This is a genomic window from Streptomyces sp. NPDC028305, from assembly GCF_055569495.1.
Map to the genome: position 1 here is coordinate 1 of NZ_JBVHTN010000010.1, position 54,397 is coordinate 54,397.

57 protein-coding genes, 1 rRNA gene and 1 pseudogene (1 of these 59 cut by a window edge) are annotated in these 54,397 nt (G+C 71.5%); 22 read left to right on the forward strand and 37 right to left on the reverse strand.

The window, feature by feature from the left end:
* A 5S ribosomal RNA gene (gene rrf / locus ACZ4WQ_RS37520) occupies positions 1-87 on the forward strand; the annotation flags it as partial.
* Between the two features lie 138 nt (positions 88-225).
* On the opposite strand, the gene ACZ4WQ_RS37525 is transcribed toward rrf, so the two are convergent.
* From ACZ4WQ_RS37525 to ACZ4WQ_RS37555, 7 genes are all read right to left on the reverse strand, one after another.
* Positions 226-2,019 (reverse strand): hypothetical protein, encoded by a 1,794-nt coding sequence (locus ACZ4WQ_RS37525; RefSeq protein WP_398377804.1) that lies wholly within the window; start codon positions 2,017-2,019, stop codon positions 226-228.
* 112 nt (positions 2,020-2,131) lie between these two features.
* On the reverse strand, positions 2,132-3,571 hold the full coding sequence (locus tag ACZ4WQ_RS37530) for an ATP-binding protein (RefSeq protein WP_311724616.1): 1,440 nt from the start codon (positions 3,569-3,571) through the stop codon (positions 2,132-2,134).
* 44 nt (positions 3,572-3,615) lie between these two features.
* Positions 3,616-5,166: an SCO6880 family protein gene (locus ACZ4WQ_RS37535; protein ID WP_311724647.1), complete on the reverse strand. Its 1,551-nt coding sequence runs from the start codon at positions 5,164-5,166 to the stop codon at positions 3,616-3,618.
* Between the two features lie 2 nt (positions 5,167-5,168).
* Positions 5,169-6,497: a hypothetical protein gene (locus ACZ4WQ_RS37540; RefSeq protein WP_398377799.1), complete on the reverse strand. Its 1,329-nt coding sequence runs from the start codon at positions 6,495-6,497 to the stop codon at positions 5,169-5,171.
* Positions 6,487-7,380, reverse strand: a complete 894-nt coding sequence (locus ACZ4WQ_RS37545; protein WP_398377801.1) for a DUF8175 domain-containg protein — start codon at positions 7,378-7,380, stop codon at positions 6,487-6,489. The genes ACZ4WQ_RS37540 and ACZ4WQ_RS37545 overlap by 11 nt, the downstream gene beginning before the upstream one ends.
* A 302-nt stretch (positions 7,381-7,682) precedes the next feature.
* A complete protein-coding gene (locus ACZ4WQ_RS37550; protein WP_311724613.1) occupies positions 7,683-7,991 on the reverse strand; it encodes a hypothetical protein in 309 nt (102 codons plus the stop codon).
* Positions 7,992-8,318: 327 nt separating this feature from the next.
* Positions 8,319-8,525, reverse strand: a complete 207-nt coding sequence (locus ACZ4WQ_RS37555; RefSeq protein WP_014177694.1) for a DUF397 domain-containing protein — start codon at positions 8,523-8,525, stop codon at positions 8,319-8,321.
* Positions 8,526-8,785: 260 nt separating this feature from the next.
* Between ACZ4WQ_RS37555 and ACZ4WQ_RS37560 the strand changes: the two genes are divergently transcribed.
* The gene (locus ACZ4WQ_RS37560; RefSeq protein WP_311724612.1) at positions 8,786-9,811 is read left to right on the forward strand and encodes a C40 family peptidase; all 1,026 of its coding nucleotides are present in this window, start codon (positions 8,786-8,788) and stop codon (positions 9,809-9,811) included.
* Between the two features lie 200 nt (positions 9,812-10,011).
* The gene (locus ACZ4WQ_RS37565) at positions 10,012-10,728 is read left to right on the forward strand and encodes a phosphatase PAP2 family protein (protein WP_358849406.1); all 717 of its coding nucleotides are present in this window, start codon (positions 10,012-10,014) and stop codon (positions 10,726-10,728) included.
* 140 nt (positions 10,729-10,868) lie between these two features.
* Here ACZ4WQ_RS37565 and ACZ4WQ_RS37570 read toward each other — a convergent pair whose 3' ends face one another.
* Positions 10,869-12,497 carry an FAD-binding oxidoreductase gene (locus tag ACZ4WQ_RS37570; protein ID WP_385347079.1) on the reverse strand — a complete coding sequence of 543 codons (1,629 nt, stop codon included), beginning with the start codon at positions 12,495-12,497 and terminating at the stop codon, positions 10,869-10,871.
* Between the two features lie 70 nt (positions 12,498-12,567).
* Positions 12,568-12,903 carry a hypothetical protein gene (locus ACZ4WQ_RS37575; protein WP_398377678.1) on the reverse strand — a complete coding sequence of 112 codons (336 nt, stop codon included), beginning with the start codon at positions 12,901-12,903 and terminating at the stop codon, positions 12,568-12,570.
* A 97-nt stretch (positions 12,904-13,000) separates the two neighbouring features.
* Between ACZ4WQ_RS37575 and ACZ4WQ_RS37580 the strand changes: the two genes are divergently transcribed.
* Both ACZ4WQ_RS37580 and ACZ4WQ_RS37585 read left to right on the forward strand, forming a co-directional pair.
* Positions 13,001-14,074, forward strand: coding sequence for an SCO4651 family lipoprotein (locus tag ACZ4WQ_RS37580; protein ID WP_398377612.1), 1,074 nt, complete (start codon positions 13,001-13,003; stop codon positions 14,072-14,074).
* Between the two features lie 127 nt (positions 14,075-14,201).
* Positions 14,202-14,390 (forward strand): hypothetical protein, encoded by a 189-nt coding sequence (locus ACZ4WQ_RS37585; RefSeq protein WP_311724609.1) that lies wholly within the window; start codon positions 14,202-14,204, stop codon positions 14,388-14,390.
* Positions 14,391-14,604: 214 nt separating this feature from the next.
* On the opposite strand, the gene ACZ4WQ_RS37590 is transcribed toward ACZ4WQ_RS37585, so the two are convergent.
* Positions 14,605-14,988 carry a metal-sensitive transcriptional regulator gene (locus tag ACZ4WQ_RS37590; protein ID WP_311724608.1) on the reverse strand — a complete coding sequence of 128 codons (384 nt, stop codon included), beginning with the start codon at positions 14,986-14,988 and terminating at the stop codon, positions 14,605-14,607.
* A 194-nt stretch (positions 14,989-15,182) separates the two neighbouring features.
* On the opposite strand from ACZ4WQ_RS37590, the gene ACZ4WQ_RS37595 reads away from it, so the two are divergent.
* Entirely contained in the window at positions 15,183-15,803 is a 621-nt protein-coding gene (locus ACZ4WQ_RS37595) for a DUF47 domain-containing protein (RefSeq protein ID WP_311724607.1), read from the forward strand.
* A gap of 8 nt (positions 15,804-15,811) precedes the next feature.
* Positions 15,812-16,810 carry an inorganic phosphate transporter gene (locus tag ACZ4WQ_RS37600; protein ID WP_311724606.1) on the forward strand — a complete coding sequence of 333 codons (999 nt, stop codon included), beginning with the start codon at positions 15,812-15,814 and terminating at the stop codon, positions 16,808-16,810.
* Between the two features lie 181 nt (positions 16,811-16,991).
* Here the strand turns inward: ACZ4WQ_RS37600 and pstB are convergent, their stop codons facing one another.
* The 4 genes from pstB to pstS form a co-directional block, all read right to left on the reverse strand.
* Positions 16,992-17,768: a phosphate ABC transporter ATP-binding protein PstB gene (gene pstB / locus ACZ4WQ_RS37605; protein WP_311724605.1), complete on the reverse strand. Its 777-nt coding sequence runs from the start codon at positions 17,766-17,768 to the stop codon at positions 16,992-16,994.
* A 31-nt stretch (positions 17,769-17,799) separates the two neighbouring features.
* A complete protein-coding gene (pstA, locus tag ACZ4WQ_RS37610) occupies positions 17,800-18,876 on the reverse strand; it encodes a phosphate ABC transporter permease PstA (protein WP_311724604.1) in 1,077 nt (358 codons plus the stop codon).
* A gap of 139 nt (positions 18,877-19,015) precedes the next feature.
* The gene (pstC, locus tag ACZ4WQ_RS37615) at positions 19,016-20,002 is read right to left on the reverse strand and encodes a phosphate ABC transporter permease subunit PstC (RefSeq protein WP_311724603.1); all 987 of its coding nucleotides are present in this window, start codon (positions 20,000-20,002) and stop codon (positions 19,016-19,018) included.
* 98 nt (positions 20,003-20,100) lie between these two features.
* The gene (gene pstS / locus ACZ4WQ_RS37620) at positions 20,101-21,231 is read right to left on the reverse strand and encodes a phosphate ABC transporter substrate-binding protein PstS (RefSeq protein ID WP_385347073.1); all 1,131 of its coding nucleotides are present in this window, start codon (positions 21,229-21,231) and stop codon (positions 20,101-20,103) included.
* 334 nt (positions 21,232-21,565) lie between these two features.
* Between pstS and ACZ4WQ_RS37625 the strand changes: the two genes are divergently transcribed.
* On the forward strand, positions 21,566-22,759 hold the full coding sequence (locus ACZ4WQ_RS37625; protein WP_385347071.1) for a C40 family peptidase: 1,194 nt from the start codon (positions 21,566-21,568) through the stop codon (positions 22,757-22,759).
* A 359-nt stretch (positions 22,760-23,118) separates the two neighbouring features.
* Complete coding sequence (locus ACZ4WQ_RS37630; RefSeq protein WP_311724600.1) at positions 23,119-24,351, forward strand: PP2C family protein-serine/threonine phosphatase; 1,233 nt, start codon at positions 23,119-23,121, stop codon at positions 24,349-24,351.
* Between the two features lie 83 nt (positions 24,352-24,434).
* On the opposite strand, the gene ACZ4WQ_RS37635 is transcribed toward ACZ4WQ_RS37630, so the two are convergent.
* From ACZ4WQ_RS37635 to ACZ4WQ_RS37655, 5 genes are all read right to left on the reverse strand, one after another.
* On the reverse strand, positions 24,435-24,779 hold the full coding sequence (locus ACZ4WQ_RS37635) for a DUF2516 family protein (protein ID WP_311724646.1): 345 nt from the start codon (positions 24,777-24,779) through the stop codon (positions 24,435-24,437).
* Between the two features lie 137 nt (positions 24,780-24,916).
* Complete coding sequence (locus tag ACZ4WQ_RS37640) at positions 24,917-25,543, reverse strand: hypothetical protein (RefSeq protein WP_311724599.1); 627 nt, start codon at positions 25,541-25,543, stop codon at positions 24,917-24,919.
* An 18-nt stretch (positions 25,544-25,561) separates the two neighbouring features.
* The gene (locus tag ACZ4WQ_RS37645) at positions 25,562-25,993 is read right to left on the reverse strand and encodes a helix-turn-helix domain-containing protein (protein WP_352133453.1); all 432 of its coding nucleotides are present in this window, start codon (positions 25,991-25,993) and stop codon (positions 25,562-25,564) included.
* Between the two features lie 104 nt (positions 25,994-26,097).
* A complete protein-coding gene (locus ACZ4WQ_RS37650; protein WP_398377615.1) occupies positions 26,098-26,769 on the reverse strand; it encodes a class I SAM-dependent methyltransferase in 672 nt (223 codons plus the stop codon).
* A 55-nt stretch (positions 26,770-26,824) separates the two neighbouring features.
* Complete coding sequence (locus ACZ4WQ_RS37655; protein WP_361192216.1) at positions 26,825-27,604, reverse strand: IclR family transcriptional regulator; 780 nt, start codon at positions 27,602-27,604, stop codon at positions 26,825-26,827.
* Between the two features lie 207 nt (positions 27,605-27,811).
* Between ACZ4WQ_RS37655 and ACZ4WQ_RS37660 the strand changes: the two genes are divergently transcribed.
* The 5 genes from ACZ4WQ_RS37660 (at position 27,812) to ACZ4WQ_RS37680 (ending at position 31,977) form a co-directional block, all read left to right on the forward strand.
* Positions 27,812-28,288 carry a YqfO family protein gene (locus tag ACZ4WQ_RS37660; protein WP_358847838.1) on the forward strand — a complete coding sequence of 159 codons (477 nt, stop codon included), beginning with the start codon at positions 27,812-27,814 and terminating at the stop codon, positions 28,286-28,288.
* Between the two features lie 262 nt (positions 28,289-28,550).
* Positions 28,551-29,915 carry an amino acid permease gene (locus tag ACZ4WQ_RS37665; protein WP_398377617.1) on the forward strand — a complete coding sequence of 455 codons (1,365 nt, stop codon included), beginning with the start codon at positions 28,551-28,553 and terminating at the stop codon, positions 29,913-29,915.
* The gene (locus ACZ4WQ_RS37670) at positions 29,912-30,595 is read left to right on the forward strand and encodes an HAD hydrolase-like protein (protein WP_311724594.1); all 684 of its coding nucleotides are present in this window, start codon (positions 29,912-29,914) and stop codon (positions 30,593-30,595) included. The genes ACZ4WQ_RS37665 and ACZ4WQ_RS37670 overlap by 4 nt, the downstream gene beginning before the upstream one ends.
* 58 nt (positions 30,596-30,653) lie before the next feature.
* A complete protein-coding gene (locus tag ACZ4WQ_RS37675; RefSeq protein WP_311724593.1) occupies positions 30,654-31,445 on the forward strand; it encodes a cyclase family protein in 792 nt (263 codons plus the stop codon).
* A 79-nt stretch (positions 31,446-31,524) separates the two neighbouring features.
* Positions 31,525-31,977: an Lrp/AsnC family transcriptional regulator gene (locus tag ACZ4WQ_RS37680; protein ID WP_311724592.1), complete on the forward strand. Its 453-nt coding sequence runs from the start codon at positions 31,525-31,527 to the stop codon at positions 31,975-31,977.
* Here ACZ4WQ_RS37680 and ACZ4WQ_RS37685 read toward each other — a convergent pair.
* Both ACZ4WQ_RS37685 and ACZ4WQ_RS37690 read right to left on the reverse strand, forming a co-directional pair.
* Positions 31,958-33,388 carry an aldehyde dehydrogenase family protein gene (locus ACZ4WQ_RS37685; RefSeq protein ID WP_398377619.1) on the reverse strand — a complete coding sequence of 477 codons (1,431 nt, stop codon included), beginning with the start codon at positions 33,386-33,388 and terminating at the stop codon, positions 31,958-31,960. The genes ACZ4WQ_RS37680 and ACZ4WQ_RS37685 overlap by 20 nt on opposite strands.
* Entirely contained in the window at positions 33,381-34,487 is a 1,107-nt protein-coding gene (locus ACZ4WQ_RS37690; protein ID WP_398377621.1) for a homoserine dehydrogenase, read from the reverse strand. Before ACZ4WQ_RS37690 ends, ACZ4WQ_RS37685 begins: the two co-directional genes overlap by 8 nt.
* 172 nt (positions 34,488-34,659) lie before the next feature.
* Between ACZ4WQ_RS37690 and ACZ4WQ_RS37695 the strand changes: the two genes are divergently transcribed.
* Complete coding sequence (locus tag ACZ4WQ_RS37695; RefSeq protein ID WP_398377624.1) at positions 34,660-35,445, forward strand: IclR family transcriptional regulator; 786 nt, start codon at positions 34,660-34,662, stop codon at positions 35,443-35,445.
* 99 nt (positions 35,446-35,544) lie between these two features.
* On the forward strand, positions 35,545-36,657 hold the full coding sequence (locus ACZ4WQ_RS37700) for a MerR family transcriptional regulator (protein ID WP_398377626.1): 1,113 nt from the start codon (positions 35,545-35,547) through the stop codon (positions 36,655-36,657).
* 27 nt (positions 36,658-36,684) lie between these two features.
* Here ACZ4WQ_RS37700 and ACZ4WQ_RS37705 read toward each other — a convergent pair whose 3' ends face one another.
* Positions 36,685-38,094, reverse strand: coding sequence for a threonine synthase (locus ACZ4WQ_RS37705; protein WP_398377628.1), 1,410 nt, complete (start codon positions 38,092-38,094; stop codon positions 36,685-36,687).
* Between the two features lie 164 nt (positions 38,095-38,258).
* The gene (locus tag ACZ4WQ_RS37710; RefSeq protein WP_398377630.1) at positions 38,259-38,888 is read right to left on the reverse strand and encodes an NADPH-dependent FMN reductase; all 630 of its coding nucleotides are present in this window, start codon (positions 38,886-38,888) and stop codon (positions 38,259-38,261) included.
* Between the two features lie 61 nt (positions 38,889-38,949).
* Between ACZ4WQ_RS37710 and soxR the strand changes: the two are divergent.
* A pseudogene (soxR, locus tag ACZ4WQ_RS37715) lies at positions 38,950-39,327 on the forward strand (redox-sensitive transcriptional activator SoxR); the annotation flags it as partial.
* A gap of 107 nt (positions 39,328-39,434) precedes the next feature.
* Here soxR and ACZ4WQ_RS37720 read toward each other — a convergent pair.
* Together ACZ4WQ_RS37720 and ACZ4WQ_RS37725 are read right to left on the reverse strand one after the other, a co-directional pair.
* Positions 39,435-40,340, reverse strand: a complete 906-nt coding sequence (locus tag ACZ4WQ_RS37720; RefSeq protein WP_398377632.1) for a TIGR03564 family F420-dependent LLM class oxidoreductase — start codon at positions 40,338-40,340, stop codon at positions 39,435-39,437.
* Between the two features lie 11 nt (positions 40,341-40,351).
* Complete coding sequence (locus ACZ4WQ_RS37725) at positions 40,352-41,338, reverse strand: zinc-binding dehydrogenase (protein WP_398377634.1); 987 nt, start codon at positions 41,336-41,338, stop codon at positions 40,352-40,354.
* A 114-nt stretch (positions 41,339-41,452) separates the two neighbouring features.
* Here ACZ4WQ_RS37725 and ACZ4WQ_RS37730 point away from each other — a divergent pair, with 114 nt between their 5' ends.
* Positions 41,453-42,052 (forward strand): TetR/AcrR family transcriptional regulator, encoded by a 600-nt coding sequence (locus ACZ4WQ_RS37730; RefSeq protein WP_398377636.1) that lies wholly within the window; start codon positions 41,453-41,455, stop codon positions 42,050-42,052.
* Between the two features lie 34 nt (positions 42,053-42,086).
* On the opposite strand, the gene ACZ4WQ_RS37735 is transcribed toward ACZ4WQ_RS37730, so the two are convergent.
* Positions 42,087-43,334 carry a GNAT family N-acetyltransferase gene (locus ACZ4WQ_RS37735; RefSeq protein WP_398377638.1) on the reverse strand — a complete coding sequence of 416 codons (1,248 nt, stop codon included), beginning with the start codon at positions 43,332-43,334 and terminating at the stop codon, positions 42,087-42,089.
* 73 nt (positions 43,335-43,407) lie between these two features.
* A complete protein-coding gene (locus tag ACZ4WQ_RS37740; RefSeq protein WP_398377640.1) occupies positions 43,408-44,097 on the reverse strand; it encodes an RsiG family protein in 690 nt (229 codons plus the stop codon).
* Positions 44,098-44,249: 152 nt separating this feature from the next.
* On the opposite strand from ACZ4WQ_RS37740, the gene dtd reads away from it, so the two are divergent.
* Positions 44,250-44,675, forward strand: a complete 426-nt coding sequence (dtd, locus tag ACZ4WQ_RS37745) for a D-aminoacyl-tRNA deacylase (protein WP_352133474.1) — start codon at positions 44,250-44,252, stop codon at positions 44,673-44,675.
* Positions 44,676-44,708: 33 nt separating this feature from the next.
* Here dtd and ygfZ read toward each other — a convergent pair whose 3' ends face one another.
* The 3 genes from ygfZ to ACZ4WQ_RS37760 form a co-directional block, all read right to left on the reverse strand.
* Positions 44,709-45,674, reverse strand: coding sequence for a CAF17-like 4Fe-4S cluster assembly/insertion protein YgfZ (gene ygfZ, locus ACZ4WQ_RS37750; protein WP_311724579.1), 966 nt, complete (start codon positions 45,672-45,674; stop codon positions 44,709-44,711).
* Between the two features lie 38 nt (positions 45,675-45,712).
* The gene (locus ACZ4WQ_RS37755; protein ID WP_398377643.1) at positions 45,713-46,204 is read right to left on the reverse strand and encodes a Fur family transcriptional regulator; all 492 of its coding nucleotides are present in this window, start codon (positions 46,202-46,204) and stop codon (positions 45,713-45,715) included.
* A gap of 76 nt (positions 46,205-46,280) precedes the next feature.
* Positions 46,281-46,844, reverse strand: a complete 564-nt coding sequence (locus ACZ4WQ_RS37760) for a heme-binding beta-barrel domain-containing protein (RefSeq protein ID WP_311724576.1) — start codon at positions 46,842-46,844, stop codon at positions 46,281-46,283.
* 306 nt (positions 46,845-47,150) lie between these two features.
* Here ACZ4WQ_RS37760 and ACZ4WQ_RS37765 point away from each other — a divergent pair, with 306 nt between their 5' ends.
* Positions 47,151-47,513, forward strand: a complete 363-nt coding sequence (locus ACZ4WQ_RS37765) for a DsrE family protein (protein ID WP_311724575.1) — start codon at positions 47,151-47,153, stop codon at positions 47,511-47,513.
* A 60-nt stretch (positions 47,514-47,573) separates the two neighbouring features.
* Here ACZ4WQ_RS37765 and ACZ4WQ_RS37770 read toward each other — a convergent pair whose 3' ends face one another.
* The 7 genes from ACZ4WQ_RS37770 to ACZ4WQ_RS37800 form a co-directional block, all read right to left on the reverse strand.
* On the reverse strand, positions 47,574-47,834 hold the full coding sequence (locus tag ACZ4WQ_RS37770; RefSeq protein ID WP_311724574.1) for a DUF3099 domain-containing protein: 261 nt from the start codon (positions 47,832-47,834) through the stop codon (positions 47,574-47,576).
* Positions 47,835-48,004: 170 nt separating this feature from the next.
* Positions 48,005-48,292: a DUF1416 domain-containing protein gene (locus tag ACZ4WQ_RS37775; protein WP_311724573.1), complete on the reverse strand. Its 288-nt coding sequence runs from the start codon at positions 48,290-48,292 to the stop codon at positions 48,005-48,007.
* 40 nt (positions 48,293-48,332) lie between these two features.
* Entirely contained in the window at positions 48,333-49,172 is an 840-nt protein-coding gene (locus tag ACZ4WQ_RS37780; RefSeq protein WP_311724572.1) for a sulfurtransferase, read from the reverse strand.
* Positions 49,173-49,334: 162 nt separating this feature from the next.
* Entirely contained in the window at positions 49,335-49,415 is an 81-nt protein-coding gene (locus tag ACZ4WQ_RS37785; protein WP_352133573.1) for a putative leader peptide, read from the reverse strand.
* Between the two features lie 255 nt (positions 49,416-49,670).
* Positions 49,671-50,366 (reverse strand): LmeA family phospholipid-binding protein, encoded by a 696-nt coding sequence (locus tag ACZ4WQ_RS37790; protein ID WP_385347040.1) that lies wholly within the window; start codon positions 50,364-50,366, stop codon positions 49,671-49,673.
* An 88-nt stretch (positions 50,367-50,454) separates the two neighbouring features.
* Positions 50,455-51,852: a hypothetical protein gene (locus ACZ4WQ_RS37795; protein ID WP_398377646.1), complete on the reverse strand. Its 1,398-nt coding sequence runs from the start codon at positions 51,850-51,852 to the stop codon at positions 50,455-50,457.
* Positions 51,853-51,862: 10 nt separating this feature from the next.
* Positions 51,863-52,147, reverse strand: a complete 285-nt coding sequence (locus tag ACZ4WQ_RS37800) for a MoaD/ThiS family protein (RefSeq protein ID WP_311724569.1) — start codon at positions 52,145-52,147, stop codon at positions 51,863-51,865.
* A gap of 104 nt (positions 52,148-52,251) precedes the next feature.
* Between ACZ4WQ_RS37800 and ACZ4WQ_RS37805 the strand changes: the two genes are divergently transcribed.
* Together ACZ4WQ_RS37805 and ACZ4WQ_RS37810 are read left to right on the forward strand one after the other, a co-directional pair.
* A complete protein-coding gene (locus ACZ4WQ_RS37805; RefSeq protein WP_398377648.1) occupies positions 52,252-53,985 on the forward strand; it encodes an ABC transporter ATP-binding protein in 1,734 nt (577 codons plus the stop codon).
* Between the two features lie 232 nt (positions 53,986-54,217).
* Positions 54,218-54,397: the start of an ABC transporter ATP-binding protein gene (locus ACZ4WQ_RS37810; protein ID WP_311724645.1), read on the forward strand. 1,719 nt of this gene lie beyond the right edge of the window; 180 of the gene's 1,899 nt are visible here — the first part of the coding sequence; the start codon lies at positions 54,218-54,220; its stop codon lies off the right edge, out of view.

Below are 54,397 nucleotides of genomic sequence, written 5' to 3' on the forward strand. Positions count from 1 at the left end.
GGTTACATTCCGAACCCGGAAGCTAAGCCTTTCAGCGCCGATGGTACTGCAGGGGGGACCCTGTGGGAGAGTAGGACGCCGCCGAACAATTTTTAGCCTCGGTCCCGAGTATCGGAAGATACTCGGGACCGAGGCTTTTTTGGTTTCTTCGCAGATCATCCTGAGCTGGGCTGGGACTGACATGCCACGCTCGGAACATCCCCCAGCAGTCGTCCGCGTTGTGGTTCAGCCCACCAGGGTGCGGTGGGGCCACCGTGCGCGGGCCTGCTCCTGGGAGCGCATCAGCGCCAGCGTGGGCAGGCCCTGCGACGCGCCCTGGGTCAGCAGGTCCGGCAGTTGGGGCAGGGGTGCCACGGCCGCGACATCGTCCAGGACGAGGGTGAGTGGTGGGTCGAGCCGACCGGAGGATGACCGTTCGGCCATGCGCCGGCCGTGCTCGACCACGTGTGAGGCGAGTGCGGTCAACAGGGGCATCGCACCCGGATGGGTCCGTGGGTCCTCGATGGACTCGCCCATCACATACAGCGTTCCCCCTTCGCCGATGAATGACTCCAAAGCGAGGGAGTCGGACCGGCCGGGGTTGCAGGCGTCCCTGATGTGGATCGAGGACAGCGCCGCCAGCGCACGGGCCGTCAGCTCCTGGGCCATGTCGCGGCGTTCCGGGTGTGCGGTGAGCATGGCCTCCAGCTCACCCGCGGAGCCCCCGACGGCCTTCGCGTGCGTCCGCAGGATCCGCACCGGCTCATGCGCCGAGTTGCCCTGCGCCCAGCGGTGCACATGGCGGAACGGGCGGCCGTCCACGGCGGACGCGTGCAGCCAGCAGCGGAGCATGGTCTCCGCTGCCTCCGCCATGGGCCTGTCCGCGGCGTGGAGCGGGCGTACGGGGGCGAGGAGCGCGGTGGCGCGGGCGGCCGCGGCATCGCGGGACTCACAGCCCGCCGCGGGGTTCCAGCGCAGCCGGGCCGGGGTGTCGAGAAGGTGGGACGGGTCGAAGACATGGGCGGGGCCGAACTTCGCGCGCGCGTCCTTGGTCGTCGCCCACAACGCGGGGTCGCTGGTGACGACCAGGACCGGGCCGTCGGCCTCCAGGACGGCCTCGGACGCGGCGTCGCCGCGCTGTGTGCCGTAGAGGACGCGGGAGTGCGTCGGCTCGGCCCCGGGAAGCCCCGGGCCGCCGCGTGGAGTGGGCACCGGCTGGAGTGCCGCCGTGCCTGATGAGGCGGGCGTCTCGGCGATGTGGTGGTGGGGCGCCGCGGTGCCCGCGTCACCGTTGCCGGCGTGGCCGTTCCAGGGCCCGTACGGGGCTGTGGGTGCGCTGGGGTGTCCGACCCCGGGCTGTCCGGCGACCGGCGCGGCCGGGCGCGGCTCCTTACCGTTCGTCGCCCAGCCGGCCTGCTGTCCGGCCTGCTGTCCGACGGATCCGGGACCGCCGGGCGCCAGGCCGGTCGCCGAATCGGCGCGATACCCCTGGAGGTTGCCATCGGGCCGTGCGCCCGGCGCGGCCGCCGCCGCCCCGAGGGCCCCGGCCTCCTGCCCGGACCCCGGCCTCGGCCCCGATCCTCCCGGCCCTCCCGGTCCGGCGGCTGCGCGTCCCGGGCCGTTCCCGGGGACGTACTCGTGTCCTCCGTCGGCCTCACGCCTGCCCTCAGGACCGTCAGAGTCGGCGCTGCCCCGCCGCCCGGTGCCCCGCTTCGCCGCCGCTGCTTCCTGCCGCTCCGCGCGGCGCCTGGCGCGCACCGCGCGATAGCGCGTGGCGGTGCCGATGACGAAGATCGTCAGCACGATCAGCACCATCAGCTCGCTGATGAACAGGCCCCAGAACAGCCCGTATCCCGACAGCTGTTCCTTCGGCGTGTCGGGCCAGGCCGCGGCGAGATTGTGGGGCTGCTCGGCCAGGGAGCGCATCGCCTGCGGCGTGCGGAGGAAGCGCACGCTGTCCGGCCAGGCGCCGTGGGCGAAGAGCCCGGCCAGCCCGGTCGCGGTCCACACCAGCCCCGTCAGCCCCAGTACGAAGACCATGGCGCCGATCAGCAGCCCGTCCGGGATGCCGCCCTGTGAGGCCGGGGGTCTGCCCGGCTCTCCCGCACCGCCGTGGCCGCCCTGCCCTCCGTGGACCCGCCCCGTCGTCACGTCAGGCCACCGTCGACCCGTACGAGGGCCCGCCGTACGCGTCCGCCTCGGCGGCCTCCTGGGCGAGCTGCCGCTCCACGGCCGTGGCCGCCCGCTCCTCGGCCTCCGCGTCCGCGTCGGCCGCGAGCTGGACGGCAAGCCCGTCCTCCGTCATGGCCCGGTCGGTGTAGACGAGCGGCCGCTCGGCCTCGGTGATCAGGTGTTTGACGACCTGGACATTGCCGTTGACGTCCCAGACCGCGATGCCGGGCGAGAGGGTCGGGATGATCTCGACCGCCCAGCGGGGCAGGCCGAGCACCCGGCCGGTGGCCCGGGCCTCGTCGGCTTTCTGGGCGTAGATGGTCCGGGTCGACGCCATCTTGAGTATCGCCGCGGCCTCCCGCGCCGCCGCGCCGTCGACCACGTCGGAGAGGTGGTGGACGACGGCGACGAAGGACAGGCCGAGCCGGCGCCCGAACTTCAGCAGCCGTTGGAAGAGCTGCGCGACGAAGGGCGAGTTGATGATGTGCCAGGCCTCTTCGACCAGGAAGATGCGCTTCTTACGGTCCGGCCGGATCCAGGTGTGCTCCAGCCACACCCCGACGATCGCCATGAGGATCGGCATGGCGATCGAGTTCCGGTCGATGTGGGAGAGGTCGAAGACGATCAGGGGGGCGCTGAGGTCGATGCCCGCCGTCGTCGGGCCGTCGAACATGCCGCGCAGGTCGCCGTCGACGAGCCGGTCGAGCACCAGGGCGACATCGAGGCCCCACGCCCGTACGTCGTCTATGTCGACGTTCATCGCCTCCGCCGACTCCGCCTCGGGGTGGCGCAGCTGCTCGACGATGTCGGTCAGCACCGGCTGGCGGTCGACGATGGTCTGGTTGACGTAGGCGTGGGCGACCTTGAGGGCGAAGCCGGAGCGCTCGTCGAGCCCGTGGCCCATCGCGACCTCGATGATCGTACGGAGCAGGGCGAGCTGCCCCGTCGTGGTGATCGAGGGGTCCAGGGGGTTGAGGCGGATGCCGCCGTCCAGGGCGGCCATCGGGTCGAGCCGGATGGGGGTGATGCCCAGCTCCTGGGCGATCAGGTTCCACTCGCCGACGCCGTCCTCGCCCTGGGCGTCGAGGACCACGACCTGGCGGTCACGGAACCGCAGCTGCCGCAGGACGTAGGTCTTCTCCAGGGCCGACTTGCCGTTTCCGGACTCGCCGAGCACCAGCCAGTGCGGGGCGGGCAGCTGCTGTCCGTACAGCTGGAACGGGTCGTAGATGTACCCCTTGCCGGAGTACACCTCGCGCCCGATGATCACGCCCGAGTCGCCCAGGCCCGGTGCGGCGGTGGGCAGATAGACGGCCTGCGCCTGCCCCGTGGACGTGCGGACCGGCAGCCGGGTCGTCTCCACCTTCCCGAACAGGAAGCTGGTGAACGTCTCGGTGATGGCGCCAATCGGATCGGCCACGGCGGAGCCCCTATCGTCCCAGTCGTCTCTATCGCGCTATCGCTCTATCGCCGGATGCCGGTCGCGAACGGCAGTGTGTTCACAAAGGCACGGTGGTGCTCGCGGTCGCACCACTCGAGCTTCAGATAGCTCTTGCCCGCCGAGGCCCGGATGGTCCGCTTGTCGCGGGCGAGGGCTTCGGGGGAGCGGGAGGAGACGGTGATGTAGCCGACGAGATTGACGCCCGCGGCGCCGCTCGCCAGGTCCTCGCCGCGCTGGTCGAGCCGGCCGTGTGCGGCGATGTCGCGCGGGTCGACGGTGCGGTTCATCTTGGCGGCGCGGCTGGCCTCGGCCTCGTCGTTCGTCTTCTCCGTCAGCATCCGCTCGATCGCGATCTCGGTCGGCTCCAGGTCCATGCAGACCGCGACCGTACGGATCACATCGGGGGTGTGGACCAGCAGCGGGGCGAGGAAGTTGACCCCGACCGGGGTCATCGGCCACTCCTTGACCCAGGCGGTGGAGTGGCACCAGGGCTCGCGGGTGCTCGACTCGCGGGTCTTGGCCTGGAGGAAGGTGGGCTCCATCGCGTCCAGCTCGGCCGGCCAGGCGTTCCGCTGGGTCATGGCCTGGATGTGGTCGATGGGGTGGTCCGGGTCGTACATGGAGTGGATGAGCGAGGCCAGCCGGCCCTGGCCGAGCGGCTGCCGCACCCGGATGTCGGCCTCGGCGAGCCGGGCGCAGATGTCGGTCAGCTCGCGCGCCATGACCACGGCCAGGCCCGCGTCCTTGTCGAGCTTTCGGCCGCCGCCGTTGTGGCGGGTGGCGCGGGCGATGGCCTGGGCCTCGGCCGCCAGCTCGCGGGTGTAGTGCATGCAGGCGACCAGATAGGCGCGGTGCTGCTCGGAGGAGGTGGAGACCATCGACTGAAGCTGGTCGTAGGAGTCCTTGAGCCAGTTGGGGGCGTCTCCGTCGCCGCGCCGCTCCACGTCCTTGGCGTGCGCGTCGGGGTCGGCGGGGAGGGTGCGGGCCAGCATCTGCAGGCGGGTCACAAAGCCGTCGCCGTTGGCGACATGCTTGAGCAGGGTGCCGAACCGGTCGACCAGCGCCTCCTGGTCCTCGCTGTCCCGCAGCCCGACGCCCGGGCCCTCGATCTCGATGGCGGCGGTGACGGTGCGGCGGTCGGCGTGCAGGAGCACCGCGATCTCGTCGGGGCCGAAGGGCGCCGCCAGCCAGTTGATCCGGCCGATGCCGGGCGGCGGGCCGACCTCGACCTCGCGGCCGTCGATACGGGTGCCGGCCTCGGCGGCGGCGGAGCGGTAGGCGGCGCCGCTGCGCGCAATGCGCTTGTAGGAGCGGTTGATCTCGAACCACTTGTAGAAGGTGCGGCCGTTGTACGGGATGTACACGGCGGCCAGCGCGAGGGTGGGGAAGCCCACCAGGGTGGTGATGCGCAGCATCAGCACCGGGACCAGCAGCCCGCACATCATCCCGATGAACGCGCCCCCGATGATCAACGCGATTTCGCCGGTCTCGCGGTTCTTGCCGACGATCGCGCTGGGGCGGGCGCGTCCGATCAGATATGTGCGGCGAGGCGCGATGGGAGACTGGGCCTCGATCGTCACCGCCGGTCACCTCCGGGGTTGTTGCTGGAACCGCGGTTCTGGGCGCGGGCCGCGGACGCGGCCCCGCCGCCTCCGCCCCCGCCGCTGCTGGGGCGTGCGGCGCCGCCCCCGCCTCCCTGGCCGCCGCGGGAGCTGTGCGCGGCGACGCCGCCGGAGACCGGGTTGGCGGGCTTCGTCTGACCAGGGCGGGCCGCGGCGCCGCCGCCCCCGCCGTCGCCGCCTCCGCGGGCGCTGTGGGTGTTGATGCCCTGCTTCACGAGGGCGGCCGGGGAGCTGATGATGGCGGCGGCCTGGCGGGAGGCCGGGTCCGCGCTGGCGCTGCGGGCCTTGACGATCTCATCGCCGAAGCCGGGGACGAAGCGGTAGATCATCGCGCTCGCGAAGATGGCGAGGATGATGATCGCGAGGCCGGAGACGACGGCCGAGAAGGCGTCGGGCCCCTTGTCGGACGTGGACAGCGCTCCGGCCAGCGCGAGCACGATCACGACCACCGGCTTGACCAGGATCACGGCGATCATGATCCCGGCCCAGCGGCGCACATGCCCCCACATGTTCTTGTCGACCAGGCCCGAGTAGACGGCGGTGCCCAGCAGCGCGCCGACGTACAGCAGGGCGGCGCGGATGACCAGCTCCAGGCAGAGCACGCCGGCGGCGAGGATGGTCACCAGCGACACGACGATGAGCATGATCGGCCCGCCGCCGATGTCCTCGTCCTTCTTCAGGGCCTGGGCGAACGAACCGAAGAAGGCGTCGTTGTCCGCGCCGGTGCCGGAGGCGATGGCCTGGGTGACGGCGTCGGTCGCCGTGACGACCGTATAGAGGATGAGCGGTGTGAAGGCGGAGGCCAGGACCGTCAGCCACAGGAAACCGATGGCCTCCGACAGCGCCTCGCCGAGCGGCACCCCGCGGATGGCGCGCTTGGCGACGGCGAGCAGCCAGAGGATGAGGGTGAGGACGGTGGAGGCGGCGAAGACGACGGCGTACTGGCGGAGGAAGGCCTCGTTGGTGAAGTCGACGGTGGCCGTCTCCTTGACGAGGTCGGAGAGCTTGCCGACGAGCCAGGAGGCGGCGTTGGCGCAGCCGCGGGCGAGGGAGGCGGCGGGGTCGAGGGGGGAGGTGGGGTCGGAGGGATCGGGCGATGTCTGCTCATGGCCGCAGTTGCTTTTGTTCGGACCGACGATGAGGTCGCAGTTGCCCTTCTCCGACGGACTTGGAGATGGGTCGGGGGCGGCGGCTGCTCGGCTGGCCAGAAGCACGGCAGCCGTCTGCACGGCTGCCAGGGCACCGGCGACCGTGAGAGCACGGCGGTGTGGGCTAGCGAGCATAGGTGAACCCTCCGTACTCCTCGACCGCCTTGGCGATCTCATCGGCCGTGGAAGCGGTGCGGTCGCTGTTGACAGGCGCCGGGCCGTTCTGTTGGGAGTAGCTCTCGGCCTTCCAGTCGTTGCCTGCCCAGCGCAGCCTGACAGTCATGGTGAACCAGTCGTTGGTGACTGGGTTTGTCGAGCCTTCTCCCGCTGTGCCGAACACTCCTGTGCACCAGACCGCTACAGTCGCGGTGCCCCCCGCGTACTTGCTGATCTTGGTGCCGACAGGGGCGGTACGTGAAACGTAGGTCAGGCCATCAGCGGCCTTGCCGTTTTCGTCAAGCCCGAGCTTCTTGAGGAAGTCTGTCGAGTAGGCATTGTCGAGCTTGCTCTGGAGCGGCCCTGCCGCCGCGCTAGTGAAGGCCTGCGACACGATCTCGTGGCGGCGGTCCCGATTCAGCATGTCGCCCGACCCCAGCGCCACCGCGTAATTCGCCGCCGCGCTCTGCGCCCCCTGCTCCGTCTTGGCGAATCCCGACGCGATCCCCGTCACGCCGTCCTTACCCTCCACGGGCCGCTCCCCCGTCGGGGCGGTGGCCCGGCTGTTCGTGCTGGGGCCTGAGCCGTCGTCGGAACCGCTGTCCGAGGAGCTGTCTCCGCCGCCGCCGCGGTTGGCGAAGGCGATGGCGGCGATGAGGAGGACGACGACGCCCACCACGGTGACCAGGTTCCGGCTGGGCTTGCCGACGCGGCCGCCGCCTCGGCGGGGTGGGCCGAAGGGGTCGTCGTCGCCTTCGGGGAGGCGAGTGCGCGTCAGGTGGCCGCCGGAGGACGCGCCGCCCGAGCGGATCGGGTCCTGGCCGTAGTCGCCGCCGTATCCGTCATCGCCGCCCAGACTCATCGCATGTACGCCCCTTCAAACGTGTCAATCGAGACAACCGTGTCCACGGTCCCCGCCGCGCCGGCCGCGGCATCAGCCATGGTCGCTCTCCGGCCACCGCTATACGACGGTAGCGGCGCGGACCGACGTCGGGGCGGGGCGGTGTGAGTGGACATCAAGCTGACACGACCTCAAGGGGCGGAGCGGGCATCAGGAAGCAGCCTCGGGTGGGGGAGGTGGACCAGTGGGGGGCTCGGGGGCGGAGGCTTGGGGGCGGGGTGTGCGCCGCGCGTGGGGGGTCGGCTGTGCGAGCGGGTGGTGCGCTAGACGGCCATGCCGTACACGATCGTGAAGACTGTGCCCAGTGAACCGATGATGAACACACCGGTCAGTCCGGCGACGATCAGACCCTTGCCCTGTTCGGCGCTGAAGGTGTCGCGCAGCGCGGTCGCGCCGATCCGCTGCTTGGCGGCGCCCCAGATGGCGATGCCGAAGCAGAGCAGCAGGGCCACGGCCATCACCACCTCGATCATGACGCGGGCCTCGCCGCCCAGGTCGCCGAAGGGGCCCCAGTCTGGGGCGATTCCGCCGATGATGGTGTTGATGTCGCCCTTGTCGGCCGCTAGAAACATAAGAACTCACCGCCCCTTATGGGTAGTTGTGTGCCAACGTCGGTTGGCACATGCCAGCCTCTATCTTCGCTGACGATCCCGCTTCCGCATGTCGACTTGGCGGCATTTCTTGGCGGATCTCGTACGTGTTGTGGACCACGATGACCTGACCGGCGTACAAAAGCGTCGACGCGAGGCTTTCCGGTCACTGTGTGTATCACGCACCTGGGCACTGGGCAACGATCAGCGGTGAGGTCCGGCGGGGTCCGGCGGGGTCCGGGGATCGGCGAGCCCGGCGCCGTGCGCGCCTCGCTCGTCCGCCCCGCTCCTCCGCCTCGCTCCTTCGCCTCACTCCTCCGCGAAGTCGTCGAACTCGCCGGCCTTGACCCCCTTGATGAACGCCTCCCACTTCGCCTGGGTCGTCACCACGATGTTGTCCGGATCGTTGCTCTCGCGCATGTAGATCCGGCCATCGGGGCCCGCGGCCACCTCCAGGTAGGCCTCCTGCTCCCCGTCCTCCGGGGTCGTGGCCCGCTGCCAGTCGAGCTGCGTCATCGCGTGGTCCTTACGGGTCGGTATGAGCTCTGGGACGCGCCGGACTTTACGCGCTCCGCGTCCGTACGGGAGGCGGTCGAGGGGCGGGGTCGGCCGCGCGGCGGAGCCGCATATAGACGTCTGCCGGGGGCAGGGGTGGGGCGCAAGGGTGGGGAGGGCCGGGGCATGCGGTGCGAACGGCCCCGCCCGCCCGTATGGTTTCGGCTGGTGGGCGGCGGATTTTCGCCGTACGTGCGGAAACGCGTTCGTATGACGCGCCGATGGGGGAGGATGGCCGGGTGCGCAAGGTCTGGCTGGGCGTCAGTGTCGGTCTCGGGGTCTCGTTCTCGTTCGTCGCGCTCCTTGTCGTCGGTACGTACATGGTCGCCGCGGACCTCGCGGGCGGTAAGGGCGGTACGTCGGTCGGGCTGGCCAAGGGCTCCGTTCCCGCCGAGTACCAGTCGCTGGTCCAGAAGTGGGGGAATCTGTGCCCCGCCATCAACCCGGCCCTGCTCGCCGCGCAGCTCTACCAGGAGAGTGGCTGGAACCCGAAGGCGCAGAGCCCGGCGAACGCCAGGGGGATAGCGCAGTTCATCCCGGGCACCTGGGCCGCCCATGGCGTGGACGGCGACAAGGACGGCGACAAGGACATCTGGGATCCGCAGGACGCGATCCCGTCGGCGGCCTCCTACGACTGCTCGCTCGCGGGCTATGTGAAGGACGTCCCGGGCGATCCGACGCACAACATGCTGGCCTCCTACAACGCGGGCGCGTACGCCGTTATCAAGTACTCCGGCGTGCCGCCGTACCGGGAGACCCAGAACTATGTGAAGACCATCACCACCCTGGCCAAGAGCTTCGCGGCGCCCGTCCAGCAGGTGCGGCCCTCGCAGCAGTCGGCCGCGGCGATCTACTTCGCGCAGAAGCAGCTCGGGAAGCCGTATCTGTGGGGCGGCAACGGCACGCCGGAGGACGGCGGGCGGTTCGACTGCTCCGGGCTGACCAAGGCGGCGTACAAGACCGTCGGGATCGAGCTGCCGCGCGTCGCCAACGATCAGTGGAACGCCGGGCCGCATCCCAAGCGGGACGAGCTGCTCCCCGGTGACCTGGTCTTCTTCGCGTACGACCTCGACGACCCGAGATCCATCCACCATGTGGGGATCTATGTGGGCGGCGGGAAGATGATCAACGCCCCGTACACTGGTGCCGTGATCCGGTTCGACAACATCGACACGCCGGACTACATCGGTGCGACGCGGGTGACCAAAGATGGCGCAAAAGCGTTGCCGACGGCGAACTCCGCGTAAAGGCTCCGCCCTGAGCTGCGACGATGGGTCACCCTTCGATAACGTCCTGGTGATCGTTGGGTAGAGAGCGGAACGCCCCGCTCGATAAGGGCGTTTCCTGGAAGTGGATCGGCAGCGGACAACATCGGCATCGATCGCGTTGACCAACGGGGGCCGGCAGCCGCATGTAGCGACAGGCAAGAGATAAGGGGCCACGGCACATGGCTGGACTCGCACTGGACGGGTCGAACCCTGATGTCAGCCTGCTCTACGACATCAATGGACTCGCCAAGGACGCTCCCCACTGGTTCGACCGCGTCATGGAGTTCGTCGGCGAGTACGGGATCATCATCGGGCTCGCGCTGGTGATGCTCGGCGCGTGGTGGAGCGTGCGCAAGCGTCCGCAGGACGCGCCGTCCGCCGTCGCCGGGCTGGTGTGGGCGCCGCTGGCGGCCGGTCTCGCGCTGCTCGCCAACATCCCGATCCGGGAGTTCGTGGAGCGGCCGAGGCCCTTCAAGGACCATCAGGGGCTGGAAGTCCTGGTGGCGGGCAAGACGGACTTCTCATTCGTCAGCGACCACGCGACGCTGACCATGGCGATCGCCGTGGGCGTGTTCATGGCCAGCCGGACGTACGGGGTGGCCGCGATCGGCCTCGCGCTGCTCGAGGGGTTCTGCCGCGTCTACATGGGCGTGCACTACCCGACGGACGTCATCGGCGGGTTCGCGCTGGGTACCGCGGTCGCGCTGCTGCTGGCGCCGCTGGCGATGATGCTGCTGACGCCGCTGACGACGGCGGTCGCGGGCTCGCGGGTGGGCTGGCTGGTGCGGGCGGGGGCGGCCCCCGAGGCCGGGGAGGCCGCGGAGGAGGACGTTCCGGAGTTCTCCGAGGCCCGGACGTCGGGCAGCGAGCGCCGCAGCAAGGACCTGGCGGCCTGACCCCCGGCGCCCCGGCGCTCACAGCGGTTCATGACACACGGCGTGCGCGCCGGGCCCTGCGCCCGGCGCGCACGCCGCGTTTTGGCCTTCACACCCGCCAGGCCCTGACCGCCTGGGCCCCGGGCCCCGCGCCCCGGCGGTCAGAGCGCGTGCGGGAAGTCGAACAGCCGGTCCGGGTCGTAACGTTTCTTCAGCTTTGTCAGCCGGTCCGCCGCCGAGCCGTAGTACGCGGTGCGCCAGTCCTTGAGGGCGGCGTCCGTGTAGTTCTGGTACGCCGCCCCCGACGCGTGGCGCCGCATCGCCGTGTGTACCCCGTCGAGCCAGGAGAGCTGTGCGGTCCCGGCCCCGCCGGCCGCCCAGGAGGCGGTGTACTGCGCCAGGAAGCGCGAGCGGCGGTGCACGAAGGCGGTGGCCAGGGGCGCGACGCGGTTGACGGCCCCGCCGAGCGCGGTGAGCGCGATGCTGACCGCGCCCCCGCCGCCCGTACGGCGTCCGTAGGCCTCCACCTGGCCGAGCATCGCGCGCAGGCCCGCCTCGCTCAGCGAACGGGCGTAGAAGTCGGAGCGGGCCGCGTACGTCTCGCGCTGGAGTACGCCGGAGGAGCCGCGGCCCGGGGTGTCGCCCGGGAGGCGGCACTGGGCGGTGCCGGTGTCGCCGCACCCGGCGTACATCCGCATCGCCTCCACATAGCCGCGGCGGCGCAGCGTGACGGTCGAGGCGGGGCCGGGCCCGCCCGGGCCGTCGGCGAGCCGGTCGACGGCGTTCTGCAGCTCGCCGTAGGTGCCGAGCGAGAAGCAGCTCACCGAGACGGTCGGGGTGCGTCCGGGGGAGGCCTCCAGATGGAGCGCGGACCAGATCTCGTCCGGCTGCTCCGGGCCCCACTTCTGCCAGGCGCGCAGCACCGTCGCCGCCTTGGCCCACGGCCACTTCATGTAGCAGGTGACGCCGTCGGCGGCCCGGTGGGTACGGAAGCGGAGCTCGGTGACGACGCCGAAGTTGCCGTTGCCGGCGCCGCGCAGGGCCCAGAACAGATCGGCCTCGCGGTCCTTGGACACCTGGAGGCTCCGGCCGTCGGCGGTGACGACGGTCGCGCCGGTGAGGTTGTCGGAGGTGAGCCCGTACGCCCGGGAGACCACGCCGTGGCCGCCGCCGAGGGTCAGGCCGGAGATGCCCACGGTGGGGCAGGAGCCGCCGGGCACGGTGACGCCCGAGGCGCCCAGGGTGGTGTAGACGTCGATGAGTTTGGCGCCCGCGCCGATCCGGGCCTCGCCGGAGGAGGTACGGATCGACTTGAGCGCGGAGACGTCGATGACGAGACGGCCGTCGCCGCTGGACCAACCGGCGTAGCTGTGACCCCCGTTGCGGATGGCGACCGGAGTGCCGTGGCGGCGGGCGAAGTCCAGGCACTCGGAGATGTCCGAGGTGTTCGCGACATAGGCGACGGCGGCGGGCCGCAGCCGGTCGAAGCGGGTGTTGTAGAGCTGACGGGCGGTGGCGTAGTCGGCGTCGCCGGGGCGTATCAGGTCGCCCTGAAGGCCCTTGCCCAGCGCGGTCCAGTCGGTGGCCCGCGGCTTGCCGTCGGAGCCGCCGGCGGAGGCCGACGCGGAGGCGGAGGCGGACGACGAGCGGGCGTCGGAGGCGGAGGAGGGGGCGCGGGTGGACGGGTCGCCGTCGCCCGCCGACTGTCCCGAGTTCTTGTCGCACGCGGCGGCCCCGGCCCCCGTGGTCGCCAGTGCCGTGCCCGCTGCCAGTAGTGTCCGCCGGTTCATGGCGGCCTCCCGTCCCACTTGACGCTGCTGACCCACCAGTTGGCCGGGCGGCGCGCGCCGGTCCGGTCCCCTACTCAGAGGGCGAGGCGGCGCGTCCGGTTCCGTGGGCGGCGGATGCGGAACGGGAGACGGTGACTTCCGCGGCGGCATCAGCGATGGCTTCGGAGGCGATGCCGGGGCCGGAAGGCGCGCTGCGGGGCGGCGGCGGAGCGGCTGTGCGCGCGGCCGCGGGTTCCGCGGCGAGCTCGGCGGCGTGGTCGGACGCGTCCGTACGGGCCTTGTCCCGCGAACGGCGGGCGGGTCCGTACCAGCCGCAGGAGCAGCGGGCGATACAGAAGGAGCCCTTCTCCGAGGTGGTGGTGCGGTGTTGGCCTGCGCCTGTACCTGGGTCGCCTGAGTCGAGCACATAACCACGCTACCCGGCCGTGACGGGCCGACGGGGCGAGTCGTTAAACGAACAAGTACCAAGGCGTGGACGAGCGTGGCCAGGGGGTCGGCGGTCGATGGAAATCCAGCGGCGTACGGGCGGTGCCCCGACGAGGCGCGTGGCGGCCGCCTTGGCGGGCGGGTTGCTGGCCGGGCTGATGGCGACCGTGAGCGGTTGTTCCTCCGAGACGGTCGCGGACGAACGCCCCGGCGGCGAATCGCGCGCCGAGACCGACGCGGCCGCCGCGCTGCACCGCGCCGCGGATGTGCTGATCCGGTCGGGCAGTTCGCGGGTCCGTACGACGATGGAGACGGCTACGGGCGGCACCCGCGTATCGATCAGGGGCAGCGGCGCCTACGACTACGCCAGGCGGATGGGGCGGCTGCGGCTGGTGCTGCCGAGGGACGCGATGGGGGCCGCCGAGCACGAGCCGATCACCGAACTGCTCTCCTCGGGCGCGCTGTTCATGCGGAACCGGGGCGCGGGCATCCCGCCGGACAAGTGGGTGCGGGTGGACACGGCCGGCATCCCGGACGGGAACCTGGTCACCGGCGGGGCGACCGATCCGCTGGCCGCCGCCGAGCTGCTGCGCGGTGCGCGGGGCGTGAGTCTGGTGGGTGAGGAGGCGCTGGACGGCACGGTGGTGCGGCACTACCGCGGGACGACGGACATCGGGCGGGCCGCGCGGGCCGCGTCGCCGGGCGTGCGGGGCCCGTTGGCCGCCGCCGCGCGGGGGTTCGCCGAGCACGCGGTGCCCTTCGACGCGTATCTCGACCTTCAGGGGCGGCTGCGCGAGGTGCGGCACCACTTCACGGTGACCAGCGAGGTCGTCGGCCGGCCCGCCCAGGACGGCCAGGACGCCCAGGGCGGTCAGGGCGGTCAGGACGGGGGCACCGGCACCGACACCGGAACCAGTGCCGGCGCGACAAGCGGAACCACAAACGGAGGCGGAACCGGAACCGGAAGCGACGCCTACCGACCCGACCAGGGCGCCCCCGGGCAGCGGAGCGCCCCCGGCCCCCAGGGCGTACGGCGCACGCTGGGCGTGGCCTCCATCACCGAGCTGTACGACTTCGGTGCCCCGGCCGCCGTCACGCTGCCCAAACCATCGGATATCTACACAGGAAAGGTCGTAACCCCCCAGACCTAGCCAGCGCATGCCGTTCAGCCCCGTGAAATGGTCCATCCGTGCCATGCGCGGAGTGTGTACCGATCCCTACGCTGGGAAGCCGCTGCTCGGAAGTGCTTGCAGATGCTCGCAGGAGGAGGTGAAACACGTGGTTGCGCGTCGCGGCTCGTCGGGCCCGGACCCCGTGGCCCTCGTCGAGATCGATCTCTACGGTGAGTTGATGATCGCTGCGTCGAGCGCGGATGAGGACAGGCTCAGTCCGGACCGTATCGACGAGGTGCTCCAGGTGGCGGCGGACCGATCAGATCCAGCCGAGGGCGAGGACGCCCGGCCCTAGGCCCTGTCTCCCCCCGATCTCTGCGGGCCCGCGACGCCTGGCACGCTCCCCCAGCTACCGCTGGGCGGTGCCCCCTCCCAGCTACCGCTGGGAGGTGCCCCCTGACGCCGCGGGCCCCCGCGGCGGAGCCGCTGATGTCACCGTCACAGAGATCGGGGAGACAGGGCCTGGCGCCGGCGGCGGTGGTCCGCCGGTGCGGGAGCGGCGGGTGCCCTCAGGTCCGCAGCAGGCGGGCGATGGCTGCGGTGGCCTCGGCCACCTTGGTGTCGACCTCGTCGCCGCCCTGGACGGCGGCCGCCGCCACGCAGTGGCGCAGGTGCTCCTCCAGGAGCTGGAGCGCGAAGGACTGGAGCGCCTTGGTGCTCGCGGAGACCTGGGTGAGTATGTCGATGCAGTACACATCCTCCTCGACCATGCGTTGCAGGCCCCGGATCTGGCCCTCGATGCGGCGCAGCCGCTTGAGGTGCTGGTCCTTCTGCTTCGCGTAGCCGTGGCCGGTGTGCTGCTCGGCGAGGGCGGTCGCCGCTCCGGGCCCGGACGCCTGGCCGTGCTCCTCGCCGCCGCCGGTGGCGGAGCTGTCGGCTCCCGTGGTCGTCATGGCGTCCTCCCGTTGTCAGCGCTATGTCCCCATATACCCCAGCTGGGTATATGGTACCGGGTCTGCCAGGTTGGACCGGGTCCCTGTGATAAGCACTCTGCCCTATGGGTCACACTGGGGAACGCCGGTTACCGTGGCCGGATGATGCACCTAGCATCAACGAGACAGACCCCGATGCATTCCGAGGATCCCCAGTGCGCTTTCGTCTGACCCCCAGGGAGACGAGCTTCTACGACATGTTCGCCGCATCCGCGGACAACATCGTGACCGGCTCGAAACTCCTGATGGAACTGCTCGGGGCGGACTCCTCCGCTCGTAGCGAGCTCGCCGAACGCATGCGGGCCGCGGAGCACGCGGGGGACGACGCGACTCACGCGATCTTCCACCAGCTGAACTCCTCCTTCATCACGCCGTTCGACCGCGAGGACATCTACTCCCTCGCGTCCTCCCTCGACGACATCATGGACTTCATGGAGGAGGCCGTCGACCTGGTCGTCCTCTATCAGATAGACGAGCTGCCGAAGGGGGTCGAGCAGCAGATCGAGGTGTTGGCGCGGGCCGCGGAGCTGACTGCCGAGGCGATGCCGAACCTGCGGACCATGACGAACCTCACGGAGTACTGGATCGAGGTGAACCGCCTCGAGAACCAGGCGGACCAGATCCACCGCAAGCTGCTGGCGCACTTGTTCAACGGCAAGTACGACGCCATCGAGGTGCTCAAGCTCAAGCAGATCGTGGATGTGCTGGAGGAGGCGGCTGACGCCTTCGAGCACGTGGCCAACACGGTCGAGACGATCGCCGTCAAGGAGTCCTGAGCCTCGGCATGGACACCTTCGCGCTTGTCGTGACCATTGCGGTCGCGCTCTTCTTCACGTATACCAACGGCTTCCACGACTCGGCGAACGCCATCGCCACCTCCGTCTCGACCCGGGCGCTGACCCCGCGGGCGGCGCTCGCGATGGCCGCGGTGATGAACCTCGCGGGCGCCTTCCTGGGCAGCGGGGTCGCCAAGACCGTCAGCGAGGGGCTGATCGCCACCCCCACCGGCGGCCAAGGCATGATGATCTTGTTCGCCGCACTGATCGGCGCGATCACCTGGAACATGGTGACGTGGTACTACGGACTTCCGTCGTCCTCCTCACACGCCCTGTTCGGCGGCCTGGTGGGAGCGGCCCTCGCCGGGTCCAGCACCGTCCACTGGAGCGGGGTGGTGGAGAAGGTCGTCATCCCGATGTTCCTGTCACCGATCGTCGGTCTGGTGCTGGGCTACTTCGTGATGGTGGCCATCCTGTGGATCTTCAAGGACGCCAACCCGCACAAGGCCAAGCGCGGCTTCCGGATAGCCCAGACCGTCTCGGCGGCTGCCATGGCGCTCGGCCACGGTCTCCAGGACGCCCAGAAGACCATGGGTGTCGTGGTGATGGCCCTGGTCATCGCGGGTGTGGAGGACGAGAGCGACGCGATTCCGGTGTGGGTGAAGATCGCCTGCGCCGCGATGCTCTCGCTCGGAACCTACGCGGGCGGCTGGCGCATCATGCGCACGCTGGGACGGCGGATCATCGAGCTGGACCCGCCGCAGGGCTTCGCCGCGGAGACCACGGCGGCCTCGGTCATGTACACGGCGTCGTTCATGTTCCAGGCGCCCATCTCGACGACCCATGTCATCACCTCGGCGATCATGGGCGTCGGCGCCACCAAGCGGGTGAACGCGGTGCGCTGGGGCGTCGCGAAGAACATCATTCTCGGCTGGTTCATCACCATGCCGGCGGCCGCCGGTGTCGCGGCCCTCAGCTACTGGATCGTCAACCTGGCCTTCGGCTGACGGCCGCACAGCGCGGCCGCACAGCGCGGCCGTACACCGCAGCCGCACAGCGCTCCGTAAATGCGGCGGGCCCGCCCCCGGGTGATCCGGGGGCGGGCCCTTCGTCCTGTGGTGGCACCGCCATGCAGCACCACAGGACGATCCCTGCCCGCGCCGGCGGACCGGCGCGGGAGGCGGTGCGTCAGCCGAAGCGGCCCGAGATGTAGTCCTCGGTCGCCTGGACGGACGGGTTGGAGAAGATCCGCTCGGTCTCGTCGATCTCGATGAGCTTGCCGGGCTGGCCGACGCCGGCCAGGTTGAAGAAGGCCGTGCGGTCGGAGACGCGCGCCGCCTGCTGCATGTTGTGCGTCACGATGACGATCGTGAAGCGCTCCTTCAGCTCACCGATCAGGTCCTCGATGGCGAGCGTGGAGATCGGGTCCAGGGCCGAGCACGGCTCGTCCATCAGCAGCACCTGGGGCTCCACCGCGATGGCGCGCGCGATGCACAGCCGCTGCTGCTGGCCGCCGGACAGGCCCGCGCCCGGCTTGTTCAGCCGGTCCTTGACCTCGTTCCACAGGTTGGCGCCCTTGAGGGACTTCTCGACGATGCCCTCCAGCTCGCTCTTCTTGTACGAGCCGTTCAGCTTCAGCCCCGCCGCGACGTTCTCGAAGATCGACATCGTCGGGAAGGGGTTCGGGCGCTGGAAGACCATGCCGACCGTACGCCGCACGGAGACCGGGTCGACGCCCGCGCCGTACAGGTTCTCGTCATCCAGCATCACCTTGCCCTCGACGCGCCCGCCGGGGGTGACCTCGTGCATCCGGTTCAGGGTGCGCAGGAAGGTGGACTTGCCGCAGCCGGACGGGCCGATGAAGGCCGTCACCGAGCGGGGCTCGACGGTCATCGAGATGTCCTCGATGGCCTTGTGGTTGCCGTAGTAGGCGGTCAGGCCGCTGACGTCGATGCGCTTGGCCATGTGAATCACTTCTCTTCTTCGTGGCGTGGCCTCAGCGGCCGGACTTCGGGGCCTTCCAGCGGGCGACACCGCGGGCGAGCAGGTTGAGGATCATGACGAAGGCGATCAGGACGAGCGCCGCCGCCCAGGCCCGGTTGTACGAGGCATCGTTACCGAGCTGCCACTGCTCGTACACGTAGTACGGGAGCGAGGACTGCGCGCCGTCGAAGGGGTTGTTGTTGATCCCCGTGGCGCCGAACACCAGCAGCATGATCGGGGCCGACTCACCGGCGATACGGGCGACCGCGAGCATCACACCCGTGATGATTCCGCCGATCGCGGTGGGCAGCACCACCTTGAGGATGGTGCGCCACTTGGGCACGCCCAGCGCGAGGGAGGCCTCGCGCAGCTCGTTCGGGACGAGCTTGAGCATCTCCTCCGTCGAGCGGACGACGATCGGCATCATCAGGATGGCCAGGGCCATCGCGCCCGCGAAGCCGGAGTAGTCGAAGTCCAGGATGATGATCCAGAAGGTGAGGATGAACAGACCGGCGACGATCGAGGGGATGCCGGTCATGACGTCCACGAAGAAGGTCACGGCCTTGGCGAGCCGGCCGCGCCCGTATTCCACCAGGTAGACGGCGGTCAGCAGGCCGATCGGGGCCGCGATGGCGGTGGCGATGCCGACCTGCTCCAGCGTGCCGATGATCGCGTGGTAGACGCCGCCGCCGGGGAGGATCGTCTGCACGCCCTCCATGGAGTGGCCGAGGAAGTAGCCGTCGAGGACCGTGCGGCCCCGGTCGACGGTCTCCCAGATCAGCGAGATCAGCGGGATCACCGCGAGCAGGAAGCAGACCCAGATCAGGCTGGTGGCCAGCTTGTCCCTGGCCTGGCGGGAGCCCTCGACCTTGGCGGTCAGGCCGAACGAGATCACGACGAACAGCAGCGCGGCGATCAGACCCCACTGGGTCCTGCTGCTCAGATCGGCGGCGACGCCGATGCCGCAGCCCAGGGCGATGGCGAGCACCGCCAGGCCGATCGGGGTCCACTTGGGCAGCCGGGGCTGCTTGAGGGCCGGACGCGGGGCGTCACCGGCCACCGTGCTCTTGTCGATGACTGCGTTGCTCATGCGCCGCCCCTTTCGTTCACCCCGCTGCGCCAGCAGCTGCTCGATCCATCAGCGGCTCCGCCACGGGCACTGTCGCCCACGCGGCGCAGAGGCGCGGCTATCGCGGTCGTCTGCGGCCCGGCGGCCGCGTGTGCGTCGTTCACGCGGCGGCTCCCGAGTACTCCTTGCGGCGGGCGATGATCAGCCGCGCGGCGCCGTTCACCAGCAGAGTGATGACGAACAGCACCAGACCGGAGGCGATCAGCGCGTCACGCGCGGGGCCGTCGGCCTCCTTGAAGTGGCTGGCGATGTTCTGGGCGAAGGTGCCGCCGCCCGGGTCCAGCAGGCTGGCGTTGATCAGGTAGCTGGGGGACAGCACGGTGGCCACGGCCATCGTCTCGCCGAGCGCGCGGCCCAGGCCCAGCATGGAGGCGCTGATGATGCCGGAGCGGCCGAAGGGGAGCACCGACATCCGGATGACCTCCCAGCGCGTCGCGCCGAGCGCCAGCGCGGCCTCCTCGTGCATCTGCGGGACCTGGCGGAAGACCTCGCGGCTGACGCTGGTGACGATCGGGATGATCATGATCGCCAGCAGGATGCCGACGGTGAACAGGGAGCGCGCGGCGCCGTCGTTGTACTCGAAGATCTTGGTCCAGCCCAGGTACTCGTCGAGCCACTTGTACAGGCCGGTCAGGTGCGGGACGAGGAAGAGCCCGCCCCACAGGCCGTAGACGATGCTGGGGACCGCCGCGAGCAGGTCGACGACGTAGGCGACCGGGGTGGCCAGCCGGCGCGGCGCGTAGTGCGAGATGAACAGCGCGATGCCGACCGCGATCGGTACCGCGATCACCATCGCGATGATCGAGCTGACGATCGTGCCGTAGGCGAGGACGGCGATGCCGAAGACCATCGGCCGGGAACTGGTGTTCCACTCGAAGGTGGTGAGGAAGTTCCCGTGGTTGTCGGAGAGGGCGGAGGCGGCGCGCACGGCGAGGAAGACCGCGATCGCGGCCATGATCACCAGCAGCAGCACGCCGGAGCCCCGGGAGAGTCCGAGGAAGATCTTGTCACCGAATCGGCCGGTGCTGCGCGTCCTGACCTTGGCCGATGGGTCTGTGGGGGATGTGGGTTCTATGTCCGTTTTCATGGGTTCTCCGGTCTGCGGAGCCGTGGGGTGGGGCTCCTTGCGGCGGTGCACCGGACGGTGCGGCCGGCTCCCATGCTTTGGAGCCGGCCGCACTCGGGTCAGGAGAGGCTCGAGACGCTCTCGCGGACCTTCGTGGCAATCTCGGCCGGCAGCGGGGCGTAGCCCAGCTCCTTCAGCGAGGTCTGGCCGTCCTCGCTCGAGACGTAGGTCAGGAACGACTTGGTGGCGGCGAGGGTGTCGGACTTGTTGCCCTTGTCGCAGGCGATCTCGTACGTCACCAGCGTAATCGGGTACGCGCCTTCTGCCTTGGTGTCATATGCCAGGTCGAGGGCGAGGTCCTTGCCGGTGCCCTTGACCTTGGCCTCGGAGATGGCCTTGGAGGCGTTGTCGACGGTGGCCTGGACCGGGGCAGCGGCGCCGGTGTTCAGGTCCACGGTCTTGATGCTGCTGGCGGTCGCGTACGACAGCTCGAAGTAGGAGATCGCACCGGAGACCTGCTTCACCTGCGAGGAGACGCCCGCGGAGCCGTCCGCGGCCTGGCCGCCCTTGCCCTCCCAGGCCTTGCCCGGCTCGTGCGGCCACGCCGAGGGGGCGGCGGCCTTGAGGTACTTGGTGAAGTTGTCCGTGGTGCCGGAGTCGTCCGAGCGGTGGAACGCCTGGATCTTGAGGTTCGGCAGGTTGACGCCCTTGTTGAGCTTCTTGATGGCGTCGTCGTTCCAGTTCGTGATCTTCGAGTCGAAGATCTCGGCGAGGGTCTTGGCGTCCAGGGTCAGCTTGTCCACGCCGGGGACGTTGAAGCCGACGGCGATCGGGCCGCCGACCATGGGCAGGTTGATGCCCTGGCCGCCGCCCGTGCACATCTTCTTGGAGGACGCGACCTCTTCGGGCTTGAGCGCCGAGTCGGAGCCCGCGAAGGCGGTCTTGCCCTGGAGCCACTCCTGGATGCCCGCGCCCGAGCCGGTGGCCTTGTAGTTGATCTTGACGTCCTTGCAGGCGGCGCCGAAGTTCTTGACCCACAGGTCCATGGCGTTCTTCTGGGCGGACGACCCGGAGGCCAGCAGCTGACCCTTGCCGTCACACTTGATGTTGCTGGCCGCCTTGGTGCCGCCGTCGCCGCCCGAGGAACCGCTGTTGTTGTCGGAGCCGCACGCGGTGAGGACCAGGGCGCCGGAGACGGCGAGGGCACCGGCGGCGATGGCGCGAAGCCGGTTGTTGCGCTGAAGCTTCACTTTCGGGTTTTCCTTCCAGGAGCCGCCGGTGGGGACGGCGCACAAGTCTGCTCGGATGGACAGGCCATGCCATGGGCGCGACCCGCACTCTGTAGGGCTGAAATTAGGCAGATCAGGTGACGCAGCTGATGGGCACGGGTGAACGGAGGGTGAACCTCGGCCGTCAGGGTGGTGGCCCGGCTGAGGCCTCGGTTCCGGTTGAGCGGGGGTGAGAGCGGTGGTGAACGGCGCGTGACTCTGTCGGATTGAGGTACGGCATGTCACTATCCGTCCCTACGTACCGGTAAGTCAGCTCTGGCGCGCGGGTTACGCGACGGCTCGTGGAGGTCCGCAGGTGATGAGGAAGCGGAAGGTGGGGCGGGGCGGCGGGGACGGCGAGGGAGGCACAGGAAGCAAGGGGAGCAGGGGAAGCAGGGGAGGCGGCGCGGGTGTCGCCGCGGCCACCGCGATCGTGTGCGCCGTGGGGCTGACGGCGGCGCCGGAAAGCGCGCAGGCCGCGCCCCGCGAGCCCAGGCCGGGCTCGCCCGCGGGCGCGGGATCCGGGGGCGCGGGATCCGGGGGTTCGGGGTCCGGCGGCTCGGGGTCCGGGAGCGACCGCCTGCGCCAGGTGCACCAGCGGGTGGAGACGCTCTACCGCAAGGCCGAGGCGGCCACCGACGCGTACAACCTGGCCCGCGAGAAACAGACCCGCCAGGAGAAACGCATCGTGAGGATCGCCCAGTCCGTGGTGAAGGCACAGAAGCGGATGGCGGGCCTGCGGCAGCGGGCCGGGGCGGTGGCCCGGGCCCAGTACCGGAACGGCGGAATCCCGCCAGAGGCGCAGCTGCTCCTCGGTGACGACCCCGAGGGCTTCCTCAACGACGTCACGCTCGCGCGCAAGGGCCAGCAGGCGACCCTTGGCCTGATGAACCAGCTGGAGAAGACGCAGGCCACGCTCGACGGCTATGCCAAGTCGGCCTCCCGGGAGTGGGAGCGGCTCGACTCCAGCCGCGCGAAGAAGGCCGCGGCGCGCAAGGAGATCCGGGCCAAGCTCGCCCGGGCCAGGCAGCTGGAGTCGCGGCTGCGGGCGAAGGAGCGGGAGCGGCTGCGGCAGCTGGAGGACGAGCAGCAGCGCCGGGCGCAGACGACCTGGCTGGGCTCCGGCATACTCCGCAAGATCGGCGGCAAGGCCACCTCGCAGGGGCGGCGAGCGGTGGAGTTCGCGACGGCCCAGCTCGGCAAGGACTATGTGTGGGGCGCGGAAGGCCCCGACACCTACGACTGCTCGGGGCTGACGCAGAAGGCCTGGGCCGCGGGCGGCCGTGCCATCCCGCGCACCTCGCAGGAGCAGTGGCGGCGGCTGCCGAGGGTGGGCGTCGAGCGGATGCGGCCGGGGGATCTGATCATCTACTTCAAGGACGCGAGTCATGTGGGGATGTATGTAGGGGACGGAGCGATCGTCCACGCGCCGCGCCCGGGGCGGCAGGTCACGGTCGCGGGTGCGGGCTCGATGCCGATCCTGGGCGTCGTACGTCCCGACGGGGGCTGAGCCCGCCGGATGTCGCGCCCGGTGTCGTACGTCCCGATGTGTCCGCATCCGACGGGGAGTCGAGTCCGGTGGGGGGTCGGGCCGGCCGGGGTTGAGCCGGGTGGGGGAAAGGACCGGTTACTAGCATCCACATCGGGCTGTTATCCGGTCATTTCACCTCGTGTCGGCGTGATGTTCGTCATCTCGCCGCCCCGCCCCGGCGCGTCAAGTCCCTTTTCTGCTTTGGCATATGACAAAAGTGGCTGTCCGAAGGTCATTCCGCTGGGGCCCGCCCTAGCGCTATGGTCGCCTCTCGGTGTCCGGCGCTGTGTCAGTTCGACAGGGTGCCGCACTCTCGGGGGGAGGGAAGGAATCGAGCGATGTCCGTACCCGCGACCGGGCAGCTGGAGGCGGAGGCCACCGAGGCCCGCCCCGCCGCGCCGCCCGACAACGGGCTCACCTTGCTGGTGATCGGGGAAGACCCGGCCGGCTCCTTCACTGTCCCCGAAATGCTGGACACCGAGGGCAACCGCGTCCGTATCCGCACCGCCCGCAACCTCACCGAGGCCCAGCGGCTGCTCACCGACGACGTCCAGTGCATCCTGCTGGACCTGGCCCTGCCCGGCCCCGGCAAGAAGGCGGAGGACGAGCTCGACTCCCTGCGCGCGGTGCTGCGGCTCGCGCCCGCCCACGCGGTCCTCGTGCTGACCGCCGTGGAGGACGGCGAACGCGCCGCCGAGGCCGTACGGGTCGGCGCCCAGGACTTCCTCTTCCGCGACGAGCTGGACGGACGGCTCCTCAGCCGCGCCATCCGCTACGCCGTCGAGCGCAAACGCTCCGACCTCGCCCAGCGCCAGCTGACCGAGTCCCGGCTGCGCGCCCAGGAGAACGCCCGGCTGGAACGCGGGCTGCTCCCCACCCCGCTGCTCCAGGGCTCGGGTCTGCGCTTCGCCGCCCGCTACCGGCCCGGCCGCAGCCGCGCCCTGCTGGGCGGCGACTTCTACGACACCGTCCGCACCCCGGACGGCACCGTGCACGCGATGATCGGCGACGTCTGCGGGCACGGCCCCGACGAGGCGGCCCTCGGCGTCGAGCTGCGCATCGCCTGGCGCGCACTGACCTTCGCCGGGCTCTGCGGCGACCAACTGCTCGGCACCCTCCAGCAGGTCCTGGAGAACGAGCGCGCCGACGACGAGATCTTCGCGACCCTGTGCACCGTCGACATCGCGCCGGACGGGCGGCGGGCCGGGGTGTGCCTGGCCGGCCACCCCGCCCCCCTGGCGGTGCGCCCCGGGCGGGCGCCGCGGCTGCTGCCCTCCGACGACAACGGCCCGGCGCTCGGCCTGCTGCCGGGCGCCCGCTGGCCGCGCCGGGAGATCCAGCTCGGCGGCTCCTGGAGCCTGATGATGTACACCGACGGGCTTATCGAGGGGCGCATCGGGAAGGGCGTGCAGCGGCTGGGCCAGGACGGGATGGTCGAGATCGTGACCCGCGGGCTGGCATCGGGGCTGCGCGGCGAGGAGCTGCTGGACAACACCGTCACCGAGGTGCGGACGCTCAACGGCGGGGAGCTGACGGACGACCTGGCCGTGCTGCTCCTGGACCGCGGCTGACGGTCGCGCGGCCGGCGGACCTGAGGCCGGCGGCCCTGCGGCTGACGGTCACGGCCACAGGGCCCCGCTCGTGATCGCTGCGCCTAGCGGCCGTTGAAGGGCCCGTACGGACCGTCGGAGCTGGAGCCGCGGCCGCGCCGCCAGTTGCGGCCGCCGCCGGAGACCTGCCGCAGCGCGGGCCGCACATCGACGAAGTACACGATGGTCGCGATGAGCCCGATGATCGGCAGGAAGTCGAGAATCCCCATGAAGAAGTTCACCGCGGCCGCGATCCCGAGGATGATCAGCCAGAAGGGCTTGGTCTGCTTGTCCGCGGCACGGTAGGCGTCCTCGCGGCGGATCGCCGCGTCGATGAAGGCGAAGAGGCTGAACAGGAGCAACCCCCAGGAGACCCAGTACAACAAATTGTTGAATCCCTGTACCAGCACGCCGTCCACCGCCTAGAAGATATGTATGGGAAGCGTTCCACCGGCCACCGTACCCGCTGGCAGGGCCGGGCACGCAGCGTGTGCCCGGCCCTGGGGTCCGGCTCCGGCGGACATCCGTCCCTCAGCCCTCGCCGCCCTCAGGCCTGGGCCTTCGGCGGGGTCTTCTTGGCGCCGGGGGCGGGCGCCGGGGCCGGCTTGCGGGCCGGGCTCTTCTTGGCGGCGGCAGCGGGGGCGGGGGTGGCCGGGGTGGCGGCGGGGGCCGGCTTGACCGCGGTCTTCGTGGCGTCCTTGGACGGCTCGCCCGCGACCGGGACCGGCCGCTCCTTGGGCTCGATGGCGTCGGCCATCTCCACCATCTCGTCGGCCGCCTCGCCGCGCCAGGTCTTGACGACCTCCTGGCCGTGCTCGGCCACCTCGTCGTACCGCTCCCGCGCCTTGACGGCCAGCTCGGCCGCGCGGCCCACGCCCTGGAGCGCCAGGTCCTGTGCCGTGTCGCGGAGCTTCTTCAGGTCGGTGTCGAGCGTGCCCAGCAGCTCGGTGACCTTCTCCTGGGCGTCCTTCGCCTGCTGGGTGACCCGGTCCTGAACGGCCTTCGGGTCGGTGTTCCGTACGGCGGCGAAGCGCTCGGGGGCCTCGGCGACGATCTTCTCGACCAGCGACGGGACCTCCTTGAGCTTCTGGGCGGCGAGGTCGGCCGTGCCCGCCACGAAGTACAGGGGGGTCGGGTCGGTGAGCGTCTTACGCACATCGTCGGTGATGGCCATGCTGATGGTCCTCCCGGATCATTTCGAGGGTTCGGCGTCGTCGTCGGCGCTGCCTGTGGCGGTTCCGGCGGGGGTTCCGGCGGGGGTGTCGCCCGCGGCGGGGTCCGGTGCGTTCTCCTTGCGGAAGGACTCGTAGATCTGGAGCAGCACCTGCTTCTGCCGCTCGTTGATCGACGGATCGGCGAGTATCACACTGCGCGTCTCCGTGTCGTCCCGGTCCCGCTCGTCGAGAATCCCGGCCTGCACATAGAGGGTCTCCGCGGATATCCGCAGCGCCTTCGCGAGCTGCTGGAGGATCTCCGCGCTCGGCTTGCGCAGCCCGCGCTCGATCTGGCTCAGATACGGATTGGACACCCCGGCGGCCTCGGCGAGCTGGCGCAGCGAGAGCTGCGCGCTGCGTCTCTGTTCCCGCAGGAACTCACCGAGGGTGCCGACGTTCAGTGATGCCATGCCTCCATGCTGCCGCATGAGTGCTAACTATTGCAAGCATTCGCTTGCAGCCGTGTCATCGGCGCCCGTTCCGGCACCCCCGTTCCGGCGGGCCGGGTCCGCCGTCATTCCGGTTTGCGGGCCAGGAACGTGGCGATCCGCCGCGTCATCCCCTCGTCCGGCTCCTGTATGACGCGCGTGGTGACGACCAGCCCGGCCCGGCCCAGCAGATCGGCGATCCGGTCCGCCGGCAGCAGGTAGGACTCGTACGACACCGGGCGGTTCCCGTAGGCCCGCGTCGGGCGGAGGCGCTCGTCGTTTCCGACGTAGCCGGCCATCATCAGATGGCCGCCGGGCGCGAGGGTGCGGTGGAACTCGGAGAACACGGTCGGCAGCCACTCCGGCGGTGTGTGGTGGGTGGAGTAGAAGGCCAGGATGCCGCCGAGTTCGGCGTTCCCGATCTTCAGGGCGGTCATCGAGCCCACGGTGAACCGCAGGTCGGGATAGGCCTCTTGGGCGTGCCTGATCATCTCCGGCGAGAGGTCGACGCCGAACGCGGACACCCCCAGTTCGGCCAGGTGCGCCGTCACCCGGCCGGGGCCGCAGCCCAGGTCGGCGACCGGGCCCCGGCCGGTGGCCCGGACGAGTTCGGCGAACGCGGTCAGCGTCGCGCGTGACAAGGGGTCCAGCTCGGCGGGTGTCTTGACGCGTGAGACGTACGCGTCGGCGACGGTGTCGTACGACTCGCGGACGGCGGTGAGGTAGGGGGCGTCGGGGGTGTCGGGGGTGTCGGTCACGCGGTGAAGCTACAGAACGGTGGCCAACGGAGGCCCGGGTGGGTCCGGTTGGGCGTCACACCCCTCGCAGGGCAGCCTCCAGCCGGCCGGCCCAGCGCAGCGCGGAGGCCGCCAACTCCTCCGTGCGCGGGGCGAGTCGGACGCGCGGGCCCACGACCTGGAGCGCGGCCACCACTTCGCCGCGGAAGTCGCGGACCGGGGCGGCGACCGAGTACAGGCCGGGCTCGGCTTCCTCGTCGACGATCGAGTAGCCCCGCTCGCGGGTGGCGGCGAGCCGCCGGAGGAAGTCGTCGACGCCGGTGGGTGTGTTGGGCCCGTGGCGTACGAAGTCGGTGCGGGCGAAGACGGCGGTGACTTCCTCGTCGTCGGCGTCGCTGAGCAGCGCCTGCCCGCAGTCGCTGCAATAGGCGGGGTAGGGGCGGCCGATCCAGGAGCCGACCTGCCTGCTGCCCTGCGGGACGCGTTCGGCGATCGTCACGGTCGCGTCGCCGGCCAGGACGCCCAGGTAGCAGCTCTCGCCGGTCTCGCCGACCATGCCCTCCAGCGCGGTCTGTCCGTCGGTGCGCAGGCGGTGCGCGGTGAGTTCCTGGGTGTCGGCGTAGAGCCGCCAGTGCAGGGCGAGCGCCCGGGGTGAGCCTCCCCCAGCTACCGCTGGGAGGTGCCCCCTGGCGACGAACTCCTCTTCCCGCATGGCGGCCAGGCCGCGGGAGAGCTGGCTGCGGTCGCGGGCCAGTTCGCGTGCGAGGTCGGTGGCCGAGGTGCGGCGGTGTCCTTCCGCTGTTCTGCGGGCGAGCGCCATCAGCACGTCCAGGCCCTTGCCCACGCTCGATTCCATGACCCCTCAGCCGTGTCGCCACGCCGCGCCGTGCGCCGTCCATGCGGCGCGATCAGCCATCGCCGACACCCTACTGCCCGCGCTGCCACCGTCCGCCTCTGAAAGTGTGCGTTATTTGCATCTTGCCGTGCGGTAGATGCACGCATAGCATCTCGCCATCGGTTTCCGCCGCCCCGTCGGGGCGCACGAGAAGGGACAGCGACAGCCATGACGGCGACGGTGACGTCCGCAGCCCACGCATACGGCCAGGGGCCGTGCCGCGCCGAATCGGCGATCCGCCGCCGGTCGGTACGGGCGATCAAGGTGTACTGGCCCGTCTCGCGGCAGACCCTGGCCGCCGTGGCGGCGGGGGATCTCGCGGCGCTCTACGAGGACGAGTCCCTGGCCGGGCTGTTCCGCGTCCTGGAGGGCTCGCCGGAGGTCGGAGACTTCGGCCTCTATACCGATGTCTTCGAGGTGGGGATCGGCGCCGAGGGATTCACCGCCGCGCCCGGGTCCACCCCCACCCTCGGCGCGGTCGGCTCCCGCTCGCTGTCCCCCACCCTCACCTTCACCACGTATATGGACGCCTCCGTCGCGGACGACGAGGTGTCCACCGTCCTCTCGCGCATCGTGGCCGCCCACCCCTGGGAGGTCCCGGTCGTCGAGCTCTCCGCACCCCTGGAGCTCGTTTCCCGCGCGTGAGTCCTCCGCGCTCCGAGTGAGCGGCTCGCGGCGCGCGGACCCCGCGCGGGCCGCGAGCGCCGAAGAGGTGGCACCACCCCTCCGCCACGCCGTGTCGTCCCCGTCACCGCCACCCCGAGGAAGTCATGTCATGACTACATCACTGCCGGCGGAGAGCCCGTCGGCCCAGGCAAGAGCGACCGACCACCCGCCCCAGGGCCCATCTCAAGGCGCGTCTCAAGGCGCATCCCAGGACGCGGCCCAGAGTTCACTGCGCCGCTCCATGACCAGCCGCCACCTCGTGATGATCGCGATGGGCGGGGTCATCGGCTCCGGGCTCTTCCTCAGCTCCGGCTACACCATCTCCCAGGCCGGCCCGCTCGGCGCGGTCCTCGCCTATCTCGTCGGCGCGTTCGTCGTCTACCTCGTCATGACCTGCCTGGGCGAGCTCGCCTGCGCCTACCCCGTCTCCGGCGCCTTCCATATCTACGCCTCGCGCTCGATCAATCCGGCGACCGGCTTCACCACGGCCTGGCTGTACTGGCTCACCTGGGCGGTCGCCCTGGGCTCCGAGTTCACCGCCTGCGGGCTGCTGATGCAGCGCTGGTTCCCCTCCGTCAGCGTCTGGGTGTGGTGTGTCGTCTGCGCCGCCGTGGTGTTCACCGTCAACGCGATCTCCGCCCGGGTCTTCGGCGAGACCGAGTACTGGTTCTCCCTCATCAAGGTCGCGGCCGTGGTCGCCCTCATCGTCCTCGGCGGCGCGGCGATCTTCGGCTTCCACCCGCTGTCCGACCAGCACGCGGCGTTCCCGCATCTGTTCGAGAACTTCGACACGCCCGGTGGCCTGTTCCCCCACGGGCTGTCCGGCGTCATGGTCACCGTCCTCGCCGCGTTCTACGCCTTCTCCGGCTCCGAGCTGATCGGCGTCGCCGCGGGCGAGACGGACGACCCGTCCCGGGCGGTGCCCAAGGCGCTGCGGGTGACGGTGATCAGGCTGCTGGTCTTCTTCGCCGGGGCGATCACGGTGATCGCCGCGATGATCCCGTACGACAAGGTCGGGCTGGACGAGAGCCCGTTCGTCACCGTCTTCACAACCATCGGGATCCCCTACGCGCCCGATGTGATGAACTTCGTGATCATCACGGCGCTGTTGTCCGCGGGCAACAGCGGCCTGTACTCCTGCGCCCGGATGCTGTTCTCGCTCGCCGAGGAGGGCCAGGCCCCGCAGCTGCTGCGGCGGCTGAACTCCCGGCAGATCCCGATGGCCGCCCTCGTGGTGAGCATGCTGGGCGGCCTCGCGTCACTGCTGAGCAGCGTGGTCGCGGCCCAGACCGTCTATCTCGTGCTGGTGTCGATCGCCGGGTTCGCCGCGGTGGCGGTGTGGATGTCGATCGCGGCCTCGCAGTTCTTCCACCGGAGAGCCTTCCTGCGCGCCGGCGGGGATGTGAAGACCCTGCCCTACCGCACCCCGCTCTATCCGGTCGTGCCCGTCCTGGCGTTCCTGCTCTGCCTGGTCTCCCTGGTCGGCGTCGCCCTGGATCCCGCCCAGGTCGCGGCCCTGTACTTCGGCGTCCCCTTCGTCGCCGCCTGCTACCTGTACTACTACCTGCGGCACCGCCGCAGGGGGAGCGGGACGACGGCCTCATGACCCCGACGCCGACCCCGCCCACCTGTCTGCTGCTCGATCTCGACGGCACCCTCGTCGACTCCGCCCCGGGGGTCCTCGCGAGCATCCACGCCGCGCTGTGCGAGGTCGGCGTCGTGGCCCCGGACCCCGGCGTGCTGCGGACGTTCGTCGGCCCGCCGATGTACGAGTCCTTCCGGCACCGGCTCGGCCTCGACGAGCCCACCGCGCTGCGGGCCCTGGCGGCGTACCGCGCGCACTACGCGGCGCACGGCGCCCTCGACAGCGCGCTGTACGACGGGATCGTGGAGGCGCTGAAGACGCTGGCCGCCGCGGGCCTGCCGATGGGGGTGGCGACCTCCAAGGTCGAGGACCAGGCGCGGCGGATCGTCGCCCACTACGGCCTGGACCCGCGGTTCGAGGCGGTGTGCGGCATCGACGACCGGGCGGGCCGCACCACCAAGCGGCAGGTGATCCGGGAGTGCCTGGCGCGGCTGGCCCGCCGCGGCGTCGACGTGTCGGCGCCGCTCATGGTCGGCGACCGGTCGTACGACGTCACCAGCGCCGCCGCCGAGGGGATCCCGGCCGTCCACGTGCTGTGGGGCTATGGGGACCGGTCGGAGTCGGCGGACGCCATCGCCTCGGTGGCCGAGCCCGCGGAACTGACGGACCTGCTGATCGCGGCCCGCGACCATGGCCGTTGAACAGCCACTGACGTGAAATCACCGGCATGGCACCAATGACGCGAAAGAGAACCAGCACATGAGCGACAGCAGCCCGCACCACACCACCGCCGCCGCCCCCACCCTGTGGTCGGCCTTTCGCGAGCTGACCGCGAAGGCGACGTACACGGACCTCACCCACGCCTTCCACCCCGGGCAGCCGCACTTCCCCGCCTTCCCCGACGAGCAGCGCGAGATGGTCTTCGACATGGACCGCGGGGACGGCTTCAACGTCCACCGCTACACACTCGTGGGCCAGTGGGGCACACATGTCGACCCGCCCGTGCACTTCGTCGCCGGGGCGCGCACGCTGGACCGGATCCCCGTGGAGGAGATGGTCCTGCCGCTGGTGGTGCTCGACATCACCGAGCGGGTGGCCGCCGACCCGGACGCGACCCCGACCCTGGACGACGTGGCGGCCTGGGAGGCGCGCCACGGCACCGTCCCCGCCGGGTCGTTCGTGGCGCTCCGCACCGGGTGGGGCCGGCGCTGGCCGGACCGGGACGCGATGGCCAACAAGGACGCGGCGGGCGTCAGCCACGCCCCCGGCTGGTCCGGCGAGGTGCTGCGGTATCTGTTCGAGGAGGCGGGCGTGACCGCGATCGGCCATGAACAGACCGACACCGACCCGGGCTCGGCCACCTCGGCCGGCGACTTCGGCCTGGAGCGGTACGTCCTCGCGCGTGACCGGTGGCAGATAGAGCTGATGGCCAACCTCGACCAGGTGCCCGAGGCGGGCGCGCTGATCGTCGCCACCTGGCCCAAGCCCCAGGGCGGCTCCGGGTTCCCGGCCCGCGTCTTCGCCCTGTGCCCGAACGACATGAATGACTGATTGCCCGAACGACCGGCGCACGGAGCCCCGGCGGACCCGAGTCCGCCGGGGTCTCGCCGTGCGCGGAACGGATACCGCGATGGACCGACCGGCCCTGGACGCGATCGACGAGAAGATCATCGCCGAACTCACCCGCAACGCCCGCCTGTCGCACGCCGAGCTCGGCCAGCGGGTGCTGCTGTCGCGGAACGCCGTACGGCAGCGGATCGACCGGCTGGAGCGGCAGGGACACATCCGCGGCTACACGCTGGTGCGCGGCGGGCACGAGGACGAGGACATCGCCTCGGCGCTCGTCCTCGTCTACCGCAAGGACCGGCTGCGCGGCGGCGAGGTGCTGGCGGCGCTCAAGCGCATCCCGGAGGTCGTCATCTGCGATGTGCTCAGCGGGGAGTTCGACCTGATGGTGCGGATCGAGGCCAGGTCCCTGGAACGCGTACAGGGCATCTGGGAACAGATCGCCCAGATGCCCGGTGTACGCGATACGGTCACGGCGCTGACGCTCTCGCGGGTGGTCAGCCGCCCGCGAGGTTGAGGCACACGACCTTCGGCTGCGTCATGTCCTCGTAGGCGAACCGCACGCCCTCGCGGCCCATGCTGCCGTACTTGAACCCGCCGAACGGCATGGCGTCGAACCGGTAGTCGGACGAGTCGTTGACCATCACCCCGCCCGCCTCCAGCAGCCGGGCCGCCGCCATCGCGCGGTCCAGGCTGGCGGTGAAGACGCCCGCGTGGAGGCTGAAGTCGATCTCGTTGGCGCGCGCCACGGCCTCCTCGAAGGAGTCGACCGGCTCCAGCGCCACGAGCGGCGCGAACGCCTCCTGCCGCCACAGGGCGCTGTCGGCCGGGACGTTCTCCAGCACGGTGGGGCTGTAGCGGCTCCCGTCGAGGTCGTTGCCGCACAGCAGCACCGCGCCCCGCGCGACGGCCTCATCGGCCTTCGCCTTCGCGGCCCGGGCCGCCAGGGGCGTGATCATCGGGCCGACATCGGTGTGCTCGTCGCGGGGGTCGCCGGTCCGCAGCGCCCTCGTCCTCGTGACGAACGCGGCGCGGAACTCGTCGTACACCTCCCGGGCGACCAGGATCCGCTGGGCGCCGATGCAGTTCTGGCCCGCGGCCCAGAACGCGCCGGACACACACGCCTCCACCGCGAGGTCGAGGTCCGCGTCGGCGAGCACCAGGACCGGCGCGTTGCCGCCGAGGTCCATGGCGAGCTTCTTCAGCCCGGCCTGGCGCGCGATGGCCTCCCCGGTCGCGAAGCCGCCGGTGAACGAGACCATGCGCACCTCGGGGGCGGCGACGATCGCGGCGCCGAGGTCCGCGCCGCCGTTGACGACGGTGATCACCTCATCCGGCAGCCCGGCCTCGACGAGGGTGTCGACCAGCCGCAGCGCGGACAGCGGGGTCAGGTCGGAGGGTTTGAGGATGACGGCGTTGCCGCCCGCGACGGCCGGCCCGAGCTTGTGGGCGACCAGGTTGAGGGGGTCGTTGTAGGGGGTGATCGCGGCGATGATGCCCAGCGGCTCCCGCGTGAACCAGCCCTGGCGGTCCTCGGACCCCTCGTACGCGTCGAAGGGCACCACCTCGCCCGCGTTCCGGCGGGCCTCGGCGGCCGACAGCGCCAGGGTGTTCACCGCGCGGGCGGTCTCCTTGCGGGCCTGGGCGATGGTCTTGCCCGCCTCGGCCACGATCAGCCGGGCGAAGGACTCGGCGCGCTCGGAGACCAGCCGGGCCGCGCGGTCCAGCACCGTGGCCCGGGCGGCCCGCGAGAGGGCCGCGGCGGTGGCGCGCCCGCGGCGGGCGCGGGCCATGACCTCGTCGACGGCGTCCGCCGTTGTGGCGCAGACCGACCCGATGACCTCGTCCGTGTACGGGTTGCGCACGGCGACGAAGCCGTGGTCGTCGTCGCCGGTGTGCGGGAGAGCGGCGAGAGTGGTGTCAGTCACGGAGGGCCTCCTGGAGGACGCGTCCTGCGGCGGCAGCGGGGGCGATGGGGCCGGTGCCGTGCCGCTGGTGGATGGCGATGATGTCCGACAGCAGGGCGTACGCGGTCTCGGTGCGCCCGGCGCCGGGGCCGGAGACGGTGACGGTGCCGAGCAGATCGGTGTGGAAGGCCACCGCGTTCACGGCGCCGCCGACCGAGGCCAGCGGGTGCTCGACCGGCAGCGCGACCGGCGCCACGCGCGCGTCGACGCCTCCGTCCGCGCGGCGGGCGACCGAGCCGATCAGCTTCCACCGCAGCCCCCGGGCCGCGGCGTCCCGCATGTCCGCCGGGGTGAGCCGGGTGATCCCCTCCCGGGCGATGTCGTCGCGGGACAGCGTGGCGCCCAGCACCTCATGGGCGAGGATCGCGACCTTCAGCTGTACGTCGAAGCCCTCGACGTCCGCCGTGGGATCCGCCTCGGCATAGCCCGCTTCCTGGGCCTCCTTGACGGCGTCGGCGAAGCCGACCCCCTCTTCGAGCCGGCCGAGGATGTAGTTCGAGGTGCCGTTCATGATGCCCTCGACGCCGGTGACGCGGGCACCCGCGAGCAGCCGGTCCGCCGTACGCAGCACCGGCGTGCCGCTGAGCACGGTCCCCTCGAACTCGAAGCCGACGCCGCGCTCCGCCGCGAGCCGCTTGAGCGCGTCGCAGTGCAGGGCGACCGGGCCCTTGTTGGTGGTGCACACGTGCTTGCCCGCCTCCAGCGCCCAGCGCACATGCGACAGCGCGGGCTCGCCGTCGGCCGGGTTGGTGAACGTGGCCTCGGCGACGATGTCGGCGGGCACGGACCGGATCACCCACTCGTTGCGCGGATCGGCGCTGCCGCCCTCCAGGCCGGAGAAGTCGAGCTCGCCCGGCGCCACCGCGAGCAGCGGCGCCAGGTCGATACCGTCGGCCCGCACCAGGGACCCGGCCCGCAGGTCGGTGATCGCGACCACCCGCAGGCCGAAGCCCAGCTCCTCGGACAGCTCGTCGCCACGCTCGGCGATCAGTTCGGCGAGCGCGCGGTTGACGCCACCGAATCCGATCAGGGCGAGGTCGTATCGGGTCATCAGCGTCATCAGCATCTCCTTCGGTTGTGACCTCGCCCAGCGTCACCTCCGCGCCTGTCATCGCGGCCATGCCGAAGCGACCGGCGGAGATGCCGATGTGCACCGTCCCGCGAGCGGTTGTCCTGCGGCGGCCGCGGATCACGTGGGGATCACGTGGGGATCACGTTGCTAAAGTGAGGCCGTGACAGCGAACCCGCCGAAGGCCCAGGCGGCGTCCTCGCTGCGTACCGGCCTCCAGATCATCAACGCGGTCCTGGAGCGGGAGACCTCCGGGCGCACCGGGTTCAACGTCGCCAGGCTCGCCCAGGAGATCGGCATCGACCCCAGCAAGGCCTCCCGGATGACCCAGGAGCTGTGCGACCGGGGGTTCCTGGAGCGCCGTGAGGACTCCACACTGCGCGTCGCCGCCGGGTTCCACGAGCTGGGCCGGGCCCTCAACCACGGCCTGCTGCGCGGGTCCCGGCCGGTCCTTCGCCGGCTCGCGATCGAACACGGGGCCGGCGCCCGGCTCTCGGTGCGCGACGGTGTGCTCGTCCGGCTGCTGCGCGCGGAGGCGGCAGCGGCAGCCGAGCCATGGCCCGTCAGGGCCGGCCTGGTCACCCCCTGCTGGTGCACGGGGGCGGGGCGCGCGCTGCTGCTCGACCACTCCGGCGACGAGATCGCGGCGCTGCTCCAGGGGTACGAGCTGATCGGCGTCGGCGGGCCCAACGCCGCACACTCCGCCGACGAGCTGGCAGCGGCCAACGACCGCGACCGGCCGGGCGGGATGGTCGCCGCGCACGGGGAGTTCGAGCACGGCATCACCGAGTACGCCGTACCGGTGCGGGACGGCCAGGGCCAGATCTTCGCGGCGCTCGCGGTCCTGGGCCGGCAGACGGACCTCCGGCCGCGGGAGGAGACGATCCGCGCCGATCTGACCGCCTCGGCCGCCGCGCTCGGGCGGCTCATCGACGTCGCCACGCCGTAGCCGACCGCTCTTCCTCCTTGCCCTCCTCCTTGACCTTGTCCTTGGGGGAGGCCACAGCATCGATGTGCCGGGCGAGGCGCCCGGCGCGAGGAGGCGGACATGGGCCTGCTGACCATCGGGGCGTTCGCGAAGGCGTCCCGGCTGTCGCCGAAGGCGCTGCGGCTGTACGACGAGCTGGGGCTGCTGTCCCCGGCCCGGGTCGACCCGGCGACGGGCTACCGGCTCTACGCACCGGAGCAGCTCGAACGGGCCCGGCTGGTGGCCTGGCTGCGCCGCCTGGGCATGCCGCTGGCCCGCATCGGCGAGGTCTGCGAGCTGCGCGAGGTGGACGCGGCCGCGGCGGCGCGCGAGGTCCGGGCCTACTGGGCCCAGGTGGAGGCCGAGACCGCCGCCCGGCGAGACCTGGCCGCCTTCCTCGTCGACCATCTGTCATGGAAGGACCCCGACATGTCCCCGACCACCAAGCCCCTGGGAATCCGCTACGCCGCGCTGTCCGACACCGGCCTGGTCCGCGAGAGCAACCAGGACACCGCCTACGCCGGGTCCCGTCTGCTCGCCGTCGCCGACGGCTTCGGCGCGGGCGGCGCACCGGCCGGCGCGGCCGCCGTCCAAGTGCTCAAACGCCTGGGCGTCGAGGGCGTCGCCGAGGGCGTCGGCGCGGGCGTCCCGGTGGGCGGGATCCTCAACGCGCTGGAGGACGCCGTCGAGCAGGCGGGCCACGCCGTGCGCGACATCGCCGGAGCCGACCCCGCGCCGCGGGAGGTGGGCACCACGCTCACCGCGCTGCTGTGGACCGGATCCCAGCTGGCCATGGTGCACATCGGGGACTCCCGCGCGTACCTCGTGCGGGACGGCGGGCTCTTCCAGATCACCCACGACCACACCCTCGTCCAGTCGATGGTCGACGAAGGGCGGCTCACCCCGGAGGAGGCCGCCTCCCACCCGCAGCGCTCCCTGCTGGCGCGGGCCCTGACCGGAGAGGCCGGGGCCACCGCCGACATACGTCTGCACGACGCCCGGCCCAGGGACCGCTATCTGCTCTGCTCCGACGGGCTGTCCGCCGTGGTGCCGACCGAGGACATACGCGGGGTGGTCACCTCGGCCCGCGATCCCGAGGGGGCGGTGCGCGAGCTCGTCGCTCTGGCCAACCGGGCGGGCGGCCCCGACAACGTCAGCTGCGTGGTCGCCGATGTTCTGGAGCCGGAGGAGTGACGTGGTCCGGGGCGCCCGAGCCGACGGTCATCGGGACAGCGCCCCCGCCACGGCGCCCCAGTCCGCGGGCATGGGCGGGTAGGTACGGGTGCCGGTGGCGCTGTCCTTGAAGCCGCTGGAGGTGGCGATGCACACGACGGGGCCGCCCGTGTCGGGGGTGTTCTGCGGGCCGGCCGCCGGGCCGTCGTGGTGGGCGCGCAGCGCGGCAAGCCCGGCGGCGGAGGACAGCTCGACCCACATGCCCTGGGCGGAGAGTTCGGCGCGGGCGGCGGCCATCTGCTCGTCGGTGACGGTCAGTGCCTCGCCCCGGCTCTCGCGTACGGCGACCACCCCGCGGTAGCCGCCCACCGGGCAGGCGATCCCGTACGCCTCGGTCGGGCCGACCGGGACCTCGGTGGCGGAGCGGCCGGTGCGGATCGCGGTGGCCAGCGCGCCCGCGGCGGCGGGTTCGCACGCGTACAGCCGGGGGACGCGGTCGGCCAGGCCCAGCAGGGTCAGCTCGTGGAAGCCCTTCCAGACGCCGAAGAGCAGCTCGCCGTAGCCGGTGGGCACGTACACCGCCTCGGGCGTCTCGCCGAGGTCCAGGAAGATCTCGTACGCGATGGTCTTGTAGCCCTCGGGGCCGAAGGGGTGGCCGGTGTGGGCGTTGTCGGTGAGGCTGCTGACGGGGTGGTAGCCGAACTCCGCCACCACGCGCCGCGCCAGCGGTCGCAGCGACTCGCGGGGGACGGTGAGCACCGTGGCCCCGTACGCGCGCACGAAGGAGGCGACGGCGGGCGGGGCGTGCGGCGAGGTGAACACGGCGCACGGCAGACCGGCGCGAGCCGCGTAAGCCGCCGCCGAGGCGCCGTGGTTGCCGGAGGAGCACACCACGACGCCGCGCGCCCCGCTCGACTTCGCGGCGCTGACGGCGACGCGGTTGAGCCGGTCCTTGTGGCTCCACGTGGGGTTGCGCGACTCGTCCTTGACGTAGACGCCGTCCGCCAGCCGGACCAGGGGTGTGTTCCCCTCGCCGAGCCCGGGGGCGGACAGCGGCGGGAGCAGCGGGGCCCAGCGTTCGAGGCCGTGCGCGGCGGGGCGGTCGAACAGGTCGGCGGGCACCCGGTCGTAGGCGTAGTCGACCTCCAGCGGGTACGCGACCGCGTCGGTGGAGGTGCGCGGGCAGCCGTTGGTGAGCGGTGGCCACAGGGAGTAGTGGATCGTGGGATCCCCCAGGGACCGCTGACCGGTCGCGAGCGACAGCGAGTGGGCCCGCGAGCGGGCGCGCGAGGCCGTGGGCTGTGCGGGTGGGGCCTTGGGCTGTGCCGGTGGGGTGTCGGCCTGTGTGAGGTCGGTCTGTGTGGGGTTGTGGGGTGTGGGATTGGGGCCCGTGGGGCGGGAATTGGACCGTGTGGCGCGGGAGTTGGGCGGGGCGGGCCGGGAGCTGGGCTGTTGCATGGCCCGGATCATGCCAGGCTTGCTGGTCAGACGCCCGACGCCGCCGTAGGGCCAGGGGCCGGGGCTCGGCTCATGGGCCCGACGGCGACGTCGGCGGGGCAACGGGTCGGGGGCGATCGGTCAGGGGCGACCGGTGATCGGGGGCACCTGGTCGGCGGGGGTGGTCAGCCCTGGTACGGGCGGGTGGCGCGGGCCTCGCGCAGCGCCCACCCCCACCACTCCAGCTGGTCGAGCATCGTCGAGGCGGCCGCCTCGGCCCCCTGCGGGTCCTTCAGCGTGCCGTCCGCGTCGAAGAGCTCCCCGGCGTTGTGGAAGCTCACCGTGTCGCGGACGGTGACCGCGTGCAGCTCGGCGAAGACGGTTCGCAGGTGCTCGACCGCGCGCAGGCCGCCGGAGATCCCGCCGTACGAGACGAACCCGACGGGTTTGGCCCGCCACTGTGTGTAGTGCCAGTCGATGGCGTTCTTGAGGGAGGCCGGGTAGCTGTGGTTGTACTCCGGGGTGATCACGACGAACGCGTCGGCGGCCTCCAGCCGGGGCGCCACGGCCGCCAGGGCCGCGGCGTCCTCGGGGCCGGGCCGGTGGCTGAGCGTCCCGGGCAGTGGGGTGTCGGCCAGGTCGATGACGTCGATGCGCAGGTCCGCCCGGGGTGTGGCGCGGCTGGTGAACCAGTCGGCGACCTTCGGGCCGAAGCGCCCCTCGCGGGTGCTGCCGACGATGACGGCGAGCTGGAGGGGAGTGGCGACGGAGGTGGAAGTTGCGGCGGCGGTGTGGCCGGCCGTTTCGGTAACCATGCCTCCAGACTCGGACTTAAACATAACTTGAAGTCAAGCTACGCTCGTTTTTATGAGCCAGATGTCGTGGAAGACCCATGAACTCACGGTCGGTGACCTGTCCCAACGCAGTGGAGTCCCCGCCTCCGCGCTGCGCTTCTACGAGCGCGAAGGGCTCATCCACAGCCGCCGCACCACCGGGAACCAGCGCCGTTACACCCGCGACACGCTGCGCCGGGTGGCCTTTGTGCGCTCCTCGCAGCGCGTCGGCATCCCGCTGGCCAGGATCCGGGAGGTCCTCTCGCTCTTCCCCGAGGACCACGTCCTCAGCAAGGAGGACTGGGCCCAGATCTCGGAGCGCTGGCGCGAGGACCTCAGCGAGCGGATCGAGCAGCTGCTGAATCTGCGCGACAGCCTCACCGACTGCATCGGCTGCGGCTGTCTGTCGATCGACAAGTGCGCGCTGGTGAACCGTCACGACAGACTCGGCGAGCAGGGCCCGGGCGCGCGCCGACTGCTGAAGTCCTGCTCCGATTCGGACGGGCCCGGGGCCTGTGGACCCGTCGGTCAGGACGCGGCCAGCTCCGCCAACAAGGCGAGCGTGCGGGCCTGTTCCTCGGACGTGCCGACCGGGGAGGCGATGAACTCGGTCGCCCCCGCGTCGACCAGCTCCCGCAACTCCTGCTCGACGGTGGACTCGTCGCCCAGTGCCGCGGTGTCCTGCGGGCCCGCCGAGCCGTCGCGGTCCAGCACGGCGCGGTAGTGCGGAATCTGGTCGACCTGGCTGAACTGTTCGGCCATTTCCGCGCGGCGCGCCTCCGGGTCCGCGGTCACGCCCACGGCCTTGAAGACGACGACGCGCGGCGCGGGCCGCCCCGCGTGGGCCGCCGCCCGGGTGATGGTGGGCACGATGTGGTCCGCGAGCGCGGCCCTGCCCGCCCAGACGGCGACGGTGCCGTCGGCCAGCTCGCCCGCCACCTTGAGCATCGCCGGGCCGAGCGCGCCGACCAGCAGCGCGGGCGGCTCGGCGCCGGGCGCGGTGACCGCGCCGACGGCCTTGAGGGTCTCGCCCTCGTGCGTCACGCTCTCGCCGCGCAGCAAGGGCACCAGAGCGGACAGGTATTCCCGCAGATGGCGGGCCGGCCGGTCGAAGGAGTGGCCGAACTGCCCCTCGATGATGTGCCGGTGGCTCACCCCGACGCCGAGCGTGAAGCGGTTGCCGGTGGCCGCCTGGGCGGTCAGCGCCTGGGCGGCGAGCGTCAACGGGTGGCGCGGATACGTCGGGACCACGGAAGTGCCCAGCGTCAGCCCGGGCACCTGGGGGCCGATGGCGGCGGCCGCGGTCAGGGCGTCCCAGGCGCCCAACTCGGGCAGCCAGGCGGTGCCGAGACCCGACGCGGCGATGTCGCGCGCCTGCGCGACGACCGAGTCGAGCGGGGTGCCGAGGACGTTCAGAAGAAGTCCGATGCGCATGGGATCGCCTTTCACGCGGTTGTGGCGGTTGTGGGGACGGGCTTCGCGCTCGCGGCGGGGCCCGTGGAGGGGCCGATGTCGAGGACGGCCTTGCCCGGCACGCGCCGCCCGAGCAGCGCGTCCGCCGCCTCCGCGACTCGCTCCCAGGACCCGCGCCAGCCGATCTCCGGCGACAGCTCGCCGCGCGCCACGAGACCGGCGAGGGCGGCGAGGTCCGGGCCCGGGTGGGAGGGGTCCGCGAACGAGTGCAGCGACTTGGCCGGGCCGAGCGAGAAGATGCCGTTCGGCGGGAACACGGCAGGCTGGTCGTGGGCGGCCCAGCCGATGCTCTGTAGGTTGCCGCCCGGCTTGAGCAGGTTCCAGGCGGCCACGAGCTGGGGCCCGCCGACGTTCTCCAGGACCACGTCCACGGGCTGCTCGACCGGCTCAAGACCGACCACGACCTCGTCCGCGCCGAGCCCCTTCAGCCCCTCGCCGCGCGCGGGCGAGCCCACCGAGGCGATGACGTACGCCCCGGCCCGCCGCGCCAGTTGGACGGCCATCCGTCCGACGCCGCCCGAGGCGCCGGTGATCAGTACCCGCTTGCCCAGGACGCTCCCGGCCGCGCGCAGCGTACGCAGGGCGGTGATGCCGACCAGCGGGAGCGCGGCGGCGTCGGCCAGGTCGACCGTGTCGGGCAACTTGGCGAGGCTGTCGCTCGCGAAGGCCGCGCGCTCGCTCCACGCGCCCGGGCCGAAGGCGACGACGCGGGCTCCCGCTGCGGGCCCGGAGCCGTCGGCCGCGGCGCGGAGCACGACCCCCGCCGCGTCGTAGCCCATGACGGAGCCGGGCGGCTGATGGGCGGCCCACCGCACCTCCCCGTAGTTCATCGACGCGTGCCGCACCTCGATCAGCGCCTCGCCCGGCCCCGGCGTGGGCTCCGGTACGTCCGCGAAGCGCAGGGACCCCGGCGCCTCGGGGTCGACGATCACCGCGCGCATGGTGGTGCTGTTGCTCATGGCTGCCTCCCCAGGGCAGACGAGTGAACCGGACCGGCAGTCCGCTTCCGTGTGGTGGATACTATGGGGACCGGCGGTCCGGTTACAACCGCCGGCCGGATGGGAGGAGGTGCCGTGAGCGAGGCCACGACAGCGCACAGCGCCGGACGCGGCGAGCGTGCCGACGCCGCGCGCAATCGGCGCGCGATCCTGCGCGCCACCGAGGAGTTGCTGGCGGAGTGCGGCGCCGAGCATGTGTCCCTCGACCGGGTGGCGGCCGCCGCGGGGGTCGGCAAGGGCACCGTCTTCCGCCGCTTCGGCAGCCGTACGGGCCTGTTCCGGGCGCTGCTGGCCGACCGCGCGGCCCAGCTGGCGGAGGCGATCCACGAGGAGGCGGCGCCGCTGGGCACCGATAGTGCCCCGTGCGAGCGGCTGCTGGCCTTCCTCGACGCGCTGGCCGACCTCGCCGAGCGCCATCTGTCCCTGATCGCCGCGCACGAACGCGCCTGTGGCGACGACAAGTTCGACGACCCCACCTATCGGGGGTGGCACGCCCACGTCTCCGCGCTGGTCCGGGAACTCGGACCGGGCCTCGACGCCGAGTTCGTGGCCCATATGCTGCTCGCCGCGTTCGACGGCGAGCTGGTGCGGCGGCTGACGGCTGACGGGGACTGGACGCGGTTCCGTCAGTCGGTCAGGGACCTGGCCGACCTGCTGGTCGGCCAGGGGACGTAACGGCGCGGGCGCGCGGCAGCGGGGCCGGTCGGAATCAGAAGATGTCCGGGCACCAAGGGCGGCGCGGGGTGCGCAGCAGGAGGTCCGCCCGGCCCGCGGCGCCCTCGCGCTCCTCGGCGACCCGCCCCAGCGCGGCCAGCCGGACCACGGACTCGTCCCCCAGCCACAGCGTCCCCAGCTCGGCGATGTCCATGGTCAGGTCGGCGGACCGGGTGGTCGGCGCGCAGGAGACGCCGTCGGGCCCGGCCTCCAGCAGATAGCGGCCGCCGGCCAGGCCCGCGCGGTCGGACAGCTCCAGGACCAGCGAGCCCGGGACGGGGTACGTACGGGCCTCGAGCAGCCGGGGGACGTCCAGCGGCCGCAGCCACAGGAAGTCGGCGTGCGTCGTGACCTGGGCCGCCCGCGGGTCGCCCAGCAGCAGCGGCAGTAGGTCGTCCGGCGGGCGGTAGCCGGTGGCGACCTGGGTGACCCAGTCGACGGAGAACAGGAAGTGCCACAGCGCGCGCTCGGCGGCCGGGGAAGCCGCGAGCATCCCGAGCACACTGGCGGTGTTGTGGGGGAGCTTGCCCTCCCACTTGCTGTCGCCCGCGTAGGCGAGCAGACCGTCCACGGAGCCGTCGGGGGAGCGGTACAGGACGTAGAAAGGCTCCGTCCACGGCTGGTTGGGGAAGGGCAGCAGGCCGGTGTTCACCCGCCACCACCTCTCACGGCGGTCGATCATGCCGTGCTGCCGGGCGCGCAGCCGCTCGTGCAGCGCGGGGCCCAGCTCCCGTACCTCGGCGCCGTCCGCGAAGTCCACCCGGCCGCCGCACGCGGGCCCGGAGTAGCGCGCGTCGAGCCCGGCGCGCGCGACGTCCACCCGCCACTCGGTGACCCAGGTGGCCGGGCCGAACCCGTACCGTCCGTAGATCGGGTACTCGGCGGCTATCAGCGACGCCACCACCTCGCCGCGCTCCTGCGCCGCGCGCAGGTCGCGCTCCATCATCCGGCTGAGCAGCCCCTGGCGGCGGTGCGTGGGCGAGACCGAGACGTTGGTGATGGCGTCGGCCGCGACCGCCGCCCCGCCGACCGCCGTCAGCCGCTGCGTGAAGCTGCGGAAGGTGCCCACACAGCGGCCCCGGTCGAAGGCCCCCTGCACACGGTCCAGTTCCTGGCCGATGTGCGACCGCCGGATGTCGACCTCTTCCTTGCTCGCCTCCGGCGGCCGCAGAAAACCGGTGTTGAGCGCGCGGGTCCAGTCGGTGAGGTCGGAGTCGGCGACCGTACGGATCTCTGGGGCCATGAACCCCACGGTATGCGGCCGATACCGCCAGGTGCACATGGATATCCGCGGGGTTCCCCCTGCCCCGGAGGGCTTACGAGAGCAGGTCGTCCACGTGCGCCTCTCCCTCGCGGTACCTTCGGGTGATCTCCGCTCCGCAGTCGTCCGCCGTGCGCTGAAGCTCCCGCCGCTGCCGCGAGACCTGCCGCTCGTAGTCGGCGAGCCGGCCCATCGCGCCGGCCAACTCCTCGTCCGTACGCGCCCCCAGATCGGACAGGCCGATCTCGGCCAGCGTCTCCTCGGCCAGCCGCCGGTACTCCGCGCCCTGTGGAGTGCCGAGCGTCACATGCCGGGCGGAGGAGCGGTGCCCCGATGGCCCGTCGGCGAGGATCTCCGGCAGCAGGTCCACCACCGGCGAGCCGGGGGCCGAGCGGCGGTTCAGCTCCGCCCGGAGGATGTCGACCCGGCCCTGGAGCAGCCTGCGCACATAGCTCAGGTCCGCCTCCTCGCGCTGGGCCGAGCGGCGCAGGGCCCGCAGCTCCGACAGCCGCAGCCCGGCCGGCTCCCGCGCCGCCGAAGCGGACGCCGAACCGGAGGCCGAAGCGGATGCCGAACCGGAATCGGCCTGTCGGCCGCCGCGCTGGCTCGGCGGCCGCGGTGGCCGTAGGTCCGTCGGCTGGAATCCCTGCTGCTGTAGGGCCTCGGTGGCCGCCTGGAGCAGGCCGCCGTCTCCCGGGCGCGTCGATGCGGGCCCGGGCGGCTGCCCGGTGCCGGATGTGATCATGCGGTTTCCGTCCCCTCCATGCGGTGCTACGCGAGCTGATCGCGTTGTGCCCATTGCGCACCGCTTGCACGCATCGTGCCACTGTGTGAGGTCCGTCCGCAGCGCGCTTCCACCCGATCGGCCCCGGAAGGAGGCAGGGCATGATGGACCGTATGCGTGCTGTGGTACAGAGGGTGAACGGGGCCAACGTCGTCGTGGACGGCGAGACGGTCGGGGAGATCGTCGGGCAGGGGCTGTGCGTCCTGGTCGGGGTGACCCACGACGACACCCCGGAGAAGGCGGCGCAGCTGGCCCGCAAGCTGTGGACCGTACGGATCCTGGAGGGCGAGAAGTCCTGCTCGGACCTGGGCGCCCCGCTGCTGGTCATCAGCCAGTTCACGCTCTACGGCGACGCGCGCAAGGGGCGCCGGCCCACCTGGAACGCGGCGGCGCCGGGCGAGGTCGCCGAGCCGCTGGTGGACGAGGTCGTGGCCCGGCTGCGGGAGCTGGGCGCGCAGGTGGAGACGGGCCGGTTCGGAGCGGACATGAAGGTCTCGCTCACGAACGACGGCCCGTTCACCGTGATCGTCGAGGTCTGAGGCGAGGGCCGCGGCCCTCGCCTACGCCCGCGTCTACGGTTCGACGACGACCTCCTGCGAGGCGGCCGTCGTATCCACGATCAGCGCCGCGTCCACGGGCACGTTGCGCTTGACCAGCGCCAGCGCGATCGGCCCCAGCTCGTAGTGGCGCGCCGACGTCGTCACAAAGCCCAGCGGGCGCCCCGCCGTGCCGTCCGAGGCGAGCCGCACGGGAGCGCCGTGGCCGGGCAGGGTCACCTCGCTGCCGTCCAGGTGGAGAAAGACCAGCCGGCGGGGCGGCTTGCCCAGGTTCTCCACCCGGGCGACGGTCTCCTGACCGCGGTAGCAGCCCTTGTGGAGGTGTACGGCGCTGCCGATCCAGCCGAGCTCGTGGGGGATCGTCCGGTGGTCGGTCTCCAGGCCGATCCGCGGGCGGTGCGCCTCGACGCGCAGCGCCTCGTACGCCAGCACACCGGCCGGCGGGCCGCCCGCCGCGGCGAAGGACTCCAGGTCGGCGCGGGGCAGGAACAGGTCCCGGCCGTACGGGGTCTCGCGGACGACGGCGCCCTCGGGGGCCTCGGTGATGCTGCCCGCCGGGAGGTGGACGACGGCGAACTCCTCGGTGCGGTCCGCGACGTCCACCCGGTAGAAGAACTTCATGCTCTCCAGGTACGCGAGCAGATCACCCTGGGTGTCGGGCTCCACATGGGCCCAGGTGGTCTCGCCGTCGTCGACTATGTAGAGCGCGTGTTCGATATGGCCGTGCGGGGAGAGGATCAGCGCCTCCGTGGCCTCACCGGCCGGGAGTTCGCTCACGTGCTGGGTGAGCAGCAGGTGCAGCCAGCTCAGCCGGTCCGCGCCGGTGACCGTGACCACACCGCGGTGCGAGAGGTCCACGAAGCCGGAGCCGTCGGCGAGCGTGCGCTGCTCGCGGAACAGGTCGCCGTAGTGCGCGGCGACGCCTTCGTCGGCGCCCTCGCCGGGGACGGCGCCGGGCAGCGACAGCAAAGGGCTCTTCATGCGCTCAGCCTACGACTCGGCGAGTCCTAGGACCTGGCCTAGGACTCGCTCCCGCGGGCCTTGGGGGCATCCGCCCGGGAGGCGTCATCCGCTCGGGAGTCGCCGTCCGTCCGGCCGGCGGAGCACTTGGCGCAGCGGCCGAAGATCGCGAAGTGCTTCATATCGGTCTCGAACCCGAAGCTCGCCCGCAGCTGCCGGGTGAAGGGCTCGGCCACCGACAGATCGGCCTCGATCACATCCGTGCAGTCCCGGCAGACCATGTGGATGTGGTGGTGCCGGTCGGCCAGGTGGTACGTGGGAGCGCCGTGCCCGAGGTGGGCATGGCTCACCAGCCCCAGCTCCTCCAGCAGCTCCAGGGTGCGGTAGACCGTGGAGATGTTGACGCCGCTCGCGGTGCGGCGCACCTCGGTGAGGATGTCGTCCGGGGTGGCGTGCTCGAGGTGGTCGACGGCCTCGAGCACGAGCTGGCGCTGCGGCGTCAGGCGATAGCCGCGCTCCCGCAGATCTGTCTTCCAGTCGGTGGTCGCCACGGGCCCAGTGTAGGCGTGGGCCCGGGCGGCCGTGCGGTCCGCGGAGGAAGCGGCCGGTCAGCGGGGAAGCGGCCGGTCAGCGGAAGAAGGCGATGCCGTCGTCCGGGAGGTCCTTGAGGTCCTTGGCCCATTCGCGCGGGTCCACGACCTTCTTCAGGTGCGCGGACATGTACGGCCGCAGCGGCACCTCCGGGGTGGCCTTCTCGCCGACCCACATCAGATCGCTCTTGACGTAGCCGTAGAGCCGCTTGCCGCCGGAGTACGGGCCGGAGGCGGCGGTCCGGGCCACGGCGTCCGTCACCACGTCGATCTGCGGCTTGCCGTCCGCCAGCTCGCCGTACCAGACCTCGACGACGCCCTGGTCGCGGATCATGACGATCTCGACCTTGCGGTCCTTGTCGATCCGCCAGAAGCCGTACTCGGACTCCAGCGGACGGACCTTCTTGCCGTCGCCGTCGAGCACCCAGGTGTGCGAGATGTACTCCAGGAAGTCGCGTCCGTCGTGGGTGAACGTCACTTCCTGCCCGAAGTTGCACTTCTCGGTCCCCGGGAAGTCGTAGACGCCCGCGCCCTCCCAGTTGCCGAGGAGGAAGACGAGCGGCACGAGGTCCGGGTGCAGGTCGGACGGAATCTCGATCATGAGTTCAGGCGATCTGTGGGAAGGGGAATGGAGGGGAGGGGGCGAGGTGCCCCCGGGTGCCGGGCAGCGGGCGGGTCAGCGCTGGCCCTGGTACAGCTTCTTCCAGGTCAGCGCGGCGAAGCCGAGCGTGGCGACGACGACCAGGATCATCAGGGTGGTGAAGACTGCCTCAAGCACGTGCGCGCTCCTTGGAGGAGTGGGGTGTTCCGGTGGGACTGGCGGAACGGTCGTGGACCGCGGCCGAGTCTAGTCGCCGGTGTGGTGGTCGGCTCTTCGAGGTCTCCCGGTCCGGCCTAGGCTGGCCGCATGGCGAAGAAGCTGGTGATCAAGGTGACGGCGGGCGCGGACGCGCCCGAGCGGTGCTCCCAGGCGTTCACGGTGGCGGCGGTGGCCGCGGCGAGCGGCGTGGAGGTCTCGCTGTGGCTGACGGGGGAGTCGACCTGGTTCGCGCTCCCGGGACGCGCGGCGGAGTTCGAACTGCCGCATGCGGCGCCGCTGCCGGATCTCATCGACGGCATCCTCGCCGGTGGCTCGATCACCGTGTGCTCGCAGTGTGCGGCCCGCCGGGAGATCGAGGAGAAGGACCTCATCAAGGGCGCCCGGATCGCGGGGGCACAGGTGTTCGTCAGCGAGATCATGCCCGACGGGGTCCAGGCGCTCGTCTACTGACCGCACTCGTCCACGGACCGGGGACTTCGTCTCTTCGGCCCGGTCGGGCCGGAGATCGCGCTAGTGGCGGTGGTGGTCGTACTCGTCCAGCTCCCGCCACCACCGGTCGGACTCCTCGTCCCCCGACTCGTCCCACCACCGGTCGCTCGGCCCCCTGCGGTTGGCCACGATGGCGGCCAGCGGCGGGATCACCATGGCGACGACACACATGGCCACGGCGGCCGGGACGGACCACAGGCGTACGAATCCCCATGCCGAGACGAACAGCGTCAGACACGCGCCCATCAGGATGAAGTATGCGTGGCGGCGTCGCGCGTACATATCCCCAGGATACGTCCGGGGACGCCGCTCGGACAGGTCGAGGACAGCCCCCGCGCAGCCCCGTAAGGCCCCCGTAGGGCCCCGAAGTGCCCGGAGGGCCGCACCCCGCCGAGGCGTCCAACCCCGGGGTGCGGCCCTCCGGCCGTGCTGTCCGTGACGCGCGGGTGGCGTCAGACGGCGATGGCGACCTCCGCCAGGCCACCCTTCTGGGCGACGACGGTACGGTCCGCGGTCGCGCCCGGCACCAGGGCGCGCACCGTCCAGGTGCCCTCGGCCGCGTAGAAGCGGAACTGTCCGGTCGCCGAGGTGGGGACCTCGGCGGTGAACTCGCCGGTGCTGTCCAGCAGCCGGACGTAGCCGGTGACCGGCTCGCCGTTACGGGTCACGGAACCCTGGATGGTGGTCTCGCCGGGCTTGATGGTCGACGCGTCGGGGCCGCCGGCCGTTGCTCCACACATGGGTGACTGTCCTTACGTTCGGGGAGGGGAGGGAGGAGGGTCAGCTGTTGGCGCCCAGCTCGATCGGCACGCCGACGAGGGAGCCGTACTCGGTCCAGGAGCCGTCGTAGTTCTTGACGTTGGTCTGGCCGAGCAGCTCGTGCAGGACGAACCAGGTGTGAGCGGAGCGCTCACCGATGCGGCAGTAGGCGATGGTGTCCTTCGCCAGGTCGACGCCCTCGCCCTCGTAGAGCTCCTTGAGCTCGTCGTCGGACTTGAAGGTGCCGTCGTCGTTGGCGGACTTCGACCAGGGGATGTTGCGGGCGGACGGCACGTGGCCCGGGCGCTGCGACTGCTCCTGCGGGAGGTGCGCCGGGGCGAGCAGCTTGCCGGAGAACTCGTCGGGGGAGCGGACGTCCACCAGGTTCAGCGAGCCGATGGCCGCCACGACGTCGTCGCGGAAGGCGCGGATCGAGACGTCCTGGGCCTTGGCCTGGTACTCGGTCTTCGCCCGGGACGGGACCTCGGCGACCAGGTCGCGCGAGTCGAGCTCCCACTTCTTGCGGCCGCCGTCGAGGAGCTTGACGTCCTGGTGCCCGTAGAGCTTGAAGTACCAGTAGGCGTACGACGCGAACCAGTTGTTGTTGCCGCCGTAGAGCACGACCGTGTCGTCGTTGGCGATGCCCTTCTCGGAGAGCAGCTTCTCGAAGCCCGCCTGGTCGACGAAGTCGCGGCGCACCGGGTCCTGGAGGTCCTGCTTCCAGTCGATCCGGATGGCGTTCTTGATGTGGTTCTTGTCGTAGGCAGAGGTGTCCTCGTCGACCTCCACGATGACCGTCTTGGGGTCGTCGATGCGGGCCTGTACCCAGTCGGCGTCGACGAGGACGTCACTGCGGCTCATGTTTTTCTCCTCCGGGGCAGTTGCGGCGGTACGGGTACGCGTCGGAATGCGGGCTACGCGCGGTTCGGTAGCGGGCGTACGAGCGGAGTGCGGGCAGGCCCGGCTGACTGGCGGGCCATTAGGACGGGGCCGTGAGGTGAAGGAGCGGGCCGCGCGTCCTCGTCAGGCGGCGCGACAGAGCATGGCGGCCACGCGGCACAGGTCTACTGCCCGCCGCTTTGTGAGATCCGCCTGTCGCTTCATGCGTCCGATCGTAGGGACGGACAGCCGGGCATGTCACCGCCGTGTCGGATGATGAGACGGGATTGTCCGCGATGTGAAACGAGAAGGGCGCCCGGCGCGTCGCGGAGCGGTCCGCGGGGCGTCGGGCGCCCAGGAATGTCCGCCATCGCGGACGAGACCGTCTCATGGAATGGACGACCGTGGAACGCGGGGGCGGGTGGGGTACGGATGGGGGTGGGTACTGGGCGGCTGCGGGGGCGCTGCGGCCCCGGATGATCAGCCCGCCAGCTCGACGTTCTTACCCACGACCGACACGTTTATGCCCTCCTCGTCCGTCTCCACCTTGTCCAGCTTCATGCCCGCCGGCAGACCGTCGATCTTGCGCTCCATGTCGGTGCGCTGCCGCACCTTCTGCTCCCACTGCGGGATCTTGCTGCCGGGGACGGACTCGGCGTGCAGCTTGATCGTGTCGCCGTTGACGATGGTGACCGTGGAGTACGTGCTGAGGCTCAGGCCCATCAGCTGCCCGGTGATCTTGACGCGGCCGCGCCCCGACTCGTCCGCCCCGGCGTAGCCGACCGTGATGCCCTGGCCCGCGGCCGTGGACAGGTCCGCGTAGCTGATGTGCGCGGACCCGGTGGCGCTGTCGGCGGTGGCGGAGGAGAAGCTGCTGGAGATCCGGACGTTGTGCAGCGTGGCGTCGAGCTTGGTGACGCGCACCGTACGGCCGCCCCCCGCGTCCGTGGTCAGCCCGTCCACGCCGATCTCGACCTCGTCCAGCTCCTTGCCGGCGACCTGGGTCAGGAACGGGAAGCCGTTGATCGAGACATCGGGGGTGCTGGTCAGCCCCTGACTGCTCTTGATCTTGTCGGCTGCCTCGGACTCCGCCATATAAAGCGCCAGGCGGTCGGCGGCGACGAACAGAACGCCGAGTACGACGAAGACGATCAGTGTGATTCGCAGTGCGCGCATTGCGTTGGGTCCCCCAGGCTCTGGCTCAGGCCGTCGCCTGAGGCTGCGAGCCTAACCGCAGCGGTGCGGGCACCCCCTAGGGCCCGGATCACACCAGCGCGCGCCCGATCACATAGACCGCGGGGGCCGCGGCGGCGAGGGGAAGGGCGACGCCCGCGGTCATGTGCACGAAGCGGGAGGGGTAGTCGTAGCTGGCCACCCGCAGCCCGATCAGCGCGCACACCCCCGCCGCCAGGCCCAGCCCCACGGCGCCGGCGGTGCCGGTGCCGGTCAGCTGGGCGGCCGCCAGGCCCGCGCCCGCGGACGCCATCAGCGCCAGGACCGCGGAGACGGCGCCCGGCAGCGGCAGGGCGCGCACCAGCGCCGCCACCGCGACGGCGGCCGCCCCCACCACGACGGCGTCCGAGGACTCGGCGACCGCGGCCAGATGCCCGGCGGCGATCACGGTCACCGCGGTCGAGGCGACGGCCGCCGTCAGGCCGTACAGCCGCTCGTCGGGCGAGGCGTGGCTGCGCAGTTGGAGGATCAGCACCAGCAGCAGCCAGACGCCGAGCGTGCCCATGAGCACCGTCGGGGCGTGTGAGCGCTCGGTGGCCAGCAGGCCGATGTCCGCGGCCAGGCCGCCCGCGAAGGCCAGCGCGATGCCCTGCCGGGCGGGCCACATCCCGTTGAGCCGGAACCAGCCCGCCGCGGTGACCGCCTGGAGCAGCGCCACGACGACGGCGACGGCGGGCCGGGCCAGCGGCGCGGTGGCCGCGAGGAGCGCGGCGAGCACGGCGGTCAGGGCGGCGGGGGTCAGCCCCGGGGAGAGGATCATCGGGCGGCCCTCGGCGCGGGCCTGCTCGGCGGCGGTGAGCGGCTTGGCGGGGGTCTCGGGGGTCTCGGGGGCCGCGGCGGGGGCGATGGCCTCGGCGGGCTCGGCCGGAGCCGAGCGCGGTGGCGCGGCGGCGGCCCGGGGCTCGGCGGGGCGGGTGGCGGCCGAGAACTGCATGGTGGCGTCGGAGGCGGCGGCGTACGGCTCCTGGTGCCCCTGGTACGCCTGCTGGCCCTGGTACGCCTGCCCTTGGTAACCCTGCTGGCCCTGGACCTGGTTCTGGTAGGCGGCCTGGCCGCCTTGGTGGTGCCACTGCTGAGGGTGGCTCTGTTCCGGGTGCCCCTGCTGCTGGTACGCCTGCTGCTGGTACGCCTGCTGCTGGTATCCCTGCCCCGGGTACGCCTGCTGCTGCGGCTGCTGCTGGTACGCCTGCTGCCCGTCGTACGCGGACCCGTCGTACCCCTGCCAGGCGCCGGGCTGCTGGCCCCGCTGGTCGTACTGGCCCTGCTGGTCGTACTGGCCCTGGGGAGCGTAGGACCCGTACGCGTCCTGCTCCGCCTGTCCTGCGTATCCCTCGTAATCTCCGTAGCCCTGGTACGGCGTCTCGGCCGACCCGTTCGGCCCATAGGGGTCGTACGGATTACTGCCGGAATGCTGCGGCTGGTTGCTCATGACGTCGGGGTCACCCTCCTGCGAACGGCGGGAGCACCTCGACCGTGCCGCCCTCGGCCAGTTGGACCGTCTTGTGATCACGGGTGCCGACGGGGTCGCCGTCGACCAGGAACGAGCACCGCCCCAGCACCCGCGCGAACTCCGGTCGCGCGGTGTGCCGCTGCCGGGCGGCGTCCAGGGCGTCGGCGAGCGTGGCCGCGGCGTACGGCTCCTCGGCGGTGCCGGCGGCCGCCTTGGCCGCGGCCCAGTACCGGATGGTGCCGGCCGGCGGCCCCGCCGTGTTCTTCATCGCCATCGCGATCCCTCTCCCGTCATCTGCCGCCCCCCATGATGACGGGGTCGGGCGGCAGACCGGTAAATCCCCGGGTGCGCTCCGGGGCGCTCGCTTAGGGTTTCGGTGTGCTGGTCCGACTTATACGGGCGTACCTGAGGCCCTACACCCGATCGATCGCTCTGATCGTCGCGCTGCAACTTGTGCAGACGCTGGCGACGCTCTACCTGCCGACGCTCAACGCCGACATCATCGACGACGGTGTCGTGAAGGGTGACACCGGTTACATCCTTCAGATCGGCGGTGTGATGATCGCCGTCACGCTGGTGCAGATCGTCTGCTCCATCGGCGCCGTCTACTACGGCGCCCGGACGGCGATGGCGCTCGGCCGCGATGTGCGCGCCGCCGTCTTCGACCGCGTGCAGTCCTTCTCCGCCCGTGAGATGGGCCACTTCGGCGCGCCCTCGCTCATCACCCGCACCACCAACGACGTGCAGCAGGTCCAGATGCTGGCCCTGATGTCGTTCACCCTGATGGTCTCGGCGCCGATCATGTGTGTGGGCGGCATCGTCATGGCGCTCAACCAGGACGTGCCGCTCTCCGGGCTGCTGCTGCTCATCGTCCCGACCCTGGGCATCATCGTCTCGCTGATCGTCCGGCAGATGCGCCCGCTGTTCCGGGGCGTCCAGGAGCGCATCGACACGGTCAACCGGGTGCTGCGCGAGCAGATCACCGGCATCCGCGTCATCCGCGCCTTCGTCCGCGACGAGCACGAGCGGGATCGTTTCACCGAGGCCAACACCGAGTTGCTGGATGTTTCGATGCGGGCCGGCCGGCTGATGTCGCTGATGTTCCCGGCCGTGATGATGGTGGTGAACCTCTCCAGCGTCGCCGTCGTCTGGTTCGGCGGGCACCGCATCGACAGCGAGGACATGCAGATCGGCGCGCTGACCGCGTTCCTCAGCTATCTGATGCAGATTCTGATGGCCGTGATGATGGCCACCTTCATGTTCATGATGGTGCCCCGCGCCGAGGTGTGCGCCGAGCGCATCCAGGAGGTGCTGGAGACCGAGACCAGCGTCGCCCTGCCCCTCAAGCCCGTCCCGCCCCTGGAGCGCCGGGGTCTGCTGGAGCTGCGCGGCGTGGAGTTCCGCTACCCGGGCGCCGAGGAGCCCGTGCTGCGCGAGGTCTCGCTCGTCGCCCGGCCCGGCCAGACCACGGCCGTCATCGGCTCCACCGGAAGCGGCAAGTCCACCCTGCTGGGTCTGGTGCCCCGCCTCTTCGACGCGACCGACGGCAGCGTGCACCTGGACGGGGTGGACGTGCGCGACATGGACCCGGTCCTGATGGCCGAGGCCATCGGCCTGGTGCCGCAGAAGCCGTACCTCTTCTCCGGCACCGTCGCTTCAAACCTGCGGTACGGAAAGCCGGACGCGACCGACGACGAGCTGTGGCAGGCCCTGGAGACCGCCCAGGCCCGCGACTTCGTCGAGCGCCTGGAGGGCGGTCTCGAGGCCCCCATCGCCCAGGGCGGCGGCAATGTGTCCGGCGGTCAGCGGCAGCGGCTGGCGATCGCCCGCGCGCTGGTCCGCAAGCCGTCCGTCTATCTCTTCGACGACTCCTTCTCGGCCCTGGACTACGCCACGGACGCGCGGCTGCGGGCCGCGCTCGCGGATGAGACGGAGGACGCGACGGTGATCATCGTCGCCCAGCGGGTGTCCACCATCCGGGGCGCGGACCGGATCGTGGTCCTCGACGAGGGGCGGGTCGTCGGCACGGGCACGCACACCGAGCTGATGGAGAACAACCAGACCTACCGGGAGATCGTGCTCTCCCAGCTCACCGAGCAGGAGGCCGCGTGAGCGTGTCTTGGCGCGCTGTGCGGGCTGGACTGAGGAGCCGCGCAGCGACGGAGGAGCGAGCAGTGACGAGGGAAGCCCGCGCGTGGGAGCGCGCCGAGACTGAGCGGGTGGGAGGGGCATGAGCGAGAAGAGCGCTCCGGCGTCCAGTACCCCGGAGCCCAGCACCCCGGCGCCCAGCGCTGCGGCGGCGCCCCGAAGAGGCCCCGCGCCGGCGGCCGGCCCCGCGCGTTTCATGGGCGGCCAGCCGGCCGAGCGCAGCATGGACTTCAAGGGTTCCAGCCGCCGTCTGCTGGCGACCCTTCAGCCCGAGCGCGGCCTGTCGATGGTGGTGCTCGCGCTGTGCACGGTCAGCATCGCGCTGTCGGTGCTCGGCCCGAAGATCCTCGGCCAGGCCACGGACCTGATCTTCGCG

Coding starts and splice junctions, on each gene's coding strand:
- ACZ4WQ_RS37645 (WP_352133453.1), bottom strand. CDS start 25,993: ATGGCATCACTGAACGTCGGCACCCTCGGTGAGTTCCTGCGGGAACAG.
- ACZ4WQ_RS37580 (WP_398377612.1), top strand. CDS start 13,001: ATGGAAATCCAGCGGCGTACGGGCGGTGCCCCGACGAGGCGCGTGGCG.
- ACZ4WQ_RS37795 (WP_398377646.1), bottom strand. CDS start 51,852: ATGAGCAACCAGCCGCAGCATTCCGGCAGTAATCCGTACGACCCCTAT.
- ACZ4WQ_RS37665 (WP_398377617.1), top strand. CDS start 28,551: ATGACCAGCCGCCACCTCGTGATGATCGCGATGGGCGGGGTCATCGGC.
- ACZ4WQ_RS37555 (WP_014177694.1), bottom strand. CDS start 8,525: ATGACGCAGCTCGACTGGCAGCGGGCCACGACCCCGGAGGACGGGGAG.
- ACZ4WQ_RS37590 (WP_311724608.1), bottom strand. CDS start 14,988: ATGACGACCACGGGAGCCGACAGCTCCGCCACCGGCGGCGGCGAGGAG.
- ACZ4WQ_RS37525 (WP_398377804.1), bottom strand. CDS start 2,019: ATGGTCTTCGTACTGGGGCTGACGGGGCTGGTGTGGACCGCGACCGGG.
- ACZ4WQ_RS37640 (WP_311724599.1), bottom strand. CDS start 25,543: ATGGCCATCACCGACGATGTGCGTAAGACGCTCACCGACCCGACCCCC.
- ACZ4WQ_RS37790 (WP_385347040.1), bottom strand. CDS start 50,366: ATGCGCGCACTGCGAATCACACTGATCGTCTTCGTCGTACTCGGCGTT.
- dtd (WP_352133474.1), top strand. CDS start 44,250: ATGCGTGCTGTGGTACAGAGGGTGAACGGGGCCAACGTCGTCGTGGAC.
- ygfZ (WP_311724579.1), bottom strand. CDS start 45,674: ATGAAGAGCCCTTTGCTGTCGCTGCCCGGCGCCGTCCCCGGCGAGGGC.
- ACZ4WQ_RS37735 (WP_398377638.1), bottom strand. CDS start 43,334: ATGGCCCCAGAGATCCGTACGGTCGCCGACTCCGACCTCACCGACTGG.
- ACZ4WQ_RS37725 (WP_398377634.1), bottom strand. CDS start 41,338: ATGAGCAACAGCACCACCATGCGCGCGGTGATCGTCGACCCCGAGGCG.
- ACZ4WQ_RS37780 (WP_311724572.1), bottom strand. CDS start 49,172: ATGAGCCGCAGTGACGTCCTCGTCGACGCCGACTGGGTACAGGCCCGC.
- ACZ4WQ_RS37670 (WP_311724594.1), top strand. CDS start 29,912: ATGACCCCGACGCCGACCCCGCCCACCTGTCTGCTGCTCGATCTCGAC.
- pstA (WP_311724604.1), bottom strand. CDS start 18,876: ATGAGCAACGCAGTCATCGACAAGAGCACGGTGGCCGGTGACGCCCCG.
- ACZ4WQ_RS37545 (WP_398377801.1), bottom strand. CDS start 7,380: ATGAGTCTGGGCGGCGATGACGGATACGGCGGCGACTACGGCCAGGAC.
- pstC (WP_311724603.1), bottom strand. CDS start 20,002: ATGAAAACGGACATAGAACCCACATCCCCCACAGACCCATCGGCCAAG.
- ACZ4WQ_RS37680 (WP_311724592.1), top strand. CDS start 31,525: ATGGACCGACCGGCCCTGGACGCGATCGACGAGAAGATCATCGCCGAA.
- ACZ4WQ_RS37675 (WP_311724593.1), top strand. CDS start 30,654: ATGAGCGACAGCAGCCCGCACCACACCACCGCCGCCGCCCCCACCCTG.
- ACZ4WQ_RS37720 (WP_398377632.1), bottom strand. CDS start 40,340: ATGCGCATCGGACTTCTTCTGAACGTCCTCGGCACCCCGCTCGACTCG.
- ACZ4WQ_RS37740 (WP_398377640.1), bottom strand. CDS start 44,097: ATGATCACATCCGGCACCGGGCAGCCGCCCGGGCCCGCATCGACGCGC.
- ACZ4WQ_RS37560 (WP_311724612.1), top strand. CDS start 8,786: ATGGGGGAGGATGGCCGGGTGCGCAAGGTCTGGCTGGGCGTCAGTGTC.
- ACZ4WQ_RS37765 (WP_311724575.1), top strand. CDS start 47,151: ATGGCGAAGAAGCTGGTGATCAAGGTGACGGCGGGCGCGGACGCGCCC.
- ACZ4WQ_RS37540 (WP_398377799.1), bottom strand. CDS start 6,497: ATGCTCGCTAGCCCACACCGCCGTGCTCTCACGGTCGCCGGTGCCCTG.
- ACZ4WQ_RS37785 (WP_352133573.1), bottom strand. CDS start 49,415: ATGAAGCGACAGGCGGATCTCACAAAGCGGCGGGCAGTAGACCTGTGC.
- ACZ4WQ_RS37690 (WP_398377621.1), bottom strand. CDS start 34,487: ATGACGCTGATGACCCGATACGACCTCGCCCTGATCGGATTCGGTGGC.
- ACZ4WQ_RS37565 (WP_358849406.1), top strand. CDS start 10,012: ATGGCTGGACTCGCACTGGACGGGTCGAACCCTGATGTCAGCCTGCTC.
- ACZ4WQ_RS37655 (WP_361192216.1), bottom strand. CDS start 27,604: ATGGAATCGAGCGTGGGCAAGGGCCTGGACGTGCTGATGGCGCTCGCC.
- ACZ4WQ_RS37770 (WP_311724574.1), bottom strand. CDS start 47,834: ATGTACGCGCGACGCCGCCACGCATACTTCATCCTGATGGGCGCGTGT.
- ACZ4WQ_RS37660 (WP_358847838.1), top strand. CDS start 27,812: ATGACGGCGACGGTGACGTCCGCAGCCCACGCATACGGCCAGGGGCCG.
- ACZ4WQ_RS37800 (WP_311724569.1), bottom strand. CDS start 52,147: ATGGCGATGAAGAACACGGCGGGGCCGCCGGCCGGCACCATCCGGTAC.
- ACZ4WQ_RS37600 (WP_311724606.1), top strand. CDS start 15,812: ATGGACACCTTCGCGCTTGTCGTGACCATTGCGGTCGCGCTCTTCTTC.
- ACZ4WQ_RS37760 (WP_311724576.1), bottom strand. CDS start 46,844: ATGATCGAGATTCCGTCCGACCTGCACCCGGACCTCGTGCCGCTCGTC.
- ACZ4WQ_RS37550 (WP_311724613.1), bottom strand. CDS start 7,991: ATGTTTCTAGCGGCCGACAAGGGCGACATCAACACCATCATCGGCGGA.
- ACZ4WQ_RS37705 (WP_398377628.1), bottom strand. CDS start 38,094: ATGCAACAGCCCAGCTCCCGGCCCGCCCCGCCCAACTCCCGCGCCACA.
- pstB (WP_311724605.1), bottom strand. CDS start 17,768: ATGGCCAAGCGCATCGACGTCAGCGGCCTGACCGCCTACTACGGCAAC.
- ACZ4WQ_RS37710 (WP_398377630.1), bottom strand. CDS start 38,888: ATGGTTACCGAAACGGCCGGCCACACCGCCGCCGCAACTTCCACCTCC.
- ACZ4WQ_RS37775 (WP_311724573.1), bottom strand. CDS start 48,292: ATGTGTGGAGCAACGGCCGGCGGCCCCGACGCGTCGACCATCAAGCCC.
- ACZ4WQ_RS37570 (WP_385347079.1), bottom strand. CDS start 12,497: ATGAACCGGCGGACACTACTGGCAGCGGGCACGGCACTGGCGACCACG.
- ACZ4WQ_RS37630 (WP_311724600.1), top strand. CDS start 23,119: ATGTCCGTACCCGCGACCGGGCAGCTGGAGGCGGAGGCCACCGAGGCC.
- ACZ4WQ_RS37700 (WP_398377626.1), top strand. CDS start 35,545: ATGGGCCTGCTGACCATCGGGGCGTTCGCGAAGGCGTCCCGGCTGTCG.